A 57,671-nucleotide genomic window follows, 5' to 3' on the forward strand; every position below is an offset into this window, starting at 1 on the left:
AGATTCTATTTATTTGTTGTGGGCGTTTCCCTCATCTCTATTTTTATGACAGGGTCCCGCATTGCCATCGTCGGCGTGTTTTTGGGACTGCTTCTTCTGTCTCTTCTCTATTCAGTCCGGTTTCTCATTGCGCTGGTGCCTGCAGGAATCTTTTTTGCACTGATTCCTCTTTTCACCAAAAGACACTGGAGCTATTTTCTTCTGAGCAATGAGATGGGAAGATTCTCCTTTTATTTGGAGGTTCTGAAAGCCAATGCCAAATCCATTTTTTTAGGCAGGGGATTTCATACCATCGACTATACCCTGAGCCGTTTTATGGTGGGCAGACCAGAACTTCTCAATCTGGATCAGGTGAATAAGCCCTATAACGCAGTGCTTCAGGTGGTGCTGGAGCTGGGACTTCTGGGCCTCTTCTTTGGCGCAGTGATTCTTTATTTCAAGATGAGAGGAATCCATAACTATACCAAGAGCTATAAGGCGCAGCCTCAGCTGAAGGTTCTTTATGTAGGAGTTTTTGTGTCCATGGCGGTGCTTCTTTATGTGGGCCTTATGGACAGTTATCTCATGAGCGGGAAGATTGTTTATGCCGTTGCCATTTTGATGGGGATTCTCCATGGAGATGCCAAATGGAAAGGCATTCAGAAAGTATAAGAAGAAAAGACCTCTGGGATGAAAGCCATTGCTTTTTTCCCAGAGGTCTTTTGGTTCACTGCTGCTCTTCAGAATCGTCCGCTGGATGATGGAGACTGAAAAGACGAAGAGCCTGCGAGAGGATTTTTTCCCCGTCCATGCTTCCGTAGTCTTTGGTGGATATGGTTTCTAAGGGAACCTGGTGCGCATCGCATACCTCTTTGATTTCCAGAAGTGCGTGACGCACCTGAGGGCCTACCAGCACCACATCCGCATCTTTGATGTACTTTTTCATGGCGGATTCGGGATAGGATGCCACTTGAATCTTCAGGTCTTTTTCTTTTGCAGTCTGTTCCATTTTCTTCACCAGAAGATTGGTGGAGAGTCCGGTGGAACAGAAAAGAACGATATTGATCATCAAAAAACCTCCTAAACTACTCAAAACATTGAGTTTCTATACGATAATTGTAGCATATTTCTATGAATATTTTCCGCTGATGATGGAATTTTTAGTATTTTTCACAGGAGCTTCACAGGGACTTCATATTCTATCGTAAAATACAATTGAGTAAAATCTAATTCTGCGCTATACTATAGAAAAACCGTGGAGGTATGAAAATGAAAGTTGAAATTTATTCGGACATTGTCTGTCCCTTCTGTTATATAGGAAAGAACATTTTTGCCAAATTTCAGGAAGAAGCCGGGGAGGAGATTGAAGTCGTCCACCGAAGCTATGAGCTGGATCCAAACAGCAGCAGAACCGAGTCCATGAACTCTCTGGAAGCTCTGGCAAAGAAGTATGGCTTTACAAAGGAAGAAGCAAAAAACCGTATGAGTGGTGTGGAAGACATGGCAAAGAGAGAAAACCTTCCGATGAATATCTTTTCTGCCGTCGGTGCCAATACCCACGATCTTCACCGTCTGGTGTATCTTGCAAGAGAAACAGGAAAAGACAGTGCGCTGCTTGAAGCTTTTTATAGAGCTCATTTTGTGGATGGCATAGCCCTCAATGAAAGAGAAGAAGTGCTGAAGATTACAGCAAGTGTAGGCCTGAATGAAGAAGAGGTGCTGGAGGTTCTTGAAAGTGACCGGTATGAGGAGAAGATTGCTGAAGATAGAAGCCTGGCTTCCAGCCTAGGCATCACCGGCGTACCGTTCTTTGTGGTGGACGGGAAGTATGGAGTCAGCGGCGCTCAGCCTAAAGCCATCTTCCACCAGATTCTGGAAAGTATAAAAAGCGATAAAAAATCCATCGAGTTTTAGTGAAAAATTCCTGTCAAGAACAAAGAAGCAAAGGGAAGGACAAGTGGAAAGAAGAAAATTCTTTCCACTTGTCCTTTCAGCGTTTTACTCCAGCAGGAATCTATGAAGTTATTTGAAGATGCTTTTGGTTTCCGCCAGAAGATCCTTGGTTTCAGCGGGCAGCAGTGTGAGGAGCCTTTTGGGATCCACTTCCACCTGGAAACCTCGTTTCCCGGCAGAGACAATGATGGTGGAAAGATGAAGGCATCCCTCTTCGAGGAAGGTGGGCAGCTGCTTTTTCATGCCCACAGGGCTGACGCCGCCACGTTCATAGCCGGTAAGCTTCAGAAGATCTTTCTGGTCAATCAGCGCCACGCTTTTTTCGCCGGATGCCTTGGCTGCTTTTTTTAAGTCCAGCTCTCCGGTAAGAGGCAGGCAGAAAACATAGTGCTGGCCGCTATGGCTTGTGGTCACCAATGTTTTATAGATGAGATGGACATCCCGGTCAATATCCTTTGCAAGAAGTTCTGGGGTCAGGACAGGGTGTTTCATATTGTAGGCATGGAGAGTATAGGAGATGCCTGCTTCTTCCAGAAGGCGCATGGCATTGGTTTTCACTTTCTTCATGGGAAAAACCTCCAAATTATTCTGTTACACTGTATTTTATCATTCTTGAAATTTTTTGACAAATTACAGGTTGTAATAATTGATTTAGTTTAGTCATGGTAAACTCAGGGTATGTTTTATGGAAACATTTGTCTGAAATCCATCAAAAAGCCCGGCAGTTCCAGAAATATTAACAACTGCAGAAGTGAGTCGTATCAAGGGATGACAGAAGTGAGTGCAAATTTTTGAATTTTGCGCAGAGTTTTTCATAAAAACTCGTTGATTTTGAAAATAGTTTTCTATATAATGGTCTAGGTAGTTTAACTTGACTAAACAAAAAGTTTAGCTTTATCTCTTTTCAAGAAACTGCATAGGAGGTTGTTATGAAGATTGGTGAAAAAATAAAAAATCTGAGAATCAAGAACGCACTGACCCAGGAAGAGCTGGCGAACCGCTGCGAACTGACCAAGGGATTCATCTCCCAGCTGGAGAGAGACCTTACTTCTCCGTCCATAGCGACTCTTGTAGATATCTTGGAAGGACTGGGCACCAATCTCAAGGATTTCTTCAATGAAACCACCGATGAGAAGATTGTGTTCAGCAAAGAAGATGCCTTTGAGAAAGAAAATGAAGATCTTCAGAATATCGTCAACTGGATCATCCCCAACGCACAGAAAAATGCCATGGAACCCATCCATGTGGAGATCAAACCCGGTGGACGCACCAAAGATGTGCCCCCTCATGAAGGGGAGGAGTTTGGCTATGTGATGAATGGAAGTATCCTTCTTCACGTGGGACTGGAGAAGCACAAAGTGAAAAAAGGAGAATCCTTTTATCTGAAACCGGGAAAAAACCATTATCTCTCCAATGAGGGAAAGACCACTGCCACCGTAATCTGGGTGAGCACACCACCGATATTCTAGAAAGGGGACAGGAATTATGACAAGCAATATTATGATAGATCTGAAAAACATCACCAAACGGTTTGGCTCTAACACCGTGCTGGACAATATGAACCTCTACATCAGGGAGAATGAGTTTCTGACGCTGCTTGGTCCATCAGGATGCGGCAAAACCACAACCCTTAGAATCATCGCGGGGTTTGAAACCCCTACAGAAGGCAAGGTCCTCTTCAATGGGAAGAATATCACAGAAGTGCCGCCGTATCAGAGAGCGGTGAACACCGTATTCCAGAAGTACGCCCTGTTTCCGCATCTGAACGTCTTTGAAAATATCGCTTTTGGCCTGAAAATCAAAAAGCTGCCCAAAGATGTCATTGAGAAGAAGGTGACAGAAGTGCTGAAGCTTGTGAACCTGTCAGGCTTCGAGAAAAGAGACATTGACTCTCTTTCCGGCGGACAGCAGCAGAGAATCGCCATCGCAAGAGCTTTGGTCAATGAACCTAAAGTGCTTCTTCTGGACGAACCTCTGGGAGCGCTGGATTTAAAGCTTCGGAAAGAAATGCAGATTGAGCTGAAGAACATACAGAAGAGAGTGGGCATCACGTTCATCTATGTGACCCATGACCAGGAGGAGGCCCTCACCATGAGCGACACCATCGTTGTGATGAACGAAGGTCTCATTCAGCAGATTGGCACACCTGTGGATATTTACAATGAACCCAAGAATGCTTTTGTGGCAAAGTTCATCGGAGAATCCAACATCGTGGACGGTATCATGCATAAGGACCTGGAAGTAGAGTTCCAGGGGGTCACCTTCCCTTGCGTGGATGGTGGATTTGGTCCCATGGAACCTGTGGAAGTGGTCATCCGTCCGGAAGACATCATCATGACAAAGAAAGAAGAAGGACAGCTCACGGGAACTGTGGAAGAAGTGACCTTCAAAGGTGTCCATTATGAGATGGTGGTGAACTGCCAGGACTTCCATTACCTCATTCAGAGCACAGCCATGGCGCCTGTGGGAGAGGAAATCGGTATGAAGATTCTTCCCGATGCCATCCATATCATGAAGAGGGGGGATCACTCTTGAAAATGCGGAAAGTATCCTTTCCTTATGTACTGTGGATGCTGATTTTCATCCTGGTGCCTCTGTTCCTTGTGGTGTATTTTGCCTTCACCACAGGCAACAGCAATGACTATGAAACCTTCACCCTGAGCCTTGAAAACTTCAGAAGATTCCTGGACCCCATCTACCTTGGGGTGCTCCGAAGATCCCTGACTCTGTCCGTGGTCTCCACCCTCATCTGTTTTCTCTTGGGGTATCCCATCGCCTATATCATTGCCACCCAGAAGAAAGCCAAGACCAGAAACAATATGATTCTTCTCTTTGTCATTCCCATGTGGATGAACTTTCTTCTTAGAACCTACGCCTGGCTTACCATCCTCGGTAAAAACGGCATCATCAACACTTTCTTGAATTTCCTGGGATTTCAGTCTCTGGAGCTTCTTTATAACGATGGTGCGGTGATCCTTGGTATGGTCTACAATTTCCTGCCCTTCATGGTTCTGCCCATTTATTCCGTGCTGGTGAAGATGGACAAGAAGCTCATTGAAGCAGCAGAGGATCTGGGCGCCAATAAAAGAACTATTTTCAAGCGGGTGATATTCCCGCTGTCTGTACCTGGTGTCATGACCGGGTTCACCATGGTATTTACACCAGCTGTCTCCACATTTATCATTTCCAATCTTCTGGGCGGTAACAAAACCACGCTCATTGGAAATGTCATTGAGCAGCAGTTCATTTATACAGGAGACTGGCATTTTGGATCTGCCATGTCGATCATCTTGATGATCATCATCCTCATCGTCATGGCCATCTCCAATAAGAGTGGCGGTGACCTGGAAGGAGGAAGGGGTGCCCTATGGTAGGAAAAGGACTGAAAAGACTTTATACAGCACTGATTTTTCTCTTTCTCTATGCACCCATCATCATCCTCATTGTGTACTCATTTAATGAGTCCAAATCAAGAGGTGTCTTTTCAGGGTTTACCCTGAAGTGGTATGAGGAACTCTTCAAAAACCGTGAGGTCATGAAGGCGCTGTCCAATACCATGATCATCGCGGTGCTCACCACCATCGTTTCTACCCTTCTTGGCACCTTTGCCGCCATCGGCATTCATTTTTCCAAGAAAGGGCCATTCAAGCAGATGGTGATGAACCTCAATTATCTGCCCATCTTAAATCCTGACGTGGTCATTGCGGTGTCTCTCATTGCGCTGTACCGTTTCATGGGACTGGATTTCGGTCTTGCAACCATCCTTCTTTCGCACATCACCTTCTGCACACCTTACGTGGTGCTGGCGGTGCTGCCGAAATTGAAGCAGATGAACATCCATCTGGCAGAAGCTGCCATGGACCTGGGGGCGAAGCCCATGTATGCATTAAGAAAAGTGGTGATTCCGGAGATTATGCCAGGAATTGTCACCGGTGCTTTGCTTGCGTTTACCCTTTCTGTGGATGATTTTGTCATCAGCTTCTTCACAACAGGACATGGCGTTCAGAATCTCAGTATTCTCATCTTCTCCATGGCCAGAAGAGGCATCAACCCTGTGATCAACGCACTGTCCACGTTCATGCTCATCGGATTCTTCGCGCTGCTTCTCATCATCAACAGAATCAGCAAGAAAGAGGATGAACAGGAAGAATTTTAACGGAAGTGATGTTTATATCACCAGACCCTATCAATTGACACTACGGGAGGAAACATGTATGAAAAATATAAAGAAGCTACTGGCTGCAGCCCTTGTGGGCGTATCCGTCCTTTCCCTTGCCGCCTGCGGCGAGAAGAAGGAGACCATCAACGTATACAACTTTGGAGACTACATCAACTTTGATGTGCTGGAGCAGTTTGAGGAAGAAACAGGCATCAAGGTGAACTATGACACCTATGCAAACAACGAGGACATCTACACGAAGCTGAAGCAGGGCGGCAGCTCCTACGATGTGATCTTCCTGTCAGACTATGCCATCGAGCGAGCCATCAATGAAGATCTTCTCACCACCATCAACTGGGACAATGTGCCGAACAAAGAAAAAGTGGATCCAGATTTTATGGATCTTGTCTTTGATCCAGGCAATGAATATTCTGCCCCTTATATGTGGGGAACCTTTGGGATTCTCTACAACAAAACCATGGTAAGCGATCCAGTGACTTCCTGGGACATCCTGTGGGATGAGAAGTACAAGGACAACATTCTTATGCTGAACAGTCAAAGAGACACCATCGGTGTATCTCTTCTGAGACTGGGCTACTCCATGAACACAAGAGACGTGAAAGAACTGGAAGAAGCAAGAGATGAGCTTATCAAGCAGAAACCCATCGTCTATGCATACCTGGGAGACGACATCAAGGATGCCCTCATTGCAGAAGATGCAGCTCTGGGGGTAGTATGGTCCGGAGATGCCATGTATATGATTGAAGAAAATCCGAACCTGGACTACGCCATTCCAGAGGAAGGCACCAACATTTGGTTTGACAATATGGTGATTCCTAAGAGCGTCGCAAATAAAGATGGCGCAGAGAAATTCATCAACTTCATGCTAAGACCCGACATCGCCATCCAGAATGTGGATTACATCGGGTACTCTACGCCCATCAGAGAAGCAGTTGAAATGCTCCCTGAAGAAATCAGGAACAGCCCCATCGCGTATCCTTCAGATGAAGTGCTGGAAAACACGGAAATCTTCAGAGATCCTTCTGATGTCCTCAGCATCTATGACAGAATCTGGACAGAGATCACCTCAGCCAACTAAATATCACATATGACACTCTCCGGGTCTCCGAAACTGTTTGGAAGACCTGGGGAGTTCTTTTTTGGGGCCATGGAGATACTGACACTTTATTGTTCTTTTTTTAAATAGCATAAAGTGGTATACTGCATATAATTATGAATGTGCAGTATAGATGATATGGAGGAAGATATGAAAAAGCTTAACTATCCGCTGATGATCGGTGGACTCCTTTTTTTGATCCTGATGTTTGCGTATGTTTCCCCGGAGAGTTTCACGGGGAAAGATCCGATGTTTGAAGAACCCCATAAGAATATGGAAATGTTGGTGGAGGGGGAACTGAAAGACGTGTTCACCATGCATCCCATTTTCCCCAATAAGGAGAATCTCATGGGCACCGACGATGCGGGCCGGGATGTGTACACAAGACTCGTTTATGGCACCCGAAACACCCTGAAACTTGGATTCATGATTGCTTTATTCAGGCTGCTTCTGGCACTGCCCATGGGGATTTTATCCGGCATGGGGAAGAAGTTTTTTCAAAGGCTTCTTCTTTTTCTCAGCACCTATTTCAGTGCTGTACCCATCCTCATCCTCTCCTATCTGATCTTCCGGCTGAACTTCTTTAGATCACTTCAGATGGATGCGTCCATTCTTTGGTTTTCTGGGATCCTGGCCGTTCTTGGCTTTTCTAAAGCAGCGGTGATCCTATCAGATGCGGTGAAGCGGATCATGAATGAAGAGTTCATCGAAGGTCAGGTGGCCATTGGTAAAACCTGGCCGGAGATCATCCGGCAGAATATCTTGCCCCATGTGATGCCTGTGGCCATCAGCACGTTCTTTAAAGAAGCAGCCCAGGGGCTTTTTCTCATTGCCCAGCTGGCGGTTCTTGGGATTTTTGTGGGCACCATCCGGGAAGTGAAGGCCATGTCTTTCCGTTCTGGTTATGAAATGAGCCTGGAACCGGAGTGGGGGTCCATGCTTATGAACCTTACCAAAGACATGCAGAGAATGGAGGCCCAGTGGTGGCTGGTGGTCTTCCCTGTGGCGGTGTTCTCTTTCGCAGTGCTTTCACTGAATCTCCTGGGTGAGGGCCTTCGGCTGGAATTTATGAAAAGAAATTCACGATTCGTCAGCTATATGAGAAAAGCCTTTTATGTGCTTTCTCCTAAAATGCTATTTCTTGAGATGAAGCAGTTTAAAAAATACTGGAAGCCTGTGGTTTTAAAGTTCTCTGTGGTGGCCGCCGCTCTTCTTCTTTTCTTTCTGCCAAGATATCAGCCCCTGGGGGATTTCCAGGTGGAAAATGCCATGGCGCATCTGGAAGAGCTCTCTTCCAAAAAGTATGAAGGGAGAGTCTCCGGCAGTGAGGGGCACCGCCTGGCTGGAGAGTATATCAAAGATCATATGACGTCCCTGGGATTCACCATCGAGGAGCTGCCCCTCCGGTATGCGTATATGAAACAGGAGCTTCTGGGAAATACGGAATATAATTATGAAGGAGAAGAGCCCGTGGTGCTGCCTGGCATGGAGAAGGACTATGTGCTCACAGAAGGATCCCCACTCATTTTAAAAGAGGCCACCGTGACTGTCACCGATGAGAAGGGACAGAAGGAAGTGTATCAGGTTCATGAGGATTTCAGTATCCTCTCACTGCCCATGGAGGATCGTCTTCCAGGGGAGAAAGTCACGGTAGAGGGGACAACTTTTATAGAGGAAGAAGGCTATGAGGGAGAAGAAAAGAGCCTGATGCCAGTGGTGACTTCAGGTCTTGATGAGACGGTGCTGTTTTCTTATGGCTTTGGTGTAGAGGGAGGCGCTCTTCCTGATGGGATAGAAGCTGTAGCAGTGTTTCAGAACGTCACTGGTCATGAAGCGAGATCCAATACCTACAGCGGATATCAGCTGAAAATCATGCCCTTTGGCGAGCTTTCCGAGAAGCTTTCTAAGGGCAATCACAAGGTGACCATAGAGTACACCATACCAAGTTATACAAAATACTCTGGAAGAACCATGGAGGCATGGCTGCTTCCAGAAGGCAGAAGCTTGGATGACCAGGGAGAGATTCTCATCATTGGGGTGCCCTATGATGGGGTTTATCAAAAAGATGGCGGATCTTCTGTAGAAGGCACCGTTCCTGTAGCCATGGCGCTGGAGCTTGCTAGAGCCATAACGGATGGAGACAGAAGTTATGAGAAACCCATCCTGTTTTTATTCTTTGATAAAGAAATCGATCCACTTTCATCTGCCTACACCAAAGGCAGTGGAAATTACTATATGAGGCGCACGGAACTTTCTGCCAATGGCGGATATTCCTATCTGGAGCTCATGGGCACAGGTCTCAAAGGAAATAAAGTGGTGGATCTTGTGGCTTATTTCGGTCAGCTGGATAAGGAGAATTCCTTTAGAAGCATTCTGCAGATGGAAAAGATCTTAAAAGAGGAAAAGGTGCCTTACCTGAGGACCCAGAACCTGCTTCCTACAGAAGGTGCTTTACAAAGCCGGGGAGTCCTGGATACCACCTCGCCTTCAATACTAGAGTTCAGAGCCAATGCACATATCGCCATTGGCGTAGGAAGTGCCTACAGAAATGCCATGGGTACAAAGAAAGATACGCTGAAGAATGTCAACGTGAAGAAAATGGAGCGGACAGGAATCATGCTGACGGATCTTCTCATCAGCAAAGAATATTTCAGGCTGGGGGTGGAGTAGCGATGGAAAAGCATCATGTTGAGAGAGATAACAAGGTAGAGGAGGAAGACAAGAGTGGCTCTAAGCTCGTCTTCTCAAAGGAACAGTTCGCAGGGCTGATCTTTCTGCCGGTGATCCTCAATGGGCGAAGAATCATTGCATTCTTTGATACTGGGGCAGGCATGACTTTCATCAGATCCTCTCTTGCAAAAGAGATGGGTCTGAAGGAGCAGTCTCAGCTTCTGGGAGTAAACAACCAGGGAAAGCAGATGGACTTCAGAACTGTCGAGGTAGGCAGTCTGGTTCTAGGGCAGGAGTGGATGGAGAATCTATCTGCAGGCGTGGTGCCAGACGAGTCCCTGGATTTTGGACATGACTCGGAAGGCAATGCATTTCCAGCGGATCTCATCTTAGGATGGGATGTCATAGGAAATGTAAGGTTCGCTTTTGATATGAGGAAGAGAGAGGTCCTGGTGAAACCTGGTGGGGGAAGCCCTCAGGAGGATTCTCTAAAATGGGACAGGTTTCCTGAAATTCAGATAGACTACCAAGGGATGAAGTACCCCATGGGTTTTGATACGGGGCATACTGAAACCATGCTGGATGATTCCTGGCTGAACCGGATCCAAGGCCTTCATTCTTCCAGTGCAGTAGTACAAGGCATTGGTTCCCGGTCGGAGGAAGAGGTGCACATCGCCGACAGGTTGACCTTCTTTGTATATGGGCAGGAAGTGATGCTGGAGCATATCGAAATCATGAACCACAAGATTCCCGGAAGCGAACCTGGTTCTATTTCAGGTCTTCTAGGGATAGATTTGGTGAAAGGAAAGAGATGGACCATGGACGGAAAAAGCCGTCACTTTCAAATTCTAGATTGATACAAGTATAAAATGAATACGCTGAGAAACAAGTCCCTATGGAATTTGTCTCTCAGCGTATTTCTTGTTATGCAGAAAAGTTCTGGTGTCCTTAAATCTTCTTCACCTCGGACAGAGCATCGATTCTTCGCTCCACATTCTCCAGCCAAAGATCGATGCCTGAGCGCGTCCAGTCCATGGGAAAGAGCAGCTCCTCCTCCACCAGAGGATGAAGAGCCATCATATCCGGATGCTCTGCTCCCTTAGACAGGCAGTTGCCACAGAGATACTCGTTGTCTCCGATGGCGTAGGCATACTTGATGTGTGGGGTGTTGAACCGGTGAAGGACGCATCTTTTTCCAAAGACCAGCTTCACTTTGGTGCCATCCCCGATGGTGATGGTGATGCCTTCTTGCCAGCTGCTCTCCAGTGCTTTTTTCTCCTGGTCAAAAATGCACTCGTTGAGAAGCTCCATCTCACGGAGCTCGTCTAAGAGCTTTGGCAGCGTCGGCAGGTCACTGATATTGTTAGCGTCAGATATGATCTTTGCAAACTTCCAGGGATAGGTGTTGCTTGTGAAAAACACTGCATCAGAAAGGCTCCAGTCCAAGGGAAACATGATGTTTTCCTCAATCTCCTCGTACTTTCGCAAGGTTCTGTGGCAGGTGAGACACTGGTATTTGTTCTCCCCAATTCTGTAAGCGAAGGTCTCCTTCTTTTCATAGAAGGAATGACCAGCACAGATGATGCCGCTAAGGAGCTGAACCTCGGTACCATCTTCAATCTTTAGTGTTGCGCCTTCCTGGAAGGCTTGATCCACGGCCTGGAGTTCGTCTTTTCCATACTCTCCTTCTGTGATTTTCTTCTTCACTTTCTTATAGATGGACTTCAGAGAGGGCAGGGATTCGATACTTCTTGATTTTGCGATGATTTCCAGAAACTTTTGCATCTATGGGCTCCTTCTTGGATCTGATGTTATTTTTGGCTTCTCAGATTCTTTGTTCTTCTCATTATAACATTTTTCAAAGGAAACAAAGAAGGATCTTCAAAAAGTGGTGATATTACTGGGTTGAAATACCACGCGAGAACACGAGACTATAAAAATTTCATAATAACCTTTACAATCGTCGATTTTATAATATAATGGACTTAAGAAATTAGTGCAAGCGGTTGCACTGAATCAGATGGAGGTCAAAATGGAAGCATTTAAGATGACAGACAACGTCATGGGCTTTCGATTTGGAAACCCTGTGGAGACTGGGGTGATCCAGGGAGAGAAGACACAAGTAGAAATGAATCTTCCCATTGAACTACGGGAAGAGGGCGGAAAAGCCACATTTACATTGAAGCTGACAGAAAATGACCGGGTCTACGGTCTTGGACCAAACCTTGGTGGGATCAATAAGAGAGGCAGGATCTACGAATCCTACTGTACCGATGATCCTCTGCATCACGAGGATAAGACAACCCTTTACGGTGCTCATAACTTTTTTGTGCTGGAAGATGATGATGTGGCCACGGGCTTTTTCATCGATTTTCCCGGCCGTGTCAAGTACGATGTGGGATTCACCACCCTGGAGGAGCTTCAGGTGGAGATCCATGGAAAGGACTTTGATATTTATCTGCTGGAAGGTTCATCCATCAAAGAGATTGTGGCAAGTTTCCATAAGCTTGCGGGTAAGCCTTATATGCCTCCCAAATGGGGCCTCGGGTATTTCCAGTCCAGGTGGGGATATCAGACAGAAGAGGATGTGAAGAAGGTCTATGAGACCTTCAAGGAAGAAGAGATTCCACTGGATGGTATTTATCTGGATCTGGATTACATGGAGGACTTCAAGGACTTCACGCTTTCAGAAGAGAGATTCCCGAACTTCAAAAAAATGGCGCATGAAATGAAGGAAGAAGGGGTAAGGCTCATCCCCATCATTGATGCAGGCGTGAAGATCGAAGAAGGATATCACGTCTATGAGGAAGGCATAAAGGGAGACCACTTCGTGAAGGATGCAGAGGGCAAGCCCTATGTGGCAGCTGTATGGCCAGGAAAAGTGCATTTCCCGGATTTTCTGAAAGAAGAAACCCAAAAGTGGTTTGGAGACCAGTACAAGATCCTCACGGATGCAGGCATTGAAGGAGTCTGGAATGATATGAATGAACCCGCCATCTTCTATGATGAGACTTCGCTGCAAGAAGGGGTGGAGGCAGCCATCCTTGCCCAGGGCGGGAACCTGAATGTCAATGCGTTCTTCTCCTTACGGGACAAGTTCATGAACATCGGCAACAAGCTGGAATACTACAGAAGATTCTTCCATGAAATTGGAGACAGAAGGCTCACCAATGAGGAAGTGCATAATCTTTACGGATACATGATGACAAAGTCTGCCTCTTTAGGGCTTAGAAAGCACCTGGGAAAGAGACATGTCCTGATTTCAAGAGCTTCCTCCATCGGGATGCACCGGTACGGTGGCCTCTGGACCGGAGACAACAGCTCCTGGTGGAGTCACCTCTCCTTGAATCTTCGTATGCTGCCTTCCCTCAACATGTCCGGTTTCTACTATGTGGGCGCTGACACAGGAGGATTTGGCGGTCATGTCAGCGGTGAGCTTCTCACAAGATGGCTTCAGCTGTCTGTGTTCACACCTCTTCTTCGAAACCACTCTGCCATCGGCACCAGGGTTCAGGAACCCTATGCCTTCGGAGATGCTCTCACAAGAGCGAACAAGAAGCACATCGAAAGACGCTATATGCTGATTCCTTATCTGTACTCTGAGATGCTGAAGACCTATGAAACAGGAGGGATGATGTTCACGCCTCTTGCCTTTGAATTCTTCGGGGAAGAAGCTCAGCAGGCTGAAGATCAGATGCTTCTCGGAGAAGAGCTGATGCTGGCTCCAGTGGTCTCGCAGAATGCCAAGGGCAGGTATGTGTATCTGCCAGAAGACATGGTGCTGGTGGACTTTAAAAAATATGACTCCTCTCTGACACTTCTGAAAGATGGGGTGCATTATGTATCCTATACACTGGATGATCTGAAGTTCTTCTTAAGAAGAAACAGGATGATGCCCTACACCAATCCTTCCCAGACGGTGAAGGATCAGGATCTATCTGTGCTGAAGGTGCTCGGTTATGTGGATACAGAAGCAGTCTATGTGCTCTATGACGACGATGGTGAGAGCTTCGGCTACGAACAAGGAAAGATTTACAAAACAACACTCTATGCAAGAAAACTGGAGACCGGCGGTATGAAAGTGGAAGCAAAGAGCAATCATCCAGACCTTCAGACGGTGAATTTCACCCTCATGGATGGCGCTGGTGAAATATGGAACGAGGAGGTAAAAGTTCAGCGGGGATAACCCTTCGCTGAATGAGAACAGGCATGAAAAGACGCAGCAGCGGTATACTGATGCACATTTCCAGCTTACCAGGTCCCTATGGAATTGGAGATTTTGGAAAAGGTGCCTATGACTTCGTGGATTTTTTAGACAGAGCCAATCAGAAGGAATGGCAGATCCTGCCCCTGGGCATCACCGGATATGGAGATTCCCCCTATCAAAATTTCTCTGCTTTTGCAGGAAATCCTTACTTCATTGACCTTCATGAATTTTTGAAAGAAGGTTTTCTGGAAGAAGAGGAAATAGGACTGCTTCCTCTTGGAGACAATCCAGAGAAGGTGGATTATGGGATCCTCTACAAAAACAAAATGGAGCTTTTAAGAAGAGCCTATAAAAGAGCCCGAAGAAGCATCAAAAAAGAACTGGATGCCTTCTATCAGGAAGAAGCGTCCTGGCTTCGTGATTTTGCCCTCTTTATGGCTATTAAAGCAGAGCATCAGGGGATTTCCTGGCTCCGATGGCCGAAAGAGTATAAAGACAACAAATCAAAAGCGGTGCTGGAGTTTGAGAAAAACCATGAGAAAGAGATGTACTTCCATGTGTTTGTCCAATATTACTTCTTCAAGCAGTGGAAAGCCCTGAAGAGCTATGCCAACGACAAGAATATCCGAATCATCGGAGACATTCCCATCTATGTGGCGGAAGACAGCTCAGATCTATGGGGCCATAAAGAGCTTTTCAAGGTAGATGAGAAATTTGTGCCCCTGACTGTGGCTGGATGTCCTCCAGATGCTTTCTCAGAAACAGGGCAGCTTTGGGGAAATCCCATTTATGACTGGGAAGCCATGGAAAAGGATGGATACCAGTGGTGGGTGGAAAGAATCCGTGCAAGCTTCCTCATCTATGATGTGGTGCGCATTGATCATTTCAGAGGATTTGAAGCCTACTGGGAGATTAAAAACGGTTCTGAAAACGCAGTAAAAGGAAAATGGACCAAAGGACCAAACTTCAAGCTCTTCAAAAAAGTGAAGGAAGAGCTGGGAGATCTCGACATCATTGCAGAAGACTTAGGCTTTCTCACAGAAGAAGTGCATGAACTCATTGAAGAGACAGGCTATCCTGGAATGAAGATCCTTCAGTTTGCCTTTGATCCAAGAGAAGAATCCGACTATCTGCCACACACTTACAAGAACAACTGTGTGGTCTATACGGGAACCCACGACAATGACACCATCATGGGATGGATCAAAAATGTGAAGTCGGAAGATCTCATGCATGCCGGAAATTATCTCAAGCTGAGCTTTGAAGAAGGCATCAACTGGGGATTCATCCGTGGAGCATTCAGCTCTGTGGCAGATATGTGCATCATCCCGATGCAGGACTTCCTGGGCCTTGGAGAAGAAGCCAGAATGAATATTCCATCCACCCTTGGAAACAACTGGACCTGGAGAATGAAAGAAGACGCGCTGACTGAAGGACTGGCGGAAAAAATCGCTGGACTTACTAGATTATACGGGAGATAAGAATGAATAGAGAATTGATTACATCGAGAATGCAGGGATATGCCCTTACAACATTTGGAATGAACTTTGAAGATCTTGGCAACAAGGAAAAGTACACTGTATTTTCCAAAGCCATCATGGAAGACATCCTGCCTCAGTGGCAGGCATCTTTGAAGAAGTTTGACGGAAAGAAAAAGGCGTACTATCTTTCTGCAGAATTTCTCATGGGACGTGCTCTATCCAACAACCTCATCAATCTGAGAAAGCTCGAGGAGATGAAGGAAATGCTGGAAGGTCTGGGCATCGACTACAACGTACTGGAAGAAGCAGAAAGTGATGCAGGTCTTGGAAATGGCGGTCTTGGAAGACTGGCTGCCTGTTTCCTGGATTCTGCAGCGACCTTAAACTATTCCCTCACAGGGTATGGCATCCGCTACAACTACGGTATCTTTGAGCAGCAGTTCATCAACGGCTATCAGGTGGAAAAAGGCGATGAATGGCTTTCCCAGGGAGACTCCTGGTCCGTAAGAAGAGAAGACAAGAAAGTCCTTGTGACTTTCAAGGATCAGACCGTAGTGGCAGTGCCTTACGACACACCCATCATCGGTTTTGGTGGAGACACCATCAACACCTTAAGACTCTGGCAGTCAGAAGCGGTGAATGCATTTGATTTCGGTGCCTTCAACAATCAGGACTATGATAAAGCGGTAAAGGAAAAGAATGATGCGGAGAACATCTCCAAGGTCCTTTACCCCAATGACTCCATGGAAAAAGGAAAGATTCTGAGACTGAAGCAGCAGTACTTCTTTGTATCTGCTTCCCTGCAGGACCTCATAAGAGAGCATAAGAAGAACCATAACGACTTCAAGAACTTTGCAAAGCTCCATGCAGTGCAGCTGAATGACACCCATCCAGCGGTGGCAGTGCCTGAGCTCATCAGACTTCTGGGACTGGAAGGCGTAAGCTTCAAGAAGGCCATGTCCATTGCGGTGGATACCTTCGCCTATACCAACCACACCATTTTGAAGGAAGCGCTGGAGCAGTGGTCCGTGAAACTTTACAAGAAGATTCTTCCGGATGTGTACAAAATCATCGTGAAGATCGACAACATGATGAAGAAGGAGCTTCTGGAAAAGGGCGTTTCTGAAGACAAGCTTTCTGAGTTTGCCATCATCGCAGACGGCAACATCAAGATGGCGTGGCTGTCCATTTATGGCACCCATTCCACCAACGGTGTGGCTCAGCTTCATACAAACATCCTGAAGGAGACCGAGCTTCGTGAATGGTACCTGCTTTATCCAGAGCGGTTCAACAACAAGACCAATGGAATCACCCAGAGAAGATGGCTTGTGGAAGCAAACCCTCGTCTTGCGGAGTTCATCACAGAGCTTCTTGGAGATGAATCCTGGATCACAAACCTGGACAATCTGAAAGAACTGAAGAAGTTTGCATCAGATGATGAGGTTATCCGAAGATTCATTGAGATCAAAAAGAGCAAGAAGAAAGAGCTGAAGGAGTATATCCTGGCGAAAGAAGGCGTGGAGATTGACGAGAATTCCATTTTTGACATCCAGATCAAACGTCTTCATGAATACAAGAGACAGATACTAAATGCCTTCCATATCCTTTATCTCTACAATAGACTGAAGGAAGACGAGAGCTTTGACATCACGCCAAGAACTTTCATCTTTGGCGCAAAGTCTGCACCAGGGTATGACAGAGCGAAAGCCATCATCAAGTTCATCAATGCCATTGCAGAACTTGTGAACAATGACGAGAGCATTAAGGGCAAAATCAAGGTGGTCTTTGTGGAAAACTACGGCGTTTCTTACGCCCAGAGGCTCTTCCCCGCAGCGGACATCTCCGAGCAGATTTCTACAGCTGGCAAGGAAGCTTCCGGTACTGGAAACATGAAGTTCATGCTGAACGGTGCACCCACCATTGGAACCTTTGATGGAGCCAACGTGGAAATCGTGGAAGAGGCAGGACTGGAGAACAACTATATCTTCGGACTCACGGTAGAGCAGATTGAAGAAATCAAGGACAGTTATGATCCTGTGAAGGAACTGAAGAAGAACAAGAGGCTGGAGAAGGTGGTGAATGCCCTTACCGACGACACCTTTGACCTGAAGCCTGAAGAGACCTTTGAAGAACTGAAGAACTCACTTCTGAAGGGAGCATCCTGGCATACCCCGGACAACTACTTTGTCATCAAGGACTTTGATGCATATGTAGAAGCTCAGGAGAAAGTAGGAGAAGACTTTAAAAATGAGCTGGAGTTCTATAGAAAGGCATTCATCAATATGGCTTCCGCTGGAAAGTTCTCCTCGGACAGAACCATCGAAGAATATGCCAAGGAAATCTGGAACATCGAGAGCATCACATCCCGTGAAGTCTAACTCGTTCTAGAATAAAACAAGGGAAAATCCTTAAGGTGAGATGAGAGTGGATTCCTATTGGGAATCAAGGATTTTGGCAAAGTGATATACGTTGTGCAAACGCTAGCACTAAGATTTTGCCAAAATCTGCTCTTTTTTCACAAAATAGGGTGGATTTTTCCGAAAAAAGAGGGTATAATCAAAGAGTAAAGCGTTTTCATTTGAGTTTTTGTGCAAGCGTATGCACCGAAGCGAAGCGGCTGTGTCCATTCTAGCATGCTGTGTTCCGGGATATACCTTATACTTTTCACTCTCAAGAAAACGGTTACGGTTTGATTCAATATATCAAAATACAACTGTATTAGGAGGATAAAAAATGAAGAAAATCACTTCACTCGTACTTGCCCTGATGCTGTCACTTTCAGTAGCTGCATGCGGATCCAAGGATGAACCAGAAACCCCAGAGACCCCAGGAGAAACTCCTGTAGAGACCCCAGGTGAAGAGCCTGGCGAAGAAGGACTTACAGGTTCCATTACTGTTCAGGCTGAAGAAGGTTGGAAGGCTTACTACGAAGCTGCTGTTGCTAGATTCCTAGAAAAGAACCCAGACGCTTCCGTTGAACTGAAGATTACTGGAGCCTTTGATATGCTGGACATTCTGGACAGCACAGACCCATCCAATGAAGACATCGCTGACGTTTATGCAATTCCTGCAGACAGACTTGCTGGCCTGAACCAGAACGAAGCTCTTGCACCAATGGATGCAAAGGCAATGGCTGAGAAGGTCGGCGGATTTGCAAACTATGATGCAGGTCTTGGCGGAAACTTCAACGTGGACGGCGACTACCTTGCATTCCCAATGAACGTTGAAACACTTGTTGTTTATGCAAACAAGGCAAACGCTGAAGCAGAAGGCATTGACCTGACCAAGAGCATCGAAATGAACGAAGCTGGTCTGAACCTTCTTATTCCAATGTTTGATGCTTGGTTTGGCGTAGGTGTTCTGAACTCCTCCGACATCGAGCTTCTTGGAAAGAACGACGACGGCACACTCTTCTCCGATTTCACAGCTGAATGGGCTGACCTTGCTCCAGAAAAGCAGGCTACAGTTACAGCGATTTTTGAATACTGGAAGAAGACACAGGAAACCAATGCTTCCCTTTGGGATGCTGAAGCTGCTTGGGGTATACTGGATACCGAATTCACCACTGGTGGAACAGGCGTAGCTAGAATTTCCGGTCCATGGGATGCTGGCACATTCACAACCCAGGCTGGAGAAAACCTTGAAATCATGCCAATCGGAACTGTTACTGTTGCTGGAAAGCCAATGAAACACTGGAAGGGCGGATGGGGACTTGCCATCAACTCCAGAAATGAAGGCGACGACGAAAAGATGGCACTTGCTGAAGCATTCATCGTAGAACTGATGAACACAGACTACGCTGTAGACTTCTTCAAGGGTACAGGCAAGATCATGGAAAACGTTCCTGCTGATGTATACCTGAGCTCTGACCTTTCCGATCAGGAAAAGTCTATCATTGAGAACGTACTTGCTTCCTACCAGGATGCACCTGCAAGACCTCTGTTCCAAGAATGGGGATCTGTATGGGATACATGGAAGAACGCAGTACTGTCCTGGTCATCTGTAAAGCCTGCAGATGCTGAGGCAGCTTATAAGGAAATCAAGGCAGCATTCGATGCAATGATGCTGAACTTCTAGAATAGACAGAATAGATTTTTGGGGGAAAGAGAGGCTTAGGCCTCTCTTTCTATACCTTATAGGAAGTTTTGATGGTAGAATGATATAAGAGTGAATGGACAAAAACCAAAGACAAAAAGAGAAGTCCGAAACAAGACAGATGTGGAGAACATAGGAAGGAAGAAGCATGAACACTTATCAGAAGTTTCCCAAAAAACAGTTATATATCATCCTGGCCGCAGCGGCTCTTGTGATCTTTGCCAGTTCACTGGATGTGCTGATGCGCGTGAAAGACGCATCGGTCTTTGAAGCCTGGAAAGAGAGTGCCATAGCCTTTGGGACCTTTACAAGTGAGAATCCTCCGACCCTCAATGATTATGTGGGTGTGGAGCTGTTCAGATATCTTTTTAAGATTGCCATTCCAGTAGGATTTGCGCTTCTGACGTTTCTGACCTATCAGAAACTGACCTTAACCAAAATCTATATCTTCATCTGGTCTGTGCTTCTTGTGGGAGGCCTGGCTTATACATTCTTTGAACTGAATTTTTATTCGGTATTCTATTATCTGGTGATAGCAGGATACCTGATCCTCATACTGACGGTTCTCTCTCTATTTGAAGAGCTGAACAAGAGTAAAAAATTGTAAAGGTGGGAAGAGATCGTGGCGAAATACAGCAAAGTCCTTTATGACTATATTGGACGAACCTATGAAAGAAAGAATCTGTATCTCAAGGAAGTCGCATTGCTCCAGGATAAGATCCGGGAAGGCTCTCCAAAAGAGAAAGAATCCTTGAAAACTCAGCTGAAAGAATTGATAAGCAAGAAAAATGACCATCCGTATCTGAAGGAACTGAAAGAATACGATCATAAAGAAAAGAGGTTCCTGGAAGATCTTAAGAAAAAATCAGCACAGCATCAAGCGTCTCTTGAGAAGGGGCTTTCAAAAGATGTAGTACATTTGGAGCGCTTGCTATTTGAGAGCAAGGCGAAAATGGAATTCTACAAAGAGTACACCGGCCTGACCTATGATGCGGTGTATTTCTATAAAGAAGCGTCCATTCATCAGAAGCTCATACCAAACATCATCTACAACATCAAGAAACTGGAAGAGGACCTGCGCAAAGCGGAGAACTACCATGGAGAAGAAAACAAGGAAGCCATTGCTAGAGAGATAGGCCGCTTCAAGAGTGAGCAGAATGCGATCTATGAGAAAAGACTCGCGGAGCTGAAAGAAAAAAGAAAAGAAGGACTGATTTCTGAGAAAGCACTGAAGAACGGAAAGAAGGAACTGAAGAAAAAATATCAGTATGCCGTCCGTGTGAAAGAATACGAAGATCCAGACAAAATGAAACGAGAGCTCATAAAGAGCAAGAAGTTTGAACTGAAAGACTACACCAAGGTTCAGAAAAGAGTCCTCAATGCTGACGTGGCCGATGCCAGAAGAAACACACCGACTGAAACCATGAAGACCACACCGATCAATACGATCGCGGGAGCATTGATCCCAGGACTTGGACAGCTTTTAAACAAACAGCCGGTGAAGGCAGCTCTGTTCTTTCTTGGTCTTCTCTTTGTCTATGTGGTGGCCATTCCTTATGCCTTAGGCTACGGAAATTATCAGGGCGAAGGCATCGCGGGACTCATCAGTCTTGCGGAAGGGGCCAGAAGAATCGATAAGTCACTGATCTTCATGATTGAAGGCATCGTGGCCATCGTGTTCCTGCTTTTTGCTGCAGGCATCATGGTGGCGAACTTCAGAGATGTTCGTGGCGTAGAAAAAGGCGTCATGAAAGGAATTCGCGAAAAGAACTGGTTTGAGACCACTCAGACCATTGAAGAAGATGGATTCCCTTATCTTGTGTCCATACCCGCTCTCATCGTCATTTCCTTTATCGTCCTTGTACCGATATTCACAGCGATTCTCCTTTCCTTTACCGGAATGGATCCAAAGAATCAGAGCAAGTTCCCTTGGGTGGGCATTCAGAACTATAAGCTCATCGCACTGGGAGAAGGACTTGCTGGATCTGTTTTCTGGCAGATCTTCGGATGGACGATCATCTGGACATTAACGTCTACCACCTTGGCAATATTCATCGGATTTGGACTGGCACTTCTTGCCAACAATCCAAGAATCAAGGGGAAAGGCATTCTTCGTATGATCTACCTGTTGCCTTGGGCAGTGCCTGCTTTTATCACCATCATGTTCTTCAGTATCATGTTCTCTACTCAGGGAGCCTTGACGGAGGTGGTGCAGAATGTCTTTGGTGTTGCCATTGACTTTAAGAACAGCACCTTCTGGTCCAGGTTCATTCTGGTGATGCTGCAAGGGTGGCTGGGAAGCTCTTATGTGTTCCTTCTCTCCACGGGTGTTCTTCAGGCGATACCAGAAGATCTCTATGAAGCGGCGGACATAGACGGCGCCAACACCTGGCAGAAGATCAGAAGAATCACGCTTCCTATGGTTTTATTCCAGACAGCACCGCTACTCGTGAACCAATATACCTTTAATTTTAATAACTTCTCCATCATCTATCTCTTTAATGGTGGAGGACCCTTCAATCCAACGAAGTATGGAAACCTGGCGGGATCCTCGGATATCCTCATTTCCTATATCTATAAGCTGACCATGGACAATCAGTATCAGGCCATTGGTGCCTCGATCTCCATTGCCATCTCCCTGGGGCTTATGGTCTTCGCATTCATTGGATTCAAGAACTCAAAAGCCTTTAAGGAGGAGAGACTGTAATGAGTATTTTCAAGAAAAAACAAGAACTTTATCTGTCAGACAGACAGCCTCTCACCGTGGTTGGGAAGATTCTTCTTCTTGTGAGCTACGCCATCCTCTTCGGATGGGCCTTTGTCATTGTGTGGCCTCTGACCCAGATGGTCGTCTCTGCCTTCAACGGTAATCAGGGGAGATATCTGATCCTCAATAAAATTACGGATGAAAGCTACATGTTCTCCCTGAAGCACTTTGAGTTTCTGTTCACAGAAACCAAATATCTTCTATGGGTGAAAAACACACTGGTCATCGCCATTGCCACAGCGACTCTGACCATCATCATTGTCTCCTTTACTGGATATGCGTACTCAAGATTCCGCTTTAAAGGAAGAAAAGCAAGCCTCATGGCCATCATGCTGATTCAGACCATTCCTTCCTTTGCAGGAATCACTGCGTACTACACCATGCATTCCATCATCTCTTCGGTGGCCCCAGTGTTTACCAGACAGATGATGCTGATCCTCATTTACGCCGGTGGCGGTATTGCTGCCAACACCTTTATCCTGAAAGGATATATGGACTCCATCTCTACAGAGCTGGATGATGCGGCGAAGATTGATGGATGTTCCAACATGAAAGTGTATAGACTCATCATCATGCCCATTGTGCGGCCAATGCTTTCGATCATCGCCCTCTGGTCTTTCATCGGACCTTTCATGGACTATCTGCTGCCACGAGTGCTCCTCACAAACGCCAATGACTATACATTGGCCCAGGGGCTCTACACACTCATGAACAATAGAGAAACATTGAACCAGCCGGCCTTTGCCGCTGGAGGGCTCCTTACCGCTGTACCGATTGTCATCTTGTTTGCAGTGCTTCAGAAGCAGCTGATTTCAGGACTGGCACAGGGCTCAGTGAAGGGCTAAAAATAGGAACATGGAGGTAGAAGTAAATGAAAGTATCCTTAAAAAATATCGGTAAGAAGTATGAAGGCCGGGAAGAGTTTACCTTAAGAGACATCAACCTGGAAATAGAAGATAAGGATTTCTGTGTCATCCTGGGACCCTCAGGCTGCGGAAAGACCACACTTTTAAGAATGATTGCAGGCCTCAACTCCATCACAGAGGGAGATCTGCTTTTCAATGACAAAAGAATGAATAAAGTACCATCCAAGGACAGAGACATAGCCATGGTGTTCCAGAGCTATGCCCTCTATCCTCATATGACCGTCTATGACAATATGGCTTTTTCCCTTGCCATGAGAAAAGAGAGAAAGACCGTCATTGATGAGCGTGTAAGAGAAGCGGCTGAGCTTCTTCAGATCACCAATTATCTCCACTCTAAGCCATCGGATATTTCCGGCGGTCAAAGACAGAGAGTTGCCCTGGGGCGTGCCATGGTGAGAAAACCAAGAGTGTTCCTCATGGATGAGCCTTTGTCAAACCTGGATGCGAAGCTTCGTGAACACATGAGAGTGGAGCTGGTACGTCTTCATAAATCTCTGGAGACCACGTCCATCTATGTCACCCATGACCAGACAGAAGCCATGACCATGGCGACGAAGATTGTCCTCATGAACGAAGGAAAGATCCAGCAGGCAGGTAAACCGGATGAGTTCTACAATAAACCTGCCAATCTCTTTGTTGCAAGATTCATCGGTTCTCCAACCATGAACATCTTCGAAGGGAAGATCGAAGGGGGAAGATTCATCTCCAATGACGGCTCCATCAAGGCTTCTGCAAGTCCCCATGATGAATCCCGTGTGAAGGCCTTTGAAGGAAAGAACGTATCCCTTGGAATCCGCTCTGAAAGATTTCTTACCGGGGAAGCGGAAGAAAAGATTGAAGTGAAAGTGGATGTGGTGGAAATGCTGGGTAAAGAGAAGATTCTTTACACCAACCTGCCATCTGGGGATGAAGTGGTCATCTCTGTCCCAGGTCATCTGGAATTCTATGAAGGAGAAAGCTACACCTTTGGCATCGACCACGGATCCCTGCACTTCTTTGATACAGAGACAGGAAACAGAATCAATATTTAACAGCTAGAGGAAAGGGAGAGTAGAAGACCTTGATGAAGACGAATCAGACTACGGTCAAAGATGTGGCCCTAAAGGCAAAGGTTTCGCCTTCCACAGTATCCAGGGTGATTTCCAATCATCCGAAAATCAGTGAGGAGACGAGAAAAAGAGTATTGAAAGTCATGGACGATCTGGGATATTATCCCAATGCCATCGCCCGTTCTTTGGCATCCAAAAAAACAGGTACTTTAGGGGTGATTCTGCCGAACCGTACTGAGGACCTTCTTCTGAATCCTTTTTTCCCGGAAGCCCTCAGAGGCATCATCAAAGGAGCGGCATCCGCTTCCTATGATGTGCTTCTCTCCAGCTCCACTGAAGGGAAAAGTGAACTGGAGATTGTCAAAACCTTCATCAGAAGCTCCAAAGTGGATGGCATCATCCTCATGAGCAGTAAAGTCAATGACGAGTGCCAGGAGTATCTTTCAAGCATTGAGTTTCCCTTCTCTCTCATTGGTTCTCCCTATGACCATAAAGAGAAGGTCAATCATGTGGACAACGACAACTACATGGCAGCCTATGAGCTCACCACCTATCTCAGCATGATCGGCAGAAAACGTATTGCTCTCATTGCCTTTGGTGCCACCAAGGTCTTCAAGACAGCTGGAATCTCCATTCCTAAGGACCTGGCCATTGCAAGCTTCAACAACAGTATCCTTTCCAGGTACTCGGATATTCCACTGACCAGCGTGGACATCAATTCCTTTGATCTTGGATACTACTCCGTGGATCTTTTGGCAAAAGCCATCAATGAGGGGGTAAAGGGCAGAAAGCTCATCATCCCCTATGAGATTGTCAAAAGACAGTCCACGGAGGGAGAGGCAAAGTAGAATTTTTCAAGGTGCCGTAGCAACGTCTATGGCCCTTTTTTTATAACCATCATGAATCGTATAGACAGAAAAAGGAGATTTATCCTATGAATTTGCATGCATTATATCACCAGACCACTGTGCCCTATGCCTATCCTCTGGATGAGGAGCATCTTTATGTGAGGCTGCGGGCAGCCAAAGGAGATCTTTCGGAAGTGAAGGTCTACTACAGGGACCGCTATCAGTGGCCTGCTCTCTATAAGATCAAGACGCTGAAAAAGTCCTACGCGGACAAGCTGTTTTCTTACTATGACACTGCGCTGGCCCTCCATAGGAACCGGTATGCCTACTACTTTGTGCTGCGCACCAAAGAAGGGAGAAGGTATGTCATGGATGAGCGTGGGGTGTGGGAGAAAAAGCCCAGGGTCCTAAGACCCTATCAGTTTCCTTATATTGCTTCAGAGGATGTCTATAAAGGAGCAGACTGGCTGAAAGAGGCCATCTGTTACCAGATTTTCCCAGACCGGTTCCACCGGGGAGAAGAAAGCGATCAGGTCATTGAGGAGACTTCCTTAGCATCCTGGGGAGCGAGACCCACCACAAAAAACCATTTTGGCGGAAACATCAAAGGCATCACGGAGAAAATTCCCTATCTCAAGGAGTTGGGTGTAACGCTTCTCTATTTTACTCCGCTGTTCACCTCTTCCTCCAATCATAAGTACAATACCAAAGACTATCTGGAGATCGATCCGAGATTCGGTTCTCTGAAAGAAACCAAAGAGCTGGTGAGGCTTTGCCATGAGGCTGGCATCCGGGTGGTCTTTGATGCGGTGTTCAATCATACAGGACATGATTTCTTCGCCTTTCAGGATGTACTGGAAAAAGGCGAGGAGTCAGAGTATGCAGACTGGTTTCATATTGATTCTTATCCTGTGTCTCTGGCCAAAGCCAATTATTACACCTTTGCAAACCGTGTGTCCTATATGCCCAAGGTGAATCTCAAAAACCAGGGCATCCGGGATTATTTCCTTAAGGTTGCCAAGTACTGGATCCGGGAGGTGGGCATTGACGGCTATCGCCTGGATGTCTGTGATGAACTGTCCCATGATTTTCTGAAAGATCTTCGGAAGGCCGTGAAAGAGGAGAAGGAAGATGCAGTGCTCATTGGGGAGATCATGCATGAAGCGGAGACTTTTCTGGATGGCACAGAGCTTGATTCCATCATGAATTATCCCTTCCGGCATGCCATGGTGGATACCTTTGCCAGGGAAGAGCTTTCCCTTTCTGAGTTTTTCCAGGTGCTTTTGAAAAATCAGGTGCTTTATCGGGAGGACATCACCGCCCAGATGCTGAATCTTCTGGGCAGCCATGACGTGCCAAGGTTTTTGACGGAGTCTGGTGGAAACAAGAAGAAACTTATGCTGGCCACGGCCTTTCAGTTCCTCTACAAGGGAGTGCCCTATGTCTATTATGGGGATGAGATCGGTCTTACCGGAGGGAAAGATCCTCTTTGCAGAAAGACCATGATTTTTGAGGAGGACCGTCAGGATGAGAAGCTTCTTTCGTTCTTCAAGACCATGATCCGTTTGAGAAAAGACCATCCAGTACTTACCCATGGTCACTTCACCTTAAAGAGTGTGGAAGAGAAGACCTTCCACTTCACAAGAGAAGATGACAAGGACCGGGTGGAGGTCTTCTTTAATCTTGCACCGGATGAAAGACGGGTGCCTCTGGATAAGAACCTGCATGGCATCAATCTTTATACTGGTGAGGAAGTGGATGCGGATGGCAGCTGTGTTCTTTCAGGACAGTCGTTCCTGGCTGTGCTGGTAAAAAAATGAAAAGGAGAAGAATCACGATGAATAAACGAAAACTCCTAAGTGTGCTCCTGGTCTCTGTTCTATCTATAGGGCTTTTCGCCTGCAAGAAAGACGAGACCATCTATAGAACCTCCAGCGAAGGAGCCTTCGCCTACGAAAATGCCACGGTGTATTTCGCCATGACGGACCGGTTCCTGGATGGGGATGAGAAGAACAATGATTCTTACGGCAGAAAGAATCCCGATGAACTGGGAAAGAGCATCGGCACCTTCAACGGCGGGGACATCAAAGGACTCACAAAGAAGCTGGAGGAAGGGTACTTTGAGGATCTGGGGGTCAATGCCATCTGGATCACCGCCCCTTATGAGCAGATTCACGGCTATATCGGTGGAGGAGAGCGGGGAGATTTTGCCCACTACGGTTTCCATGGTTATTATGCCCTGGACTGGACCATGATGGACCGAAATGTCGGTACCGTAGAAGAGTTCCGCACCTTTGTGGATACGGCGCATAGCCAGGGGATCCGCATCCTCATGGATGTGGTGATGAATCATGTGGGGTATCCCAATCTTACGGATATGCTGACCTATGACTATGGCAACGTGAACCTTCCGGAAGGGTATGAAGTGAAGGAAGGCATGGACTTTTTTGACTACAGCAAATACGTCGACTACGAGAGCGAAGCTTCTTTTGAGAACTACTGGGGAGACTGGGTCCGAGCTGGGCTCCCAGGGTATGAGGAGCCAGGAGAATCTGAAATCACCCTGTCTTTGGCGGGTCTTCCTGATGTGAGGACGGAAGTGGAGGAGGATCTGGGTCTTCCACCGATTTTAGAGAGAAAATGGGCCATGGAAACGGATAAAGAATATGAGGCTTATATTCTGCCAGCTTCCAAAGAGCTGAGAAAAGACCTTGGCCTTCCACCTTATGCCTACATCACCAAATGGCTTGCAGCCTTTGTGGAGGAGTTTGGGGTAGATGGTTTCCGCGTGGACACCGCAAAGCATGTGGAGATTGAGCGCTGGGAAAATCTGGGAAATGAAGCCCAGAAAGCGCTGGAGTCCTGGCGGGAGAAGAATCCGGAGAAACCTGGAGCAGACTTCACGGAGGATTTCTTTATGGTGGCGGAGGTCTGGGGCCATGGGGTTCTGAAGGACTACTACTTTGACCATGGATTTGATGCGGTGATCAATTTCACCTTCCAGGGTCTTAAAAAAGATGGCCCAGCATTTAGAGCATCCTCCATGTCTGGGGTGTATGAGAATTACGCCAAGACCCTCCATGGAGAAGATCCTTTTAACGTTCTCAGCTACCTTTCCCAGCATGACACCACTTTGTACCCCAGAGAAAAGCTCATAGAAGGGGCCACAAAGCTGCTTCTCTTGCCTGGTGCTGTGAAGATTTTCTACGGAGATGAGACTGCAAGGCCCATGGGGGATGGCGGTTCTGACAAAACCCAAGGGACCAGGTCTCCCATGAATTGGGACAGCGTGGACGAAGAGGTCCTTGCGCATTTTAAGAAGCTAGGAAGCTTCCGGAACCGGAACATTTCTGTGGGGGCAGGCACTCACGAGATGCTCTCAGAAGAGCCGTTCGTTTTCACCAGAACCTATGATAAAGAAGGGATCTTTAATCGCGTCCTTGTGTATCAGGGGCCAGGGGGCCAAGTGGAGCTGGATCTGAAAGCTGCTTTTGAGGACGGGACGACCTTGAGAGATGCTTATACCGGAACCCTTTATGAGGTGAAGGAAGGAAAAGTAACGCTACAGGTGCATGAAATCGGGCTTTCCTTACTGGAAGCCGTGGAAAAAGTGGAGTAAAAACAGATCATGGAGAAGACCTGTGAATCTTTTGTGAAAGGATTCCAGGTCTTCTTTCCTGCTCTTTATAGCGCTGAACAGGAAGACTATAATGAAAGAAAAGGGATGCTTCTTTAAAGGAGGAGAACAGAATGAAACTGACCTTCTACACCAGTACAAAAACTGGTATTTATGCCATCACCTTTATGATCATGGCGGTGATTCTCGTGGTGGTTGTGGCGTATCTTGGACAGGACATGGAGGTGGAACCGGAGGGAAGCTTCTTTGATCATATGAACCTTGCTGTGATGACGCTTCTGGCCTTTCTTTTTTCCATCATCTCTTTGGTGACAGGACTCCTTGCTGTAATCCGGGACAAGGAAAGGTCCATCCTCTCTATGGGTGCAGTGCTGTTATCCTTCGTGGCTGTGTATTTTGGCACCATGGAGTTTATCGGGGAGATGAACCTCTTCAATCTCCAGACCAAATGATTGGAGAAGGGGGCTTTGTAACCGAAAGGTCATCGCTTTGCCTTGAGTATTCTGTACAATGATGGAAATAAGGGACACTGAAAGATATTTGAGGGGGAATACCATGAAAAAGTTCACGATACTCTTGATATCGATACTGCTCGGAATCTTCATCATAGGTTGTGACCAGAAAAAAGAGGTTCCTGAAAATGAGGATCCCAATGATTCTTCAGTGCAATGGGACAGGCGCCCTGCCATATTAGTGGACAGAGAGCTGTATCTTTCTACCGGAGAGATTTTATCTATTGAAGTGGATGAAAGCAGCATAAGAACTGTTTCTTCTGTGACTTCATCCCATCTGATGCCCACAAAAGAGGGAGAGATTAACTTTCCTTTTCCTGAAGCGAAATACGCTAAGATGACAGTAGAGACGGACTATGTGGTGGTTATGGTAGAAGAGAAGTGGGAAAAGTTCTTAAGAGAAAAGGACCTGAAGCCATAATAAACCATTGTGGAATAATAGGATAGGGATTAATCTTTTTGTAGCCTCGGATGTAAAAGATATTTCAAAGCAAACGAGAGAGAAACCCATGACTTTCCTTTAAGAGAAAGATCATGGGTTTCTATTTTTCATCACATCATTTCAGCAGTTCTTTATTTCATATTGAGCTGCCTGATCTTTTCTGCCAGAGCAAAGAACTCCTTTTCCAAGTATGGACGCTCTTCTTTCTTCGCCTGGAGGAGCTTATGGGAGAGCTCTGCCTGCCTCATTTTAAGCAGAAGGATCGTTTCTTCTGTTTTTGGCTTATCATCTCTTTCCAGATATTCTGTGAGGGTCCCTGGAAACCGTGTGAGCTGTTTGTCTTTCAGATGCCAGATTTCTTTAGCCACCTGCTTCATAAAGTAGCGGTCATGTGTAATGAGAAGCATGGCGCCTTCATAGTCTTTTAAGGCTTCCTCAAAGACTTCTTTGGTTTCCAGATCTAGAAAATTGGTTGGCTCATCCAGAATGAGAAGGTTGCATTTCGTGAGAAGGAGCCGAAGAAGAGATACCCGGAGCTTCTCTCCATAGCTTAAGTGCTTCATGGGAAGAAATACAGAGTCTCCTTTGATCTTCAGGCCGCCCAGAAAGTTACGGATGTCGCTTTCTATAGGATGTAGTGGGAGTAGAAGCTCCAGTGGTGTCTCCTCCTCATTGAAGCCAGTGAGCTCCTGAGAAAGATACCCGAGCTGCACCGATGGGGAGACTGTGACGGTTCCCTCGTGGGAGAGTTCACCAAGAAGAATTTTCATCAAGGTGGTTTTACCCGCCCCATTTTCTCCGAGAAGTCCGATCTTATCCCCCCGTCTGATTTCTAAAGCGATGTCCTGAAAAAGTACCCGGTCAAAGGCTTTTCCAAGACCTTCCCCACGAAGGAGCACCGGAGGTGTTTTCTCCTCGGAAGTGAGAAATGACAGCTTCACTTCTTTTTCTGAGGTGGGTTTCTCTTTCACCTCCAAGAGTTCGATGCGCTTTCGCATGGACTTTGCTTTCTTCTGGAGCTGCTTGTTTCTTCCTCGAAGATAATCGTTCTGAGACAGAGTCTCCATTTTGTTCGCCTTTTGGGAAATTCCTTGGGCTGCAGCTTCCAGAGCTTTTTTCTTTCTGGTGTATTCCACATATTCCATGTTCTCCCGGGCCATGTCTTCGTCCCGCTTTTTTTTGAAAGCGGTATAATTTCCGGTATATTTTTTGAGCTTTCCTTTTTCCAGATGATAGATCTTAGAGACGCTATGATCGAGAAATTCCCGGTCATGGGAGATGAGAAGCACCGCACCATCGTACTCTTTCAGGAATTCCTCCAGGGCCTTGATACTTTCCACATCCAGAAAGTTTGTGGGTTCATCCAGAAGCAGCAGAGGTGGAAGCTCTTTGATGGCATTGAGGAAGGCGAGTTTTGTCTTTTCGCCACCACTCATGTGCTGAAATGGGGTGTGCAGCAGCTCTTTCATTCTAAAGGCGTCCATGAGTTTCAGGACTCTCTTGTCGTAACTTTGGGAGTCTTCCAGCAGTTTTTTCAGCGTGGATTCCTCTAAAGCCGACTGCTGACTTAGATGGCCATATGGGACAAGAATCTTCCCGTAGCCTTTTTCTGGAGAAAGTTCCCCCAGAAGGATCTTGAAGATCGTTGTTTTTCCGGACCCGTTTCTTCCAAGAATGCCAATGCGGTCTTTGTCGTTGATCTCCAAGGAGATGTCATGAAAAAGGTCCTTGGCTGGAAAGCTCAGGGTCACAGTTTTTAATTGCGCTTTGAGCAAAAAAATCACCTCGTCTATTTTCTGCCTGCCCAAAGCATGGGGAGGCAGAATTATTTGGTTTTATCTGTGATCGCTGTTGTCATCCACATTTTTTCGTACCTCCGTGTTTTTTTTCAGTATACGGCAAAGACTCTGTAATCTCAAGAAAATAAAGAAAAATCCTGCAGGAAAGAAAAGTAGATCTTTCTGTCCTGCGGGACTCTATCTATAGATTGAATTTCTTGAAAAAGAGGGGGTAGAGGAATATAGCAGTAAAGGTCACCAGGAAGTAGCGGAGAAGATCATAAAGACCTTCCTCTGGGAATACTGCCCCCAGGCCTTCTTTAATGAGGAGAATGAGTAGAATCCCAATCAGCACTCGAAGAACTTTCTTCAAAGGTGTGCCCTTTACCTTAAACTGCACATAGTTCTTCTCTAGAAGGATGCCCAGGAAAAAACCGGCATAGGAGCCAAAACTTTTGATAAAGTCCTCGGACCCTGCAAAGAAAAGAGTGGGGATAAAGAGAAGAAAAGTGAGGGTATAGAGCACTTCGGGCTTCATCTTCTTCAGAAGCCTTGCACAGAGAAAAGCCGTAAGGAGTCCAAGAAGAATACCCACCACAGCATCTTTTGGGTAATGAACGCCCAGATAGATTCTAGAGAGGCCAATGAGAAAGATCAATATACCAAGAAGGAGGGTGAGCCATTTCTTTTTAAACTCTATCATAAAGGCTCCGCCTGTAGCAGCGCCATTTTGACTGTGACCGCTGGGAAAGGACTTTCCCGTGGCGGTTTCAGGCCGAAGGGTTCGGATGCCTTCTTCACCGATGGGCCGCTCAAAGGAGAACATCTCTTTTAGGGTATTGTTGAGAAGAAGACTTGTGAACACGGTATAGGCGAGGGTTTCTCCGAATTTCTTGTTCATCGTCCAGTAGATGATAGCCAGAAGCGGCACCATGAAAAGCTCCTCTCCAAAGATGGTGATGCCTTCAAAGAATGCGTCCAGAAAAGGTGTGTGAATACTTTGTACTGCGCGGATGAGATCTAGTTCCATGACATTTCCTCCAGTCTATATGCTTTACTTCTATTGTAGTGCTTCTTCAGAAGTTTTCAACAGTCATGAATTTACTATTGTTTCTCAATGAGAATCAATGAGAATGAATGTCGCTCTCAATTAATAAGAATGAATATTAAATTATAATAATTCTATTTACAGATAATTATTTCTAGAGTATGATGAAGATAAGAAAAAATACCCTGCCATTTCGGGGAATTCAGGCAGGAAGAAAGGGGAAAGAAAAATGGACGGTGTGGCAACGGAAAATAAAGATTTTATGAGTAAAATAAGACCTCATCTGGAACTGATCAATGCAGCAGTCAGTGGTGTGCTGATTCTTCTGGGGTGGTATCTTTTAACTGCCAAAGAAGAATCACGAGCCATTCCTGTGATCTTCATCCTGGCCTATGCCATTGGAGGATATTATAAAGCAAAAGAGGGGTTCTTTGAGACCTTTAAGCAAAGAAGGCTTAATGTGGAGCTTTTGATGATTTTAGCTGCTGTAGGATCAGCGGTTATTGGTTACTGGATGGAAGGGGCGATCCTCATCTTCATCTTTGGCCTCAGTGGCGCCTTAGAAACCTATACCATGAACAAAAGCCATAAGGAGATTTCAGCTCTGATGAACCTTCAGCCAGAAGAAGCTGTGAGGATTTTAGATGATATGGAGGAGACGGTTTCTGTGAAGATGCTCCGTGTAGGAGATCTGCTTCTTGTGAAACCCGGCGAAAGAATTCCAACCGATGGAAAAATCATAGAAGGTGTCAGTGCCATCGATGAAGCTGCCATCACAGGAGAGTCTATTCCAGTGACGAGAGGACCTGGGGATGAGGTTTATGCAAGTACTGTCAATCTGCGGGGAAGTCTTAAGATTGAGATGACCAAAGCCAGTGATGAAACTCTGTTCAGTAAGATCATTGCCTTGGTTCAAAATGCCCAGAGTGAGAAGTCTCCTTCCCAGCAGACCATTGAAAAGTATGAAGGGCCTTATGTGTCTGTGGTGCTGATTTCGGTGGTTCTCATGATGTTTCTGCCAAGAGTTCTCTTACAGTGGACCTTTGAGGAGTCTTTCTATAGAGCCATGGTGCTGCTTGTTGTAGCCTCTCCTTGCGCTCTGGTGGCCTCTGTGACGCCTGCGACCCTTGCAGCCATAGCCAATGGGGCCAAAAATGGTATCCTCTTCAAAGGAGGCGTCCATCTGGAGAATCTATCAAAAATCAAGGCTGTGGCCTTTGACAAAACAGGAACCCTCACCAAAGGAAAGCCGGAAGTGACGGATGTGGTTCTTTGCAGCCATGTGGACCGGGAAGACTTTCTTGTGAAGATTGGAGAAATCGAAAGATATTCCACCCATCCTCTGGCAGGTGCGGTGGTGAACTATGTAAAGAAAGAGACAGAGAAAACCTTTGAAGGGGTCATCTCTGAAATGGAAGACATTGCTGGGTTTGGCGTCAAAGCCAAACTGGATGGCATACTCTACAAGATGGGAAATAAAGCCTTTGTGGATGGAGAACAGGGAAAAGCCTTTATGCTGGATACCGTGGACAACCTGGCCCATGAAGGAAAGACCGTCATCTATGTGAGAGATGAAAAGGAGTTTTTAGGGATCATTGCCCTGAAAGATGTGGTGCGGGAAGATGCGATCCTTGCCGTGGAAGCGCTTCATAAACTTGGCATCAAGAGCGTCATGCTCACAGGGGACCATGAGAAAACAGCAGAAGCCATTGCCAGAGAGACCGGTATTGATGTCTATGTGGCAGGATGCCTGCCGGAGAAGAAAGCTGATGAAATCAAACATCTGGAAGAGACCTTGGGGAAAGTGGCCATGGTGGGAGATGGCATCAATGATGCACCAGCTTTAGCTACAGCCACCGTAGGCATCTCCATGGGAGAAGGCAGTGATGTGGCCATGGAAACGGCGGATGTGGTGCTTATGAAGAACTATCTTCCTAGAATTGCGGATACTGTAAGGCTTTCCAAGAGGATGAACCGCATTGTGAAGCAGAATATGCTCTTTTCCGTACTGGTGATCCTGACGCTCATTGCCTCTAATTTCCTGCAGCAGGTGAATCTGCCCATCGGGGTGGTGTTCCATGAAGGAAGCACCCTCCTTGTGATCCTCAACGGACTGAGGCTTCTGAAAAACTGATGTTGTAGAAGGAGACTACTATGAAGATTGAACATGCAGCTCTTTATACGGAAGATCTGGAGAGGATGAGAAGCTTCTTTATGAAGTATTTTGAAGCCTCTTCCAATGAACTGTACCATAATCCCAAAACGGGGTTTACCTCATACTTTCTTTCCTTTCAGGAAGGCGCGAGGCTGGAAATCATGAACAAGCCTCAAATGGAGAAGACTGGGGATGCTCTTCTAAGAACAGGGTTCATCCATCTTGCCTTCAGTGTGGGGGCAAAAGAAAAGGTGGATGTATTGACAGAAACCTTCAGAAAAGATGGCTATGAAATTCTCAGCGGTCCCAGGACCACGGGGGATGGATATTATGAGAGTCTTATTCTCGGGCCGGAGAGGATTCAGATTGAAATCACAGAGTAAGAAAGAGACCGTCAGACAGTGCAGTAAAAGATCTGTATCTAGGATAAAGAAAAAACTCCAAAGCATACAGCTCTGGAGTTTTTCTCGTTGATGGTGCCGGTGGCCGGGGTCGAACCGGCACGGTATCACTACCACGGGATTTTGAGTCCCGCACGTCTGCCAATTCCATCACACCGGCATAGGTAATTTAACTTACTTAAAGATGATACCACAGAAGACTTCAGAAAATCAAGGGGCAGAAAAAAGAAAAACGGCTTGTCAGGTCACTTTCAGGGGATTCAAAAAGAAGAGTTCTCGTGCTACTATAGAGGAGATAGAATTCAGGGGGGAAATTGAATTATGGATATTTTTTTAGATAAAGCGCTCCAAAAGGGAGAAGATGTGGCGCCTCTGGGGCAGGTAGCCACCTATATACCGGAACTGGCTAAAGGAAGCGTCTCTGATGTGGGGTTTGCTCTGATGGACCTGGATGGTCATCTTTATACAAAGGGCCAGGCGGAAAAGAACTTCACACTGCAGAGCATCACCAAGGTGATCACACTGCTTCTTGCGCTGGAGGACCTGGGGAAGGAAAAAGTCTTCACCCATGTGCACATGGAGCCCACAGGAGATCCTTTCAACTCCATCATGTCCTTTGAGGTGAAGAATCCTGAGAAGCCCTTCAATCCCATGATCAACGCAGGAGCCATGGTGGTGACCTCTCTCATTCATGGAGAGACTAAGGAAGAGAAAATAAGAAGGATCCTGGATTTTTCTGGAAGGCTCATGGGAAAAGAACAAGTGCGATTTGACCAGGAAGTGTACCTGTCCGAGAAAGAGACAGGGCATCGGAACAGAAGCCTCGCCTATTTCATGAAAAGCACTGGCATCATGAAAGGGGACGTGGAGGATATTCTGGATCTTTATTTCATGCAGTGCTCTATCCTTGGAAACTGTGTGGATATTGCGTGCATAGGTGCGGTGCTTGCCTCCAATGGCATTCATCCCATCACCAAAGAGCGTGTGGTGAAAAAAGAGCATGCAAGGATCGTCAAAACCATCATGACCACCTGTGGCATGTATGATGCTTCTGGAGAGTTTGCCGTAGCCTGTGGGATTCCAGCAAAATCCGGTGTGGGTGGAGGCATTCTCGGGGCAGTGCCTGGCCGCTATGGCGTGGGTGTTTTTGGACCAGCTCTGGACAAAAAAGGAAACTCCATTGCGGGCATTGAGATGCTCATCAGTCTTTCCAAAGATTTGGATTTCACCATATTTTAAGGATATTTTACTTAAAAACTCACAGTTTATTAGGAATCTTTTCGGAAGATTCCTATTTTTTATGCCCTTATCTAGGCTATAATGGAAGATAGAAACACTGAAAGAAGAGGTGATCTGATGCTGCGATTTCTGGATACGGGAGAATCCCACGGAAGAGGACTTTGCGCCGTGCTGGAAGGCCTTCCAGCTAATTTTCCCGTGAATATAGAGAACATCAATAAAGAACTGGAAAGAAGACAAAAAGGGTATGGCCGCGGAGGCCGTATGAAGATTGAGAAGGACTCCGTGGAGATCATCTCAGGTCTCTCTGAAGGAAAAACCACAGGGGCGCCCATGACCCTTCTCATCCAGAACAGAGACTATGAGAACTGGCGTCTGAAGTCCCAAGAAGAGACCTTTGTTTCTATACCAAGACCAGGGCATGCGGATCTTACCGGAGAATACAAATATGCCACAGGAAACCTCAGAAACAGCATTGAAAGAAGCTCCGCCAGAGAAACGGCGATCAGAACGGCTGTGGGTGCTGTCTGTAAGGAGGTGCTGAAAGAGCTTGGCGTTACAATCCGGTCCAAGGTCCAGACCCTTTATGGACTCAATGACACCTTCTGCGACCTCTTTGACGATGGACTTTATGATCTCATAGAGAAGAGTCCCATGAGGGTCCTGCGCCATCAGGAGGAGTTCATGGCTCTGGTGGATTCCGCCAAGAAAAACGGTGATTCTTTAGGCGGCTGGGTCTACGCTTCCTGTGAGGGGGTTATGGAAGGCCTCGGGTCTTTCATGCATTATGACAGGAGACTGGATGGGATCCTTTCTGGTGCTCTCATGTCCATTCAAGGGGTGAAGCAGGTATCCATCGGAAACCCGTTCTTCATCGCCACAGGTGCCCTCTATCATGACGGTATCACTTATGAGGATGGAAAGATCGTCCGCACCTCCAATCATGCCGGAGGCATTGAAGGAGGCATCTCCAATGGAGAGCAGCTGGAAGTCTACTGCTATATGAAGCCCATTCCTAGCCTTCTTCTGAAGCTTCCATCGGTGGATCTCAAGACTAGGAAGAACTCTGATTCCAGATATGAGAGAAGCGATGTGACAGCGGTGGTGCCGCTTTCCATTGTGGTGGAACATGTGCTGGCCTTTGAGCTTTTAAAAGAAATACTGAACACTTTCTCCAGGGACAACAAAGAGGAGCTCCTCGCATCCATAGAAGTGAGAAAGATAAGAATAGGAGAAATTTATGAAAAGACTACTGATTATTGACGGCAACAGCATTATGAACCGTGCCTTTTATGCGAACCCGAACTTTATGACCTCTAAGGGACAGCATACCGGGGCCATCTACGGGTTTATCAATATGATGATGAAGATCCGTGGAGATCTTTCTCCAGACTATGTGGTCTGTGCCTTTGACAGAAAAGCGCCCACCTTCCGGCATCTGGAGTATGACGCCTATAAAGCGGGAAGAAAGAGAATGCCTGAGGAGCTGGCTTCCCAGTTTCCCATTCTGAAAGAAATTCTCGGTTATATGGCCGTGGACATCATGGAGATTGATGGATTTGAGGCGGATGATCTCATCGGGACTCTGTCAAAGCTTGCAGAAGAGGATGGGGATGAAGTCTATGTGCTTTCTGGAGATAAGGATACGCTGCAGCTGGCTTCGGAGAAGACCAAAGTAGTCATCACGAAAAAAGGAGTCAGTGTTGTTGAAACCTACGATGAGAAGAAGTTCATCGAAGAGTTTGAGATTACCCCCACCCAGTTCATTGACGTGAAAGGCCTCATGGGAGATCCTTCTGACAACATCAAGGGTGTTCCTGGGATTGGTGAAAAAACAGCTTTCAAGCTCATCAAGGAATACGGATCCATTGAAAACCTTCTGGAGAATGTGGAGTCTGTCACCATGAAGAAAGTCCGGGAGAATTTAATAGAGTATCAGGAAGATGCCATCTTCTCCAAGCGTCTTGCCACCATCATCCGGGATGTGCAGATTGATCTTGATTTGGAGCAGTTCAGAAGTGATGACGGATATGACGAGAATGCGCTTCGGAAAATGTTCTCGGAGCTGGAGTTTAAGAGCCTCCTTTCAAAGCTCTCCATTACACAGGAGGAAAAGAAAGAGGAAGAGCCTCTGGAAAAGATTCCCTATGTGGAGGTGAAAGATGCGGAAGGTCTGAAAGACGGTCTGAAAGAGCTGAAAAAGACCCTGGGAGAGAATCCGCTGTCGGTGCTCTTTTTTGTGCACCATGCTGCCAAGCTCTCAGAAAGAACCATGCAGTGGATGGTCCTTTCCACTAAAGAGACAAGTCTCTATCTCCATACAGAGGAGCTTTTCAAAGAGGAGTCCGCTGTGGCGCTTCTAAAGGACCTACTGGAAGAGGAGAGTGTAAAGAAAATTTCCTTTGATATGAAAGACGGGGTCACGGTTTTAAGAAGACTGGGCATTTTAGTTGGGGGCATCCATTTTGATGCAAACCTTGCTGCGTATCTTCTGGAGCCTGCCGATGGAAAGCTTCAGCTTCAGGATCTGATGCTGAAAGTGCTTCCTGACATCCGGGTACCGGAAGGAACAGACAAAGAGATTTTCCTTGGCAGAAAGCTCTATGACCTGTATGAGAAGCAGTACAAGGAAATGGAAGAAACAGAGCTTCTGCCGCTCTTTTATGAAGTGGAGCTGCCGCTGACGTCCATCCTTGCGGATATGGAGATCGAAGGGTTCCATGTGGATGAGAAGCTTCTGGATGAGATGAATGTGACCTTTAAAAAAGACATCGATGCCCTGGAAGCGGAAATTTATGAGCTGGCGGGAGAATCCTTCAACATTAACTCGCCGAAGCAGCTGGGTGTGATTCTTTTTGAAAAATTGGATCTTCCCGTGATTAAGAAGACCAAGACCGGATACTCCACCAATGTGGAAGTTCTGGAAGCCTTGAAAGACAAGCATGAGATTGTGGAAAAAATCATGCAGTACCGGACGGTGACGAAGATCTTCAGCACCTACATTGTAGGACTGAAATCCGCCATTGATGAGGACGGCAGGATCCACTCCACCTTCAATCAGACCTTGGCCACCACCGGGAGACTGTCCAGCACTGAGCCAAACCTCCAGAACATTCCCATCAAACATGAGATGGGCAGAGCCGTGAGAAAGGTCTTCATTCCCCATGATGAGGAGTCGGTTCTTGTGTCCTGCGACTACTCCCAGATTGAGCTGAGAGTGCTGGCCCATATATCAGGAGACGAAAAAATGATCGAGGCCTATAATGAGGGCATCGACATCCATACCAAAACGGCTTCCGAAGTCTTTGGGGTTCCACTAGAAGAGGTGACCTACAAGGAAAGAAGCAGCGCCAAGGCCGTGAACTTCGGCATCATCTATGGCATGAGCGATTTCAGCCTGGCTGGAGACCTGGGCATCACAAGAAAAGAAGCCAAAGAATATATGGACATCTACTTCTCCAGATACCCCAAGGTCAAAGACTATCTGGACGGTATTGTGGAAGAGGCGAGAGAAAAAGGCTTTGTGAAGACCATCATGAACAGAAGGCGCTATATTCCAGAGATTCATGAGAGGAACAAGATCGTTCAGGCGGCAGGCGTCCGCCTTGCCATGAACAGCCCCATCCAGGGCAGTGCAGCAGATATCATGAAGATGGCCATGGTGAAGGTCTATGTGGCGCTGAAGGAGAAGAACCTTCATTCCAGGCTCATCCTTCAGGTCCATGACGAACTCATTGTGAATACCAAGAAGAGCGAGCTGGAAACGGTGAAGGCACTTCTGAAAGAGGAAATGGAACAGGCAGTGACCCTAAAGGTGAAGCTTTCTGCGGAGGAATCCGTGGGCGACACCTGGTTCGACTGTTAAGAGGGCATCTTTATGAGAATTGGACTGACTGGAGGCATAGCTTCGGGTAAAAGCACTGTGTCTCTCTATCTGGCTTCTTTGGGTATGGAAATCATTGATGGAGATCTTTTGGCCAGAGAAGTTCTGGTGCTTTATCCGGAAATCCTTACATATCTTCAGGATACTTATGGCGACCTCATTTTTCAGGAAGGTCAGCTGGACCGAAGAGCGCTGGGGAGAATCATCTTTCAGGATGAGGAAAAAAAGAGAGCTTACCTGGATGTCATCATGCCGAAGATTGTGGAGGAAGCAAGAAAAAGACTGAAGGAAGCAAAGGGAAGCTTTGTGGTGCTGGATGCCGCTCTTCTTTTCGAGGAAGGACTGGAGAAGGATGTGGATATCACAGTGACGGTCTTTGTGCCTTATGAAGTGCAGCTGGAAAGACTTCTAAAGCGGGATGGACTGACGGTTTCTGAAGCCGTGTCAAGAATCCGGAGCCAGATGCCTTTGGCAGAAAAGAAAAGAAGAGCCGACCATGTGGTGGACAACAGTGGCAGCAGAGAAGAAACGTATCAGCAGATCAATGAGATTCTGAAGTCACTGGGCTTTGGAGAAATCAAGGGACAAGAAAATGAAAAAAAGAAAAAAGAAGAAGAATAAAGGCGGAGTGATCTTTTTCCTTCTCCTCCTGACGGGGTTCCTGATCTTTTCAGGGAGTGTGCTTTACGGCAGGCTGTTTCCTCTGGAATATGAGGAAGTAATTGAAAAGTACGCTGCAGAATATGAGGTAGATCCCTATCTTGTGTATGGCCTCATCCATACAGAATCGAGGTTCCAGACCTATGCCATATCTCCGGCTGGAGCCATGGGACTCATGCAGATCACGCCGGAGACCGGTGAATTTATCGCCAAGAGGCTTCAGATGGAAGACTATGAGGAGAGCATGCTCTATGTGCCGGAAGTGAACATCCGCATGGGCATCTACTACCTGTCCTATCTGAAAGAGAGTTTTCCTGTGAAAGAGACCAGGCTCGCAGCGTATAATGCCGGGCCCAACCGGGTCAAGGGATGGCTTAATGACAGCACTGTGGGCAGTGGAGAGATCCTCCACAGCATTCCTTTTGAGGAGACGAAAAACTACGTGGAACGGGTGACTTTTCGGGAGACCATTTACCGGATCCTTTATTTCTATAGAAACTTCTAAAAAAACAGAACCCCCAGAAGACGTCCCGTTTGGTGTCTTCTGGGGGTTTTTCGTATACTCTCTATACTTAAAAAATCTTGTTAGGCTTCTTTACTTTCTTTCAAGGCCGTGCGGATGAGCTTGATGGTATTGCCGCTGTTTCCGTAGTTCAGCGTACCATAGCGGTAAATCTTCACACTGAGCAGCGCAATGGCTGCGGTGGTTGCTAGGAGAATCCCGTAGGACAGTGCAAGCTCCAGGAAGGAGATGCTGTTGATGGCATAACGCACAAACATGGCCATGAACGATGTGAAGGGCACGTAGGAGGCTACTTTCAGCACCAGGCTCTCGGGGAAGTTCAAGGTGAAGAGGGAGATGAAATAGGCCGCCATGGAGAACATGGTGACAAGAGTCGTAGCCGAGGGTACATCTTCCACTTTGGACACTAGGGCGCCAATGCTCGCATAAAGGAACAGAAGCAGGAAATACCCGGTGGTGCCAAAGAACAGGAAGACCAGAAGAAGCTTCGGATCGATGCTGAGCTTTAAAAACTCCTGGATTTCAGGACTGTAGTTTCCTCTGTTCAGAAGATAGCCGCCAAAAAGGGAAAGTGCGATGAGACCCGCCTGGAGAATCCCTGCAAGACCAGATGCCAGGACCTTACCGATGATCAGGCTGTTTGGGTGAGTGCTGGTCACAAGGATTTCCATGGTGCGGTCGCTTTTTTCTCTGGCCACTAAAGTAGCCACATTGTTCCCGTAGAACATGACAATCATAAAGAGCACAATGATGAGCGCATACACCACATAGTAGTTGTTCTGGGAATCTTTCCCGAGGACTTCTTCTGCACGCTCGATGCTGATGCCCTGGAGGATTTCTTTGATTTCAGAAGGGTTGTAGCCTTCTTTTTCCAAAGCCAGGTCCTCGTTGTAGCTTCTCAGCACTTCATCAAATAGAAAATCGCCACCGGTGAACATGGATATATTCTTCACCACGGCGGTATAGGAGGAGGGAGAGGTGACGATGTAGCCACTGTCCATGGTGCCATCCAGGACCTTTTCCTGAAGTGCATCTCTGGATGGGAAGAACTCCAGGGTAAACCCGGCAAGCTTTTCCTTCAGCACATCTTCTTCCAAGGCGCTGTTTTCAATGACAATTCCAAGAGTGCCCAGGTCTTCTCCTGGCTCTTCAATGGGTGCATCTTCTCCTTCAAAGGCCTTCATGATGGTTGGAAGGGAAGTGCCGATGAGGGCAAGAAGACAGACGATGAGGGTGGTGATCACGAAGGATTTCTTTTTGAGAAGTCCCCTGAATTCAAACTGAAAGACGGTCAATAGATTCTTCATTATTTTTCACCTGCCGTTTCCACAAATATGTCTGTGAGGGTGGGGTAATAGGGAGAGAAGCTTTCGATCGGGATCTTTTCTTCCAGAAGGGGTCTGAGGATGGCATCGGACTCTGTGTTTTCTGCCATGTGCAGAATGTAGGAAAGCTTGTCCTTTTTAAGATCCTTCAGGCCATGAGGAGAAAGAACAGAATACAAAGTGTCTTCTGTTGCGGAGGTTTTCAGTCTCAGTCTGTCTTTTCCCCGTTCTTCTTTGATTTTCTGAAGGCTTCCGTGAAGCACAATCTCTCCTTTATTGATGAGGGTGATCTCATCACAGAACTCTTCCACATAGGACATCTGATGGCTGGAGAAGATGACCAGCTTCTTCTTCTTGATGAGCTCTAGTATGATGTCCTTCAGCACCATGGAGTTCACCGGGTCCAGTCCACTGAAGGGTTCATCCAGAATGACGATGTCGGGGTTGTTCACAAGGGCTTCCACAATCTGGATCTTCTGCTGGTTTCCCTTGGAAAGAGTCTCAAGCTTTTTCTTCTTGTATTCCAGAAGGTTGACTCTGCCGAGCCAGTAGTCGATGTTCGCTTCGATTTCTTTCTTCTCTCCGCCTCTCAGCATGCCGAAGTAGCGGAGCTGATGTCCGATCTCTTCTTTGGGATACATGCCGCGTTCTTCTGGAAGATAACCCACTTTATAGTCGTCAGGGTTAAAAATCTTGCTGTCCATGAGAAATTCACCGGCATCCTGTTTAAAGACGCCCATGAGCGCTCGCAGGGTGGTGGTTTTTCCAGCACCGTTTCTGCCTAAAAATCCCATTGCTTTGCCGCTTTCCACCTGGAAGGAGATATCCTTCAGGATTTTCTGACCGGAAAAGCTTTTATGTATATTTCTAATTTCCAGTTTCATACAGTCACCTCATTTATTTCGATTTGTGATACTGTTAACAATATATACCATGGATATGAGAATGTCAAATCTAGCCCTGTGTAAGGTTACTCTATTCTATGGAGAGAAGACTCTTTGATGGTGAAGTGAGAAGGGAAAATAATAAGCCACAGCAAAGGACGATGTCCTGATGCTGTGGCTTTGAGAGCTATGAAATGGAATCTCTGGTCATGAGAATCATGGCAGAGTAGGGTTTCAGGGTCACTGATGTTTCTTTGGTGCTCCATAGAGGAAGAATGTCAGCATCATCCTTATCCAGCAGCACATCCCAGTGAGCACTGGGGATCCTCAGTTTAAAACTGTTCTCACCGCCGTTGAAAGCCACCAGAAGGGTGTAGAACCCATGGGGATCTTTCAGGGTATAGGAGATGAAGTTTCGGTCTTCCGGTCCGTAGAAGCTGAGATATTTTCCAATCTCTTCTGCTGTTCTTAAGCGGAATGCCGGGTATTCCTTACGAAGTGCAATGAGTCCTTTGTAGTACTGAACCACATCGATGTTTCTGGATTTCTGACTCCAGTTGAGGGCATTCACCTTGTCACTGGATCGGTAGGAGTTGTGGTCTCCATACTTGGTTCTTAAAAACTCCACACCTGCATGAAGGAAAGGGACCCCCTGACTGGTGAGGACGATGGTGTTGGCAAGCTTTGCCATGTCTTTCAGAACTTCTTTGCTCTTTCCTTTGTTTGCCGCCTCCAGTTTGTCATAGAGGGTCAGATTGTCATGGGCGGACACGTAGTTGATGCTCTGTCCTGGATTCTGTGCCCAAGGAAAATCTGTATAGAGGATCTTTCTGTAGTTCACCTGGGGGTGATAGACAGCCCCAGTGATACCAAACTTTACAGATTCTCTCTGTCCTCTGCTGCTGACAAAGCCGCCTTTCTCATTGAAGAACACGTGGCCTTTGATGCCGTCACGGATATCGTCGTTGAAAGCGCCAATGCCAGGCACCTGACTGATGTTTCTCTTCACCAGGCGCAGGTCTTCATGAAGGGGGCTGTTTCCGCCGGTCCAGCCTTCTCCGTAGAGAAGAATGTCCGGTTTCACGGATCGGAGAGCTTTCTCAATCTCTCTCATGGTTTCTGTATCATGGATGCCCATGAGATCAAAACGGAACCCGTCCATTTGATATTCTTCTACCCAAAAGAGTAAAGAATCGATGATGAACTTCCGCATCATACGTCTTTCGGAAGCAGTTTCGTTGCCACAGGCCGATGCGTCTGTAAACATTCCGCCGCTGCTTCTATGGAAATAGAGGGGTACGGTTTTATGGAAGTTGGAGGTCACTCCGTCGTAGGTGTGGTTGTACACCACATCCATGATGACGCCCATACCGTTTTTATGAAGGCTCATGATGAGGCTTTTGAGCTCTTTGATTCTTGAGGCTGGATCTTTCGGATCTATGGCGTAGGATCCTTCCGGAACGTTATAGTTGAGAGGATCGTATCCCCAGTTGTAGGCTCCGTCTTCTCCAAGCTCATCCAGGGCATTGAAGTCAAAGACGGGCAGAAGCTGCACATGGGTGACGCCCAGTTCTTTCAGATGGGAGAGTCCTGTGGTGTGCCCTTTTATATTTCGTGTGCCGTCTTCGGTGAAGCCCAAGTATTTTCCTTTTGCTTCTATATCGGAGTCCTCGTGGATGGAGAGGTCTCTCACATGCACTTCATAGACCACAGCATCCACGGGGTTTTCAAGAAGAGGAGCCTTGTATGTCCTGAAGTTTTCTGGATCCGTTTCTTTCAGAGAAAGAAGATAGCCTTTTTCACCGTTGACGCCAACACAAGTGGCGTAGGGTCCAGGTGTGTAGGTGACTACCTCATCATGGTGCACTTCAAAGAGGTAAAAGTGATTGATGGCCATGAGAGGAAGTTTCAGAAGATGGGTGCCTTTTTCGCTGGGTTCCATTTCGTAGGTGAGAAATGGTGTTTTCTCTTCTGCGCTGGTATACAGCTGGAAGTTCACTTTCGAAGCCATGGGTGCCCATAGCCGCACTTGGATATGGTCTTTTTCATATTGGATAAAGAGATCCTTTCCATCATAAGTGAGGTTCTCGTTAAAGTATTCTGAGTCATAAAAGTCCGTCAGGCCTTCAAAATTCGGAAGAATTTTTGGAAGGGTTGCGAGTTCCCCGTGGACGGATGTGGGAAATATTTTTTCTGCCATGTACTACTCGTTCCTTTTTTCTTTAAAATTCCTTGGAAAAACGCTGCACTTTTTCAGCGGATCCCAAGGGAAAGTCACAGGTTTATAATACAGAATATTACTTGATATCTCAAGGATTATCTAAAAATTATCCCACTTGCTGCCTGCCGGGATTTCCAATGGAGCGTAAGAATAGAACCTGATGGATGAGATTTTTTTGTTTCTATAAAGCTTGAGCCTTAAGAGCTTTAGACGCTCACCAGAAAATAATGCTGATTTTATGAGGATTTCATGAATTTTCTTCTTGACTATTCAGACCGAACTGGGTAGAATAATACATGTGATAAAAAACAGGCAGATGTGGCGGAATGGCAGACGCACTATCTTGAGGGGGTAGCGGGCAACAGCTCGTATGGGTTCAAGTCCCATCATCTGCACCATTTTTTATTATTTTTTTTGCTCAAAAACATATACCTGCAGATGTGGCGAAATTGGCAGACGCACTAGACTTAGGATCTAGCGCCGAGAGGCGTGGGGGTTCGACTCCCTTCATCTGCACCAAATGAAAACAACCCGAGGATAGAAGTACTTCTAACCTCGGGCTTTTTTTTGTAGTATAGTATTAATATTATATGCAATAATGTGGATAAGTGAATTGGCGTGAATGAAACATATTAATTCATAAAGATATGTGTTTGAATTTGCTTGTTAATACTTTATCGAGTTCTGTGGATGATAGTATTACGCTAAAAAAGGATTATTATGTAATAACGTATATGTTATAATTAAGTAGTAATATAAGCTTGAACAAACAAAGTATGAATGGATTTCTAACATAAAAATAAGTTGTGGAACTGTCATCCAGGATTATAATTTGACAGTATTAAACCACATTTGTGATAAAGCTGCAGATTTCAGTACTGCAAGCGCTTAGTTTACTTTAAACAGGAGTGGATGAAGAAAGGAGGTACAGTATGAATGGGTATAAAGTTATAAATGCCCGTTTTCTTTCTATTGCTGGGTTTTCATTTCTCTTTGCCTATATTCTGTCATCCCCGTTTGAGGGTCAGGTGCTATATAGCATACTTCATTTAAACGAAGTTGATGGTGCCAGGTATATCCAGTCTGCAATCATTTCACACTTTATTGGACTATTTACCTGTGGACTGTTTGTTAAATCTCCTGAAATGGCGAAAAAGACGATGATGATCGGGATGGGGATTTGTCTTATTGCTATGCTTCCTTTCTTTTTTGAGCATTCCTTCCTATGGATGGTTGGATTAGGTATCAGCGGATACTTCAGCGGATGTGCGGTTGCATCATGGGGTTTTTTCCTCAGAGCTTTTACGCCAAAGAATGAACGGACGAAGTCTGTTGCCGATGTACTAATTTATTCCAATCTGATTATGATTGCAGTAAACATGATTGCTATGAATCATTCGCCGGTTTTAGGGCTCAGCTTATCGCTACTTTGTCTTGTGATTGGAATGTATTTCGTTTGGAGGATGCCTGTCCATAAGGAGAATGAAGAAACTAAGCCCAATAAAACAAACACCATCAATCATACAGGCAGGAGAAACCCATTGATATTGTTGAGTCTTTTTATCTTTATTGTGACCATCAACTCAGGTCTCATGTATCAAGTCTTCAATCCTGCTTTTGAGCATCTGACTGGTCTTGCGAGTTGGTATTGGGCTATACCTTATATCGTTGCTCTTGCTGTTATGCGTAACCTGCCAGTGGGCGTAAAGCGTTCCAGAGTCATTTATTTGGGTATAGCCATGATTATTGGCGCTTTTCTCAGTTTTATGCTGCTGGGTAGAAATGCGCCGGACTATCTGATTATAGACACACTGATGCTTGGTGCTTGCGGAATCTTTGATCTTTTTTGGTGGAGCATTCTTGGAGAAATGCTGGATTATAGTGACAATCCAGTGAAGACCTTTGGCATTGGACTTTCCGCAAACGTTTTTGGTGTTCTTTTCGGTGGAATCCTAGGTGTAGGGATCACATCTGTCGGACTCTCTGGTGCAGAAGTTGCGGTGATTGCTCTTACCATAGTGAGTGTAACACTGATCATGCTTCCTCCTTTAAACCATCAGCTTGTTTTGGTGCTGAAAAGTCATACTTATCTAAGGACTTATGATATTATGAATCAGACTCAACAAACAGAGATTATTCATCTGACGAAGGCACTTGATCCACTGACTGTTCGGGAACAAGAGTTATTAAAGCTGATTCTTTCTGGTAAATCCAACCGTGAGATTGCAGAAGCTTTGTATATCAGTGAGAATACGGTAAAAACTCATGTGAGAAATATTTTTTCGAAATATGATGTTTCAAGCCGGGTGGAACTGATCAGTACAGTATTGAAATACCAAATACGAGATGAGATATAAAGCCACATAAGAACTGTAAAAAGAGGCTCCTCACCCGAAAGGGTGAGGAGCTTTTTTAGTGGTATCATTCTATAGTGTGATGTGATTTGAGGCATCCTTGGGTACAATGTAGTCGGGAGGAGGTATGGTAAAAAAATGAAATCAATCCGAAAAAGGCGTAATGAGTATGTTTTGATATTTGTGATAAGTATAGGGATTACAGTGTGGCTCTCTATGACATCTAATTTGGAATTTTCTTTTTTGGTTGGTGTGATCAGCATTCTTTCTTTCCTGTTATTGGTAAAGCAGATCCGACTTCTTCATGATGCAATGCTCATTTGGGATAATCTGATCCTCTCAGTGCCTCTGGATATTTTTTCTGAATTAAATCATCGTCTCAATATAGATTCTGGAGAAACGGTAATCTCAACTTTTGGTGTCCTCATCGGATGTGAGATCTATAAGTGGGGTTTAGAAGGTATAGATGGAGTAAGGTTACTGTCTGCACAGTTCGATCTTGAAAAAATTTATCTGACATTTGGCGATGAAGCCCAGACTATGCAGGTAGAACTGATTCATGGCATACATCGAAAACAGGCTATAGAAGAGGCTGTGCAGAAGCTGTGGCATGAGACAGGTGTAAAGGCGAAGATATGTGATTGGTAAGGAAAAGGAGGAAAAACAACATGAAGAAGTTAGGGTCAATGATACTTGCAGTGGTGTTATTAATGACTGGACTTGCTGGATGCAATCAGGGTGGAGGTGCTGATCATACTGAAGCGGTAACACTTTCGCCGGAGGCTACAAGCGCTGCCCTACAAAATGGTGTTCATGTAGAATTAGGAGAATATGTGCTGGATGGTGATGAAAACCTTACCGTCACAAAAAAGTCAGTTGAAGTGAGCAAGTCTGAAGGTTACAAAGTAGAATCCTACGACATTAAATTGGGTGATCTCACTGAGCTTTCAGACTTCATCACTCTACGAATCCCTTATGATACCACATACTGTGAGGAGGGACAGGATCCCTCGAAATGTGTGGGTGCAAAGTATAAAAATAATGCTACTGGTGAGTGGGAGGATGTGCTGTTTGAGGTGGATTCGGACAGGGATGAGATAATCATTTATACTGACCATCTCTCCACCTATGGCGTATTTCATGTTAAAAATGAGGGCAGGCGAAACGCTGAGATCACAAACATTTATGCAGACATCTCCGATATCGACAAAAAGCAGGCTATGGAAACCCTTCGTGAATATGTGAGGGGAAGTGGCGTGGATGGAGAAGAAGCGGCGGGGCTTGCGGCAATGATTCTCACTGCCCATAACGGACTGATGGGTGGTATAGCTGAATCTGTAGGTGAAGTGGGATTTGGCACTGATCTAGCAGGTACGATTCTAAATATGGCATCCCTCGGCAGCCCAACCTTTGATACCAGTCTGGCTGATTCTGCCTATAAAAAAATGAATAAGCTCGGGAAAGTAGCGGCTGCAGTAAAGATCGGTGCAATAATGTTGAGCACAGAAAAGACAGATGCGGATACTCTTGGCTTATATAAGGATACTGCAATGCTTGCGCTCTCTTATGCTGAATCTGCTGCATGGGGACTTGCAGCCAGTGGACTTTTCATTTTTGACTACACCATAACCAGTCTGTTTGAGCAAGGTTTGGCCATGAAGATGGATCAGATAAATGAGGTCTACGCCTTTTTCAACGATGAATATGTCAGTAAAGACAGGCAGGGCTTTGAATGGACAGCCCGCAGTCTGAAAGATTGGCGGCAGGTGCTGATCGATATAGCTGAAGCCAATCCCAACGATGCCGATGCCAAAGCTGCCATCGAAGCGGAGATCGAACGCTATGCTCGTGTATTCTGGACGCTGAGTAGTGGGGAGATGGATGTTGTCGTTTCGGAAATGAAGAAGAGCAGCAAAGGCTCCGCAACCATCCCCAATGCCACTGAGGCGGAGGTCAAAACTATGGTAGGCGGATACAAGGCGCAGCTTTATGAACGACTCTACCCGGTAACGCAGTCCGTCAGCGTGTATATGCAACGCAAGGCCGAGGCTGCGTATCTGGCCGCGCTAAACGAGGTCAAAGCGTTCTTTAACCAATCCATCACCTTCAACATCGTGGAGGACGTTCCCGATGGCGAGAAGTCGCAGTATGACGGCTACGCCCTGCGCTTCGCCCCGCTTTCCGAAAACGCGGTGAAGGAGAGCTGGCGCGGTACGCTGAAGGGCGCTGCCGGGGCTTCCACCAAGTTTACCCTGCTTGGCTATGTACAGGCCGGTTGTCCCAAGGAGCTGCAACTGTTCAAACCCAGCGACGACCCCGAAAGCGACGAGCCGGAGCTGACGCTTGGCTTCAAGCTTTCCGCGCCGGTGACCGAGGTGAAGCTTGGTGGATTGCCGCTGGAGGGGCTTTTGGGCACTTATTCTGCGACATTTACATCTGAAGGTGAGACCGCTACCTACAACTTTACTTTTATGTACTACGAGGGGCAATTAGTATTTATGCCGGAAGGTAAAGATTTTGGCACCGCTTTCTTACTTTTGCCGGGGCCGTATAAATATGACCCGTCCACCGCTACGGCGACTTGTGAAGCGCCAAGTGATGCTTTGTCTTTTTCTACTCATGTTAGATTCATTTCCGAGGAAGGCACGGTTCGTTTTTCAAGCGACAATACTGTGGAAGATATTAAAGAAGGGAGAACTTCAACAGTCTACGGAGAGGGCATTAAAACTGATTAGGGCAATAATTGCCCATCCATAGCAAAGCGAATCAAGGAGGGCTGATGAAATTGAAGAAAGGCTTGATTGCCGTGCTAATCACGGCCAATGTGATTATGCTGGTCGTCGGTATACTCACAATACCGCCCAATCTACGGTCAGCAGACGGAAAAGAACCTCCGGCGCCGGGGACGGAGCAAACAACACCCGTCACACCATCGCCGAAGGAAGAAGCGCCGCCCACGCCCACGGAGAGCGGAGATATTCCCGCGCCGGAGGAAACTGACACGAGCTTATCCACGGAGGAACACCCCGATTTGGAAGACTTCCTCTGGTACACGGAGGATGTGGCTTATGACGGGGTTCCGTCCGATGCGAATATCATAGACAGCATCGACCTGTTGACCGGGAGCTGGAAAGCGTTGATTGTTTACGATCCCAACAACGAATACGATGCGGGCGCGATGGAGTTTCTCAACATCGCTCTTGCTGGTACTGCGGAGAGTCTGAGCCTCACGCTCGACTGGTATCAGATTTTTTGGGCTAACGAGGGAGAGAGCTTCGACGAATCGGACATGGAGGACAGCGTATTTCTTGGCAAGTGGGAAACCGGCGGCCTGTGGGCGTCCGGAGCGGGAACCATTCGCCTAACGCAGTTCTACGAGCAAAGCGGAAAACAATACGCCATCGGCACGATGGACACGCCAGACGGAATACCGGCGCTTGTGGCGCTGGTGCGGCCATAAGGAGGTGCGGACGTGGGTAAATATTGTACGAATTGTGGCAGGGAGCTTCATACCGGCGCTCGCTTCTGCGCCAAATGCGGCGCTTCGGCGCTTGAGGCGCCCGTGAAGCCTGTTCCCGAAGCACAGCCGAAACCTGCGGCACAGCCTCAAAAACGAACTCCACCGGCAGCGCCGCCAAAACAAAAAAACGCCGCAAAACCGAAAAGAAACGGTGGGCGAAATACGCTTTGCATCGTGCTTTCCGTCTTGCTCGTCATACAGATTGCGGCGGTGGCGCTCTACGGCTGGCCGGGGTTTATGGTGGGCGGTGGGGTCAAGCTCCCTTCCATACAGAAGATCGACAGCTTTACCTTGCAGGAAGGGCAGACAGCAGTTTCAACCGACAAAGGTGTGATGATTGATTTTGGACCATACAATTCAATGGACGGAGAAAAGGTTTCAATAAAAGAGCTGTCCGAAGACAAGGACAGCATTGAAGGTGGTACACGCACGGCATATGACATTTCTGCCGGTGAACGCACTGAGTTTGACGGTCTATTGACTATCACTCTGCCCTACGTCGAGAGTGAAACCGATCCCTCCGATGAGGAAGGCTCCGTGCTTGCGGAGTACTACAACCCCGAAACCGACCAATGGGAGCTTGTGGACTACACCGTAAACACAACCGACAACACCGTTACCATCACCACCGACCATCTATCGGCATACTGCACCGTCACCCTGACGGACTCACATTCGCCCTACGCTCTGCTGTCAAAATTCACAAGCAAGCGTCTGGACGATGAAACCGCCCTTGCCCTTTTGCGCGAGTTTGAAACATCCGGGAAGCCCGGTGAGGTAGGTGACAGTCTATTGAGAGAGTTCTACGGACAACTCTTAGACATTCCAAATCTTGGTGACCCTGAAGCGGGGTTGCTTCATGAGGTCTTTAGCTGGCTGACAGACGCGTTTGAGCTGGCAGAGCAGGGTGTCGGAAACAAATACTTTTCAAGTCTTTGGGAAAAAGGCGGTTATATGCTTTTGGGGCTTTCCGCGTTATCGCTGGGCGACACTATGATCGACGCATACAAAGGCAACGAATCCGCTGAAACGGTGGCGGCGGAGGCGTATAAACTGTCCTACAATGTGGGCGTGGCGGTACTGGACTATAAAAAAGTCACCACCGGCATGGTTCAGCTCTCCATGCTGGGGGTCATTGCTCTCGATTATTCTCTGAACAAATTCATGGTGGCAGCTGACCAGACTTATAAAGACGCCCTGTTTAATGTGGTCATTGCTTACAACGAGAAAATTCATCCATGGACGGAGGCCGAATGGTACGATCGTATTATGGGACTATACAGAACACGAGGCAACAATCCTGAAAAGTTTAACGCCGCTCTACGCGGTATTATGGAGAACTACAGCTCCCGTTACTTCTACGACAACCCGGAGGAGCAGCTTGTAGCAACCAATGAGGCAGGTCTACATGCCTATACTACGGGGCTTCTCCCCGAAACAGACGCCGCCCGTGAGTATTGCATCGAGCAATATATGGCCCGTTTGGGCGAAAGGCTTCAGCCTGTACTGGACAACGTTATTAAGAAGATAAACTACGACAACCGTAAGACTTACAGCGCGAATGCCACTGAGCTGCGGCAGGCACTCAATGCACCGCTGGAGTTTGAAATAATTGAGGGGATTCCTGACGGTGAAAAGAGCAAATACGCGGGCTGTACCGTTGACATCCGCCGGCCCGATGCCCAAATAGACAAAAATTGGGCGACGGTTCTGGACAAGGATGGGCGGGCAACAATAGACGCCACCATCTTAGGGTATATGCAAGCGGGCATCCCCACACAGCTCCGACTATGGAACAAGGACGATGACGAGTTTGAGGACGAGCCGTTACTAACAGAAACTTTTCAGGTGACGGAAAAGCTCACGACTATCGTGCTGGGTCAGAAAAACCAAATTGAAGCACAATGGTTTACAGGCGGCTGGAACAGAGTTTATTCTGATAATACAGACACCGGTAATGCTGAATTTGATTTGTTCCTTGAGATTCTCGATGACACAAACTGTTCTTATCGTTTTAATTACGGTGGAAGTCCAACTACGCAATATAGGACAACCACGTATAGTTTTGATTCTGCGAAGCGAACGTTGGAAATGGATACATGGGACATGGGCAACATCGTCTTGACTGCATACAGCAAGGACGAGGGCGAATACGGAAAGGACTTTATCCGTTCGAATTTCTTTGAAGTGTTCGTGCGTGTCAAATAAGCGGGCAGGGCAATATTTGTTGAGGACCTTCAAAGTGATGGAAATGACCAAGGTAATCTTGCTTGGGAATTCGGGTATTACGCCAAAATAGTTTGAGGGATCTTGGTCAAGAGATCCAGAATATGATCCACATCCGGATGTGTTTGGTAAAATACGGGATGAATAAACTTACACATACATCCTAGGGGTTTACAATAAGAAACATACCTGGGTGATGATCAGCATAAAACCAGCAGCTACATCTTTGATCCTCCTACAAGAACAGTCATTGTAGAAGATGCGCTTGGATATGAGGGGGGATTATGGTGATCGGAAAAGATCAGGCTAAAGGGGAGTATGGAGCAGATTATATAAAAATCAGAACAGGTGATGGAGATCAATCTTTTACAATGGAAGATGTGATTCTCATGTGAATCTCATGAAATAAAGTTCAACCATGCGGTAGAATTATCCCAGAAGAATCGCAGGCGATATTATGCGAAAGGAAGAATAAGTGAGCAAGATGAGAATAGTTTTTACGAGAATTGTATCCATGATTATGCTGATTTGCAGCTTAACGATGATGTGGTGGTGTTTGAATCTTATTGACAATGCCGCACTGGAGTACACTTATGGCGGAGCAGGTTGCTTTGCTGCTGCAATGTTGTACATTTTTTCTATCGTAACTGCTATTGCGGGGCTGAGATGTGCCAGGAAGTCCTGCAAGTACAGCTGGTGCCGTACGTTTGGATATATCCAGCTGATTGCAGGCGTGCTGCTGTTACTTCCGCTTCAATTCTATGTCGCTATTACAGCACCGCCTCTTGTACTATTAACCGCACTTTATTTATTCTGTGTGGGATGGCGAGAAAAGTGGACTGTTTCTGAAGTGTGAAAGGAGGCGGCTATATGTCAAAGAAGAAAATGAAGAAGAATATTCCACTTCCCATAGTGATACTCATTTCTACAGTACTGCTGTTTGCGATGTATCTGAGCCTATCCACACTGTCGCTGGCAATCTGGGGTGACAGTGTCATGGGCACAGTAGATCGCTATGATAGCCGTAGTGATGATGTGACAGCAGAGAAAAACCGATCCCGTACGGTTTCCAAAGGCTATTGGTTTGTGGTAAATGGGAAGGAGTACCGGGGAAATGTGATATATAGCAGTGATGAGGCGTGGACGAATTTGGGCGAGGGGGAAACCCGTTCTGAGCGCATCCGATACATTGCCCGAATCCCCTATATCAATAAGCCTGCAGCACTGAGTGATTTCGATGAGATGGGTGAGATGGCAATCATCTATCATATTCTCTCCCCCATAGGTTCTCTGCTGCTGTTAGTTTTTGTTCTACATACAGCCAGACTTGGATATAAGAAAAATTAAAATGGATGAAACTTGCTGAAAATCCGAGCTGTATGTTGAGCTTTAATAGTCGAATCAAGGAGTGATATGGATATGTTTTGTCCCAACTGTGGAAACAAATTAATGGATGGTGCTTCATTCTGTTCAAGTTGTGGTGCTAAAAAAATGTCCAAGACCTTTGATGTGTGTAAGACGTGCGGTAGAGAGTTACAGGAAGGTGCTCAGTACTGTATCAACTGCGGGAAGTCCGTGGGCTCTGAATCGCCTGAACCGATGGTGGAAAGGGGATTAGCAGATTCTGGATCTCCAGAGAGCGGTACCGGACTAGTCGGCTTTTCCGAGCGGTATAACTCATCAGAGATTCTCAGCACCGCTCAGAAAAACAAAAAATTCTCCATGGGATGTATGTGGATCCTGGTTTTCGTTCCACTCATAGGTTTTCCTATCGCCGGTATTATGGTTGAAGAGGTTCCATTTGGAGAGTCTCTGGCCATCGGGGGAGTCATTGCATCTGTCATGCTGATTGTCAATGTACTGGCGCTTCGTAAGAGTAAGAAGCCTATGTGGGAAGGGGTGGTGGTCCATAAATACAGTAAGACGAAATATGAGCATAGGGGAGGCCAGGATGATAATGACCGAACTTATACGGAATATACCACGGTCATTAAAACAGAGGCAGGGAAGAAAAAGACTATCGTGGAAAAGGACAGCGGGCGGCATATGTATGATTATCTCTCCGTTGGTGACAGGGTGCGGTTTCATCCCAAATTCGGTACATACGAGAAGTACGACAAATCTAAAGACCGTATCATTTACTGCAATGTCTGCTCCATGATGAACCCCATACAAAATGACCGCTGCAAGCGGTGTAATAACCTATTATTTAAATAAGGAGGATTTTATAATGGAGAGATTTGACACGCTGCTGGAGGCTGCGGAGTTTTCGGCAACACGCTGCACAAGCTGGAGTTTTGCCACTTCAAATGATAGATACGATGTAAAAGGCTTGCTGGTGCTTGCCGAAACAAGCGATAGTGAAGACCCAATCGATGAGGATAGCTTTTATGTGGTATCGCCTGCCGGAGCTATCGGCTTATGTAACGACGGCGAGGACATCGATTGGCTGTTTCTGTCTGACGCTGCGCCGAATGAGGATCTGCCGCTGACATACCAAGCTGAGCCGCAGATAAAGTTCTGCTCGAAATGTGGCTCCGGCGCTGTTCTCGGTGCTCGATTTTGCGGTCAGTGTGGAACAGCGCTATGAAAATAAAAGGCTAATTTGGATGTGGTTTTAGTTTTCCGTAATCAGTGTGCGTTGCTTTTTGAAATTGAATTCTTCCAAACGAGGGGTGTGCAAAAGAGGTGCAAATTTTAACGATTTGATTTGAGCGGTGCATTTTATCAATAGTTAGTGCCTTTGCCAGAAAAAAACTCTTTGTGTAAACAGAGAGTTTTTTTGCGTAATGATGAAGTGAAAAGGATATATGGTGGACAAAAGATTCAGAGTGATATCTCTGTGTAATAATATATAGATATTAACATAATAATTAGTAGGTATTCAATAAAAAGTAAAATAATTTACAAATAGGGTTAAAAGATATAATTTTTCTTCGATATCTATACTGTGGTAGGATTGCCACGGATCTCTTTCGTAGAGATGCAGGCTTCTTTTTCAAGAAGCAGAGTATGGATGCAGGAGTGAAGACATGAGGATAAGTCAGAGTCTGTTCTATGGGGACCATCTGAGAACCATTGGACAGAATAGAAAGAAATCAATGGAAAAGCTCAGTTCGGGGCTTGCCATCAATCGGGCGGGGGATGATGCGGCTGGGCTTTCCATCAGCACAAAGTTAAGTGCCCAAGTACGGGGCATCAGTCAGGCCAGAAGAAACATCATGGATGCCAAGGGGCTTCTTGATGTGGCGGAGATGGGGCTGCAGGGTGTAAATGAAGCACTTCATAGAATGCGTGAACTCTCTGTTCAGGCAGCTTCCGATACCCTTTCGGATCTTGATAGAAGGGTGGTACAGCTGGAGATGGATGAAGTGAAGAAGGTTATCTCCAGTACGATAAAGAATACGAGTTTCAATACGCAGATGGTCATGGGAACGGATAAGCCTTCCTATATCCATACTGATTTCAGAGTGAAAGAGAAAGAGATTGGTGTGATTAGAACTTCAGAAGAATACAGTCAGATAATGGAGAGCGTTCAGCCTTGGAGATCTCACAGCTCTTCCGTGGCAACTAAAAGCAAAGAGATCTTGATGCAAAGCTATGAGCTAAGTC

General features: G+C 46.4%; 47 protein-coding genes and 3 tRNA genes (2 of these 50 cut by a window edge). 41 read left to right on the top strand and 9 right to left on the bottom strand.

Translation table 11 applies throughout. The annotated features are described in order from the left end of the window. Positions 1–651, top strand: partial view of an O-antigen ligase family protein gene (locus T487_RS0108785; RefSeq protein ID WP_031576533.1) — the 3' portion only. 561 nt of this gene lie to the left of the window's left edge; 651 of the gene's 1,212 nt are visible here — the last part of the coding sequence; its start codon lies beyond the left edge, outside the window; the stop codon is at positions 649–651. A gap of 55 nt (positions 652–706) precedes the next feature. Here the strand turns inward: T487_RS0108785 and T487_RS0108790 are convergent, their stop codons facing one another. Then, the gene (locus T487_RS0108790) at positions 707–1,048 is read right to left on the bottom strand and encodes a PTS sugar transporter subunit IIB (RefSeq protein WP_031576534.1); all 342 of its coding nucleotides are present in this window, start codon (positions 1,046–1,048) and stop codon (positions 707–709) included. A gap of 200 nt (positions 1,049–1,248) precedes the next feature. Here T487_RS0108790 and T487_RS0108795 point away from each other — a divergent pair, with 200 nt between their 5' ends. Further along, entirely contained in the window at positions 1,249–1,893 is a 645-nt protein-coding gene (locus tag T487_RS0108795) for a DsbA family oxidoreductase (protein ID WP_051651622.1), read from the top strand. A gap of 108 nt (positions 1,894–2,001) precedes the next feature. Here T487_RS0108795 and ybaK read toward each other — a convergent pair whose 3' ends face one another. After that, positions 2,002–2,499 carry a Cys-tRNA(Pro) deacylase gene (ybaK, locus tag T487_RS0108800; protein WP_031576538.1) on the bottom strand — a complete coding sequence of 166 codons (498 nt, stop codon included), beginning with the start codon at positions 2,497–2,499 and terminating at the stop codon, positions 2,002–2,004. Positions 2,500–2,861: 362 nt separating this feature from the next. Here ybaK and T487_RS0108805 point away from each other — a divergent pair, with 362 nt between their 5' ends. The 7 genes from T487_RS0108805 (at position 2,862) to T487_RS0108835 (ending at position 10,735) form a co-directional block, all read left to right on the top strand. Further along, positions 2,862–3,401, top strand: coding sequence for a cupin domain-containing protein (locus T487_RS0108805; protein WP_031576539.1), 540 nt, complete (start codon positions 2,862–2,864; stop codon positions 3,399–3,401). Positions 3,402–3,417: 16 nt separating this feature from the next. Continuing rightward, positions 3,418–4,467: a spermidine/putrescine ABC transporter ATP-binding protein gene (gene potA, locus T487_RS0108810; RefSeq protein WP_031576540.1), complete on the top strand. Its 1,050-nt coding sequence runs from the start codon at positions 3,418–3,420 to the stop codon at positions 4,465–4,467. Between the two features lie 2 nt (positions 4,468–4,469). After that, the gene (locus T487_RS0108815; RefSeq protein ID WP_031576542.1) at positions 4,470–5,306 is read left to right on the top strand and encodes an ABC transporter permease; all 837 of its coding nucleotides are present in this window, start codon (positions 4,470–4,472) and stop codon (positions 5,304–5,306) included. Then, positions 5,300–6,088, top strand: a complete 789-nt coding sequence (locus T487_RS0108820) for an ABC transporter permease (protein ID WP_031576544.1) — start codon at positions 5,300–5,302, stop codon at positions 6,086–6,088. The genes T487_RS0108815 and T487_RS0108820 overlap by 7 nt, the downstream gene beginning before the upstream one ends. A gap of 58 nt (positions 6,089–6,146) precedes the next feature. Then, entirely contained in the window at positions 6,147–7,190 is a 1,044-nt protein-coding gene (locus T487_RS0108825; protein WP_031576546.1) for an ABC transporter substrate-binding protein, read from the top strand. A 168-nt stretch (positions 7,191–7,358) separates the two neighbouring features. Further along, positions 7,359–9,878: an ABC transporter permease subunit gene (locus T487_RS0108830; protein ID WP_031576548.1), complete on the top strand. Its 2,520-nt coding sequence runs from the start codon at positions 7,359–7,361 to the stop codon at positions 9,876–9,878. A 2-nt stretch (positions 9,879–9,880) separates the two neighbouring features. Then, a complete protein-coding gene (locus T487_RS0108835) occupies positions 9,881–10,735 on the top strand; it encodes a retropepsin-like aspartic protease (RefSeq protein ID WP_031576551.1) in 855 nt (284 codons plus the stop codon). 91 nt (positions 10,736–10,826) lie between these two features. Here T487_RS0108835 and T487_RS0108840 read toward each other — a convergent pair whose 3' ends face one another. Next, positions 10,827–11,663 (bottom strand): hypothetical protein, encoded by an 837-nt coding sequence (locus T487_RS0108840; protein ID WP_031576553.1) that lies wholly within the window; start codon positions 11,661–11,663, stop codon positions 10,827–10,829. 247 nt (positions 11,664–11,910) lie between these two features. Here T487_RS0108840 and T487_RS0108845 point away from each other — a divergent pair, with 247 nt between their 5' ends. The 13 genes from T487_RS0108845 (at position 11,911) to T487_RS0108910 (ending at position 29,821) form a co-directional block, all read left to right on the top strand. Then, positions 11,911–14,064 carry a TIM-barrel domain-containing protein gene (locus T487_RS0108845; RefSeq protein WP_031576554.1) on the top strand — a complete coding sequence of 718 codons (2,154 nt, stop codon included), beginning with the start codon at positions 11,911–11,913 and terminating at the stop codon, positions 14,062–14,064. 23 nt (positions 14,065–14,087) lie between these two features. Next, positions 14,088–15,566, top strand: coding sequence for a 4-alpha-glucanotransferase (malQ, locus tag T487_RS0108850; protein ID WP_031576555.1), 1,479 nt, complete (start codon positions 14,088–14,090; stop codon positions 15,564–15,566). A 2-nt stretch (positions 15,567–15,568) separates the two neighbouring features. Next, complete coding sequence (locus T487_RS0108855; protein ID WP_031576556.1) at positions 15,569–17,944, top strand: glycogen/starch/alpha-glucan phosphorylase; 2,376 nt, start codon at positions 15,569–15,571, stop codon at positions 17,942–17,944. 355 nt (positions 17,945–18,299) lie between these two features. Beyond that, a complete protein-coding gene (locus T487_RS0108860) occupies positions 18,300–19,643 on the top strand; it encodes a sugar ABC transporter substrate-binding protein (protein WP_031576557.1) in 1,344 nt (447 codons plus the stop codon). Positions 19,644–19,809: 166 nt separating this feature from the next. Beyond that, positions 19,810–20,268 (top strand): hypothetical protein, encoded by a 459-nt coding sequence (locus T487_RS0108865; protein ID WP_031576560.1) that lies wholly within the window; start codon positions 19,810–19,812, stop codon positions 20,266–20,268. Between the two features lie 15 nt (positions 20,269–20,283). Continuing rightward, positions 20,284–22,368: an ABC transporter permease subunit gene (locus T487_RS15445; protein WP_036909339.1), complete on the top strand. Its 2,085-nt coding sequence runs from the start codon at positions 20,284–20,286 to the stop codon at positions 22,366–22,368. Next, positions 22,368–23,273, top strand: a complete 906-nt coding sequence (locus tag T487_RS0108875; protein ID WP_031576564.1) for a sugar ABC transporter permease — start codon at positions 22,368–22,370, stop codon at positions 23,271–23,273. The genes T487_RS15445 and T487_RS0108875 overlap by 1 nt, the downstream gene beginning before the upstream one ends. 26 nt (positions 23,274–23,299) lie before the next feature. Continuing rightward, positions 23,300–24,385, top strand: coding sequence for an ABC transporter ATP-binding protein (locus T487_RS0108880; protein WP_031576566.1), 1,086 nt, complete (start codon positions 23,300–23,302; stop codon positions 24,383–24,385). Positions 24,386–24,417: 32 nt separating this feature from the next. Further along, the gene (locus tag T487_RS0108885) at positions 24,418–25,251 is read left to right on the top strand and encodes a LacI family DNA-binding transcriptional regulator (RefSeq protein WP_162178242.1); all 834 of its coding nucleotides are present in this window, start codon (positions 24,418–24,420) and stop codon (positions 25,249–25,251) included. Positions 25,252–25,337: 86 nt separating this feature from the next. Beyond that, positions 25,338–27,071 (top strand): glycoside hydrolase family 13 protein, encoded by a 1,734-nt coding sequence (locus tag T487_RS0108890; protein ID WP_036909340.1) that lies wholly within the window; start codon positions 25,338–25,340, stop codon positions 27,069–27,071. A 17-nt stretch (positions 27,072–27,088) separates the two neighbouring features. Continuing rightward, positions 27,089–28,870 (top strand): alpha-amylase family glycosyl hydrolase, encoded by a 1,782-nt coding sequence (locus T487_RS0108895; RefSeq protein ID WP_036909341.1) that lies wholly within the window; start codon positions 27,089–27,091, stop codon positions 28,868–28,870. A gap of 131 nt (positions 28,871–29,001) precedes the next feature. After that, positions 29,002–29,340, top strand: a complete 339-nt coding sequence (locus tag T487_RS0108905) for a hypothetical protein (protein ID WP_031576574.1) — start codon at positions 29,002–29,004, stop codon at positions 29,338–29,340. A gap of 103 nt (positions 29,341–29,443) precedes the next feature. Further along, positions 29,444–29,821 carry a hypothetical protein gene (locus tag T487_RS0108910; RefSeq protein ID WP_031576576.1) on the top strand — a complete coding sequence of 126 codons (378 nt, stop codon included), beginning with the start codon at positions 29,444–29,446 and terminating at the stop codon, positions 29,819–29,821. Positions 29,822–29,973: 152 nt separating this feature from the next. Here T487_RS0108910 and abc-f read toward each other — a convergent pair whose 3' ends face one another. Continuing rightward, positions 29,974–31,617, bottom strand: coding sequence for a ribosomal protection-like ABC-F family protein (gene abc-f, locus T487_RS0108915; protein WP_031576578.1), 1,644 nt, complete (start codon positions 31,615–31,617; stop codon positions 29,974–29,976). Positions 31,618–31,822: 205 nt separating this feature from the next. Then, positions 31,823–32,650 (bottom strand): phosphatase PAP2 family protein, encoded by an 828-nt coding sequence (locus T487_RS0108920; RefSeq protein WP_031576580.1) that lies wholly within the window; start codon positions 32,648–32,650, stop codon positions 31,823–31,825. Positions 32,651–32,897: 247 nt separating this feature from the next. On the opposite strand from T487_RS0108920, the gene T487_RS0108925 reads away from it, so the two are divergent. Further along, positions 32,898–34,802 (top strand): heavy metal translocating P-type ATPase, encoded by a 1,905-nt coding sequence (locus T487_RS0108925; RefSeq protein ID WP_031576583.1) that lies wholly within the window; start codon positions 32,898–32,900, stop codon positions 34,800–34,802. Between the two features lie 20 nt (positions 34,803–34,822). After that, positions 34,823–35,206, top strand: a complete 384-nt coding sequence (locus T487_RS0108930; RefSeq protein ID WP_031576585.1) for a VOC family protein — start codon at positions 34,823–34,825, stop codon at positions 35,204–35,206. 91 nt (positions 35,207–35,297) lie between these two features. Here T487_RS0108930 and T487_RS0108935 read toward each other — a convergent pair. Beyond that, a tRNA-Leu gene (locus tag T487_RS0108935) sits at positions 35,298–35,384 on the bottom strand. A 161-nt stretch (positions 35,385–35,545) separates the two neighbouring features. Between T487_RS0108935 and glsA the strand changes: the two genes are divergently transcribed. The 5 genes from glsA (at position 35,546) to T487_RS0108960 (ending at position 41,511) form a co-directional block, all read left to right on the top strand. Beyond that, the gene (gene glsA, locus T487_RS0108940) at positions 35,546–36,463 is read left to right on the top strand and encodes a glutaminase A (protein ID WP_031576586.1); all 918 of its coding nucleotides are present in this window, start codon (positions 35,546–35,548) and stop codon (positions 36,461–36,463) included. 117 nt (positions 36,464–36,580) lie between these two features. Beyond that, complete coding sequence (gene aroC / locus T487_RS0108945; RefSeq protein WP_051651634.1) at positions 36,581–37,726, top strand: chorismate synthase; 1,146 nt, start codon at positions 36,581–36,583, stop codon at positions 37,724–37,726. After that, complete coding sequence (polA, locus tag T487_RS0108950; protein WP_031576590.1) at positions 37,704–40,328, top strand: DNA polymerase I; 2,625 nt, start codon at positions 37,704–37,706, stop codon at positions 40,326–40,328. The genes aroC and polA overlap by 23 nt, the downstream gene beginning before the upstream one ends. Positions 40,329–40,340: 12 nt before the next feature. Beyond that, positions 40,341–40,967 (top strand): dephospho-CoA kinase, encoded by a 627-nt coding sequence (coaE, locus tag T487_RS0108955; RefSeq protein WP_036909342.1) that lies wholly within the window; start codon positions 40,341–40,343, stop codon positions 40,965–40,967. Next, positions 40,939–41,511 carry a lytic transglycosylase domain-containing protein gene (locus T487_RS0108960; RefSeq protein WP_036909343.1) on the top strand — a complete coding sequence of 191 codons (573 nt, stop codon included), beginning with the start codon at positions 40,939–40,941 and terminating at the stop codon, positions 41,509–41,511. The genes coaE and T487_RS0108960 overlap by 29 nt, the downstream gene beginning before the upstream one ends. Positions 41,512–41,591: 80 nt before the next feature. Here T487_RS0108960 and T487_RS0108965 read toward each other — a convergent pair whose 3' ends face one another. The 3 genes from T487_RS0108965 to pulA form a co-directional block, all read right to left on the bottom strand. Then, positions 41,592–42,836 carry an ABC transporter permease gene (locus T487_RS0108965; protein ID WP_031576596.1) on the bottom strand — a complete coding sequence of 415 codons (1,245 nt, stop codon included), beginning with the start codon at positions 42,834–42,836 and terminating at the stop codon, positions 41,592–41,594. Further along, on the bottom strand, positions 42,836–43,738 hold the full coding sequence (locus tag T487_RS0108970; RefSeq protein ID WP_031576597.1) for an ABC transporter ATP-binding protein: 903 nt from the start codon (positions 43,736–43,738) through the stop codon (positions 42,836–42,838). Before T487_RS0108970 ends, T487_RS0108965 begins: the two co-directional genes overlap by 1 nt. A 187-nt stretch (positions 43,739–43,925) precedes the next feature. Beyond that, on the bottom strand, positions 43,926–45,938 hold the full coding sequence (gene pulA, locus T487_RS0108975) for a type I pullulanase (RefSeq protein WP_051651623.1): 2,013 nt from the start codon (positions 45,936–45,938) through the stop codon (positions 43,926–43,928). Between the two features lie 333 nt (positions 45,939–46,271). On the opposite strand from pulA, the gene T487_RS0108980 reads away from it, so the two are divergent. From T487_RS0108980 to T487_RS15935, 12 genes are all read left to right on the top strand, one after another. After that, positions 46,272–46,357 (top strand) — tRNA-Leu (locus tag T487_RS0108980). A 36-nt stretch (positions 46,358–46,393) separates the two neighbouring features. Further along, positions 46,394–46,478, top strand: a tRNA-Leu gene (locus T487_RS0108985). Positions 46,479–46,891: 413 nt separating this feature from the next. Beyond that, on the top strand, positions 46,892–48,316 hold the full coding sequence (locus T487_RS0108990; protein WP_031576600.1) for a LuxR C-terminal-related transcriptional regulator: 1,425 nt from the start codon (positions 46,892–46,894) through the stop codon (positions 48,314–48,316). A 213-nt stretch (positions 48,317–48,529) separates the two neighbouring features. After that, positions 48,530–48,961, top strand: a complete 432-nt coding sequence (locus tag T487_RS0108995; RefSeq protein ID WP_242848039.1) for a hypothetical protein — start codon at positions 48,530–48,532, stop codon at positions 48,959–48,961. A gap of 20 nt (positions 48,962–48,981) precedes the next feature. Next, positions 48,982–51,048, top strand: a complete 2,067-nt coding sequence (locus tag T487_RS0109000; RefSeq protein WP_031576604.1) for a hypothetical protein — start codon at positions 48,982–48,984, stop codon at positions 51,046–51,048. A 44-nt stretch (positions 51,049–51,092) separates the two neighbouring features. Next, positions 51,093–51,773 (top strand): hypothetical protein, encoded by a 681-nt coding sequence (locus tag T487_RS0109005; protein WP_242848040.1) that lies wholly within the window; start codon positions 51,093–51,095, stop codon positions 51,771–51,773. Between the two features lie 12 nt (positions 51,774–51,785). Next, positions 51,786–54,041, top strand: coding sequence for a zinc-ribbon domain-containing protein (locus tag T487_RS0109010; protein WP_051651624.1), 2,256 nt, complete (start codon positions 51,786–51,788; stop codon positions 54,039–54,041). Between the two features lie 532 nt (positions 54,042–54,573). After that, positions 54,574–54,915: a hypothetical protein gene (locus tag T487_RS0109020; protein ID WP_143004622.1), complete on the top strand. Its 342-nt coding sequence runs from the start codon at positions 54,574–54,576 to the stop codon at positions 54,913–54,915. 14 nt (positions 54,916–54,929) lie between these two features. Beyond that, the gene (locus T487_RS16700; RefSeq protein WP_242848041.1) at positions 54,930–55,406 is read left to right on the top strand and encodes a hypothetical protein; all 477 of its coding nucleotides are present in this window, start codon (positions 54,930–54,932) and stop codon (positions 55,404–55,406) included. 72 nt (positions 55,407–55,478) lie between these two features. Then, positions 55,479–56,276 carry a zinc ribbon domain-containing protein gene (locus T487_RS16705; RefSeq protein WP_278245030.1) on the top strand — a complete coding sequence of 266 codons (798 nt, stop codon included), beginning with the start codon at positions 55,479–55,481 and terminating at the stop codon, positions 56,274–56,276. A gap of 13 nt (positions 56,277–56,289) precedes the next feature. Next, on the top strand, positions 56,290–56,649 hold the full coding sequence (locus tag T487_RS0109030) for a zinc ribbon domain-containing protein (RefSeq protein ID WP_031576611.1): 360 nt from the start codon (positions 56,290–56,292) through the stop codon (positions 56,647–56,649). A gap of 442 nt (positions 56,650–57,091) precedes the next feature. Further along, on the top strand, positions 57,092–57,671 hold the start of the coding sequence (locus T487_RS15935; RefSeq protein WP_051651625.1) for a flagellin N-terminal helical domain-containing protein. The gene runs 3,359 nt beyond the window's last position; only the first 580 of its 3,939 coding nucleotides appear in the window; the start codon lies at positions 57,092–57,094; the stop codon falls past the right edge of the window.

The sequence above is a fragment of the Proteiniclasticum ruminis DSM 24773 genome, from assembly GCF_000701905.1.
Lineage (GTDB): Bacteria > Bacillota > Clostridia > Clostridiales > Clostridiaceae > Proteiniclasticum > Proteiniclasticum ruminis.

What these genes read in the sequence shown, in the direction of transcription:
- T487_RS0108880 (WP_031576566.1), top strand. Translation starts at nt 23,300, where the DNA reads ATGAAAGTATCCTTAAAAAATATCGGTAAGAAGTATGAAGGCCGGGAA.
- T487_RS0108790 (WP_031576534.1), bottom strand. Translation starts at nt 1,048, where the DNA reads ATGATCAATATCGTTCTTTTCTGTTCCACCGGACTCTCCACCAATCTT.
- T487_RS0108825 (WP_031576546.1), top strand. Translation starts at nt 6,147, where the DNA reads ATGAAAAATATAAAGAAGCTACTGGCTGCAGCCCTTGTGGGCGTATCC.
- T487_RS0108875 (WP_031576564.1), top strand. Translation starts at nt 22,368, where the DNA reads ATGAGTATTTTCAAGAAAAAACAAGAACTTTATCTGTCAGACAGACAG.
- T487_RS0109020 (WP_143004622.1), top strand. Translation starts at nt 54,574, where the DNA reads ATGATTATGCTGATTTGCAGCTTAACGATGATGTGGTGGTGTTTGAAT.
- T487_RS0108910 (WP_031576576.1), top strand. Translation starts at nt 29,444, where the DNA reads ATGAAAAAGTTCACGATACTCTTGATATCGATACTGCTCGGAATCTTC.
- glsA (WP_031576586.1), top strand. Translation starts at nt 35,546, where the DNA reads ATGGATATTTTTTTAGATAAAGCGCTCCAAAAGGGAGAAGATGTGGCG.
- T487_RS0108795 (WP_051651622.1), top strand. Translation starts at nt 1,249, where the DNA reads ATGAAAGTTGAAATTTATTCGGACATTGTCTGTCCCTTCTGTTATATA.
- T487_RS0108820 (WP_031576544.1), top strand. Translation starts at nt 5,300, where the DNA reads ATGGTAGGAAAAGGACTGAAAAGACTTTATACAGCACTGATTTTTCTC.
- T487_RS0108925 (WP_031576583.1), top strand. Translation starts at nt 32,898, where the DNA reads ATGGACGGTGTGGCAACGGAAAATAAAGATTTTATGAGTAAAATAAGA.
- T487_RS0108995 (WP_242848039.1), top strand. Translation starts at nt 48,530, where the DNA reads ATGACATCTAATTTGGAATTTTCTTTTTTGGTTGGTGTGATCAGCATT.
- T487_RS16705 (WP_278245030.1), top strand. Translation starts at nt 55,479, where the DNA reads ATGTTTTGTCCCAACTGTGGAAACAAATTAATGGATGGTGCTTCATTC.
- T487_RS0108965 (WP_031576596.1), bottom strand. Translation starts at nt 42,836, where the DNA reads ATGAAGAATCTATTGACCGTCTTTCAGTTTGAATTCAGGGGACTTCTC.
- T487_RS0109030 (WP_031576611.1), top strand. Translation starts at nt 56,290, where the DNA reads ATGGAGAGATTTGACACGCTGCTGGAGGCTGCGGAGTTTTCGGCAACA.
- polA (WP_031576590.1), top strand. Translation starts at nt 37,704, where the DNA reads ATGAAAAGACTACTGATTATTGACGGCAACAGCATTATGAACCGTGCC.
- T487_RS0108990 (WP_031576600.1), top strand. Translation starts at nt 46,892, where the DNA reads ATGAATGGGTATAAAGTTATAAATGCCCGTTTTCTTTCTATTGCTGGG.
- T487_RS0108920 (WP_031576580.1), bottom strand. Translation starts at nt 32,650, where the DNA reads ATGGAACTAGATCTCATCCGCGCAGTACAAAGTATTCACACACCTTTT.
- T487_RS0108970 (WP_031576597.1), bottom strand. Translation starts at nt 43,738, where the DNA reads ATGAAACTGGAAATTAGAAATATACATAAAAGCTTTTCCGGTCAGAAA.
- T487_RS0108805 (WP_031576539.1), top strand. Translation starts at nt 2,862, where the DNA reads ATGAAGATTGGTGAAAAAATAAAAAATCTGAGAATCAAGAACGCACTG.
- T487_RS0108860 (WP_031576557.1), top strand. Translation starts at nt 18,300, where the DNA reads ATGAAGAAAATCACTTCACTCGTACTTGCCCTGATGCTGTCACTTTCA.
- T487_RS0108845 (WP_031576554.1), top strand. Translation starts at nt 11,911, where the DNA reads ATGGAAGCATTTAAGATGACAGACAACGTCATGGGCTTTCGATTTGGA.
- coaE (WP_036909342.1), top strand. Translation starts at nt 40,341, where the DNA reads ATGAGAATTGGACTGACTGGAGGCATAGCTTCGGGTAAAAGCACTGTG.
- T487_RS0108840 (WP_031576553.1), bottom strand. Translation starts at nt 11,663, where the DNA reads ATGCAAAAGTTTCTGGAAATCATCGCAAAATCAAGAAGTATCGAATCC.
- T487_RS0108885 (WP_162178242.1), top strand. Translation starts at nt 24,418, where the DNA reads ATGAAGACGAATCAGACTACGGTCAAAGATGTGGCCCTAAAGGCAAAG.
- T487_RS0108865 (WP_031576560.1), top strand. Translation starts at nt 19,810, where the DNA reads ATGAACACTTATCAGAAGTTTCCCAAAAAACAGTTATATATCATCCTG.
- T487_RS0108930 (WP_031576585.1), top strand. Translation starts at nt 34,823, where the DNA reads ATGAAGATTGAACATGCAGCTCTTTATACGGAAGATCTGGAGAGGATG.
- T487_RS0108855 (WP_031576556.1), top strand. Translation starts at nt 15,569, where the DNA reads ATGAATAGAGAATTGATTACATCGAGAATGCAGGGATATGCCCTTACA.
- T487_RS0108835 (WP_031576551.1), top strand. Translation starts at nt 9,881, where the DNA reads ATGGAAAAGCATCATGTTGAGAGAGATAACAAGGTAGAGGAGGAAGAC.
- T487_RS0109005 (WP_242848040.1), top strand. Translation starts at nt 51,093, where the DNA reads ATGAAATTGAAGAAAGGCTTGATTGCCGTGCTAATCACGGCCAATGTG.
- T487_RS16700 (WP_242848041.1), top strand. Translation starts at nt 54,930, where the DNA reads ATGTCAAAGAAGAAAATGAAGAAGAATATTCCACTTCCCATAGTGATA.
- potA (WP_031576540.1), top strand. Translation starts at nt 3,418, where the DNA reads ATGACAAGCAATATTATGATAGATCTGAAAAACATCACCAAACGGTTT.
- T487_RS0108960 (WP_036909343.1), top strand. Translation starts at nt 40,939, where the DNA reads ATGAAAAAAAGAAAAAAGAAGAAGAATAAAGGCGGAGTGATCTTTTTC.
- T487_RS0108830 (WP_031576548.1), top strand. Translation starts at nt 7,359, where the DNA reads ATGAAAAAGCTTAACTATCCGCTGATGATCGGTGGACTCCTTTTTTTG.
- aroC (WP_051651634.1), top strand. Translation starts at nt 36,581, where the DNA reads ATGCTGCGATTTCTGGATACGGGAGAATCCCACGGAAGAGGACTTTGC.
- pulA (WP_051651623.1), bottom strand. Translation starts at nt 45,938, where the DNA reads ATGGCAGAAAAAATATTTCCCACATCCGTCCACGGGGAACTCGCAACC.
- T487_RS0108905 (WP_031576574.1), top strand. Translation starts at nt 29,002, where the DNA reads ATGAAACTGACCTTCTACACCAGTACAAAAACTGGTATTTATGCCATC.
- T487_RS0108815 (WP_031576542.1), top strand. Translation starts at nt 4,470, where the DNA reads ATGCGGAAAGTATCCTTTCCTTATGTACTGTGGATGCTGATTTTCATC.
- malQ (WP_031576555.1), top strand. Translation starts at nt 14,088, where the DNA reads ATGAAAAGACGCAGCAGCGGTATACTGATGCACATTTCCAGCTTACCA.
- ybaK (WP_031576538.1), bottom strand. Translation starts at nt 2,499, where the DNA reads ATGAAGAAAGTGAAAACCAATGCCATGCGCCTTCTGGAAGAAGCAGGC.
- T487_RS0109000 (WP_031576604.1), top strand. Translation starts at nt 48,982, where the DNA reads ATGAAGAAGTTAGGGTCAATGATACTTGCAGTGGTGTTATTAATGACT.
- T487_RS0108895 (WP_036909341.1), top strand. Translation starts at nt 27,089, where the DNA reads ATGAATAAACGAAAACTCCTAAGTGTGCTCCTGGTCTCTGTTCTATCT.
- T487_RS0108890 (WP_036909340.1), top strand. Translation starts at nt 25,338, where the DNA reads ATGAATTTGCATGCATTATATCACCAGACCACTGTGCCCTATGCCTAT.